At 55.2% G+C, this 57,671-nt stretch carries 45 protein-coding genes and 1 pseudogene (1 of these 46 running past the window's edge); 28 read left to right on the forward strand and 18 right to left on the reverse strand.

Annotated features, from left to right (window positions below; genetic code table 11):
* Positions 1-1,356: the 3' portion of a bifunctional 2-methylcitrate dehydratase/aconitate hydratase gene (locus KI228_RS05480; protein ID WP_044327221.1), read on the forward strand. 96 nt of this gene lie to the left of the window's left edge; the window shows 1,356 of its 1,452 coding nt (coding positions 97-1,452); its start codon lies off the left edge, out of view; its stop codon occupies positions 1,354-1,356.
* 39 nt (positions 1,357-1,395) lie between these two features.
* A complete protein-coding gene (gene prpE / locus KI228_RS05485; protein ID WP_104010332.1) occupies positions 1,396-3,282 on the forward strand; it encodes a propionate--CoA ligase in 1,887 nt (628 codons plus the stop codon).
* An 89-nt stretch (positions 3,283-3,371) separates the two neighbouring features.
* Here the strand turns inward: prpE and KI228_RS05490 are convergent, their stop codons facing one another.
* The 3 genes from KI228_RS05490 to KI228_RS05500 all read right to left on the reverse strand — a co-directional run bounded on the left by KI228_RS05490 (position 3,372) and on the right by KI228_RS05500 (position 8,314).
* Positions 3,372-6,449, reverse strand: a complete 3,078-nt coding sequence (locus tag KI228_RS05490) for a beta-galactosidase (RefSeq protein WP_061070490.1) — start codon at positions 6,447-6,449, stop codon at positions 3,372-3,374.
* 100 nt (positions 6,450-6,549) lie between these two features.
* Positions 6,550-7,518 carry a GlxA family transcriptional regulator gene (locus KI228_RS05495; protein ID WP_043001658.1) on the reverse strand — a complete coding sequence of 323 codons (969 nt, stop codon included), beginning with the start codon at positions 7,516-7,518 and terminating at the stop codon, positions 6,550-6,552.
* 19 nt (positions 7,519-7,537) lie between these two features.
* Positions 7,538-8,314, reverse strand: coding sequence for an MBL fold metallo-hydrolase (locus KI228_RS05500; protein WP_061070489.1), 777 nt, complete (start codon positions 8,312-8,314; stop codon positions 7,538-7,540).
* Between the two features lie 584 nt (positions 8,315-8,898).
* On the opposite strand from KI228_RS05500, the gene KI228_RS05505 reads away from it, so the two are divergent.
* Both KI228_RS05505 and mmuM read left to right on the forward strand, forming a co-directional pair.
* Complete coding sequence (locus KI228_RS05505; RefSeq protein ID WP_141227406.1) at positions 8,899-12,672, forward strand: autotransporter outer membrane beta-barrel domain-containing protein; 3,774 nt, start codon at positions 8,899-8,901, stop codon at positions 12,670-12,672.
* A 353-nt stretch (positions 12,673-13,025) separates the two neighbouring features.
* The gene (gene mmuM, locus KI228_RS05510; protein ID WP_061070487.1) at positions 13,026-13,958 is read left to right on the forward strand and encodes a homocysteine S-methyltransferase; all 933 of its coding nucleotides are present in this window, start codon (positions 13,026-13,028) and stop codon (positions 13,956-13,958) included.
* Positions 13,959-13,998: 40 nt separating this feature from the next.
* Here the strand turns inward: mmuM and fbpC are convergent, their stop codons facing one another.
* From fbpC to KI228_RS05540, 6 genes are all read right to left on the reverse strand, one after another.
* Positions 13,999-15,045, reverse strand: coding sequence for a ferric ABC transporter ATP-binding protein (fbpC, locus tag KI228_RS05515; RefSeq protein ID WP_043001655.1), 1,047 nt, complete (start codon positions 15,043-15,045; stop codon positions 13,999-14,001).
* Between the two features lie 11 nt (positions 15,046-15,056).
* The gene (locus tag KI228_RS05520; RefSeq protein ID WP_061070711.1) at positions 15,057-17,135 is read right to left on the reverse strand and encodes an ABC transporter permease; all 2,079 of its coding nucleotides are present in this window, start codon (positions 17,133-17,135) and stop codon (positions 15,057-15,059) included.
* A gap of 139 nt (positions 17,136-17,274) precedes the next feature.
* Positions 17,275-18,306 carry an ABC transporter substrate-binding protein gene (locus KI228_RS05525; RefSeq protein WP_043001654.1) on the reverse strand — a complete coding sequence of 344 codons (1,032 nt, stop codon included), beginning with the start codon at positions 18,304-18,306 and terminating at the stop codon, positions 17,275-17,277.
* Complete coding sequence (gene uhpC, locus KI228_RS05530; RefSeq protein WP_224267591.1) at positions 18,303-19,631, reverse strand: MFS transporter family glucose-6-phosphate receptor UhpC; 1,329 nt, start codon at positions 19,629-19,631, stop codon at positions 18,303-18,305. The genes KI228_RS05525 and uhpC overlap by 4 nt, the downstream gene beginning before the upstream one ends.
* 60 nt (positions 19,632-19,691) lie before the next feature.
* On the reverse strand, positions 19,692-21,233 hold the full coding sequence (locus KI228_RS05535; protein ID WP_061070486.1) for an MASE1 domain-containing sensor histidine kinase: 1,542 nt from the start codon (positions 21,231-21,233) through the stop codon (positions 19,692-19,694).
* The gene (locus KI228_RS05540; protein WP_061070485.1) at positions 21,233-21,862 is read right to left on the reverse strand and encodes a response regulator transcription factor; all 630 of its coding nucleotides are present in this window, start codon (positions 21,860-21,862) and stop codon (positions 21,233-21,235) included. Before KI228_RS05540 ends, KI228_RS05535 begins: the two co-directional genes overlap by 1 nt.
* Positions 21,863-22,740: 878 nt before the next feature.
* Between KI228_RS05540 and tauA the strand changes: the two genes are divergently transcribed.
* The 4 genes from tauA to tauD are packed head-to-tail and all read left to right on the forward strand — an operon-like array spanning position 22,741 to position 26,154.
* Entirely contained in the window at positions 22,741-23,703 is a 963-nt protein-coding gene (gene tauA / locus KI228_RS05545; protein WP_043001650.1) for a taurine ABC transporter substrate-binding protein, read from the forward strand.
* 11 nt (positions 23,704-23,714) lie between these two features.
* Positions 23,715-24,482 (forward strand): taurine ABC transporter ATP-binding subunit, encoded by a 768-nt coding sequence (tauB, locus tag KI228_RS05550; protein WP_044268750.1) that lies wholly within the window; start codon positions 23,715-23,717, stop codon positions 24,480-24,482.
* Positions 24,479-25,306 (forward strand): taurine ABC transporter permease TauC, encoded by an 828-nt coding sequence (tauC, locus tag KI228_RS05555; RefSeq protein WP_061070484.1) that lies wholly within the window; start codon positions 24,479-24,481, stop codon positions 25,304-25,306. The genes tauB and tauC overlap by 4 nt, the downstream gene beginning before the upstream one ends.
* Positions 25,303-26,154, forward strand: coding sequence for a taurine dioxygenase (gene tauD / locus KI228_RS05560; protein WP_044328384.1), 852 nt, complete (start codon positions 25,303-25,305; stop codon positions 26,152-26,154). The genes tauC and tauD overlap by 4 nt, the downstream gene beginning before the upstream one ends.
* Before the next feature lie 42 nt (positions 26,155-26,196).
* Here the strand turns inward: tauD and olsF are convergent, their stop codons facing one another.
* Both olsF and hemB read right to left on the reverse strand, forming a co-directional pair.
* Complete coding sequence (olsF, locus tag KI228_RS05565) at positions 26,197-27,918, reverse strand: bifunctional ornithine lipid synthase OlsF (RefSeq protein WP_043001646.1); 1,722 nt, start codon at positions 27,916-27,918, stop codon at positions 26,197-26,199.
* A gap of 120 nt (positions 27,919-28,038) precedes the next feature.
* Positions 28,039-29,013, reverse strand: a complete 975-nt coding sequence (gene hemB / locus KI228_RS05570) for a porphobilinogen synthase (protein WP_043001645.1) — start codon at positions 29,011-29,013, stop codon at positions 28,039-28,041.
* A 512-nt stretch (positions 29,014-29,525) separates the two neighbouring features.
* Between hemB and ehaB the strand changes: the two genes are divergently transcribed.
* Together ehaB and iprA are read left to right on the forward strand one after the other, a co-directional pair.
* Positions 29,526-32,447 (forward strand): autotransporter adhesin EhaB, encoded by a 2,922-nt coding sequence (ehaB, locus tag KI228_RS05575; protein ID WP_044259058.1) that lies wholly within the window; start codon positions 29,526-29,528, stop codon positions 32,445-32,447.
* Between the two features lie 88 nt (positions 32,448-32,535).
* On the forward strand, positions 32,536-33,159 hold the full coding sequence (gene iprA / locus KI228_RS05580) for a hydrogen peroxide resistance inhibitor IprA (protein ID WP_061070483.1): 624 nt from the start codon (positions 32,536-32,538) through the stop codon (positions 33,157-33,159).
* Here the strand turns inward: iprA and ampH are convergent, their stop codons facing one another.
* The gene (gene ampH, locus KI228_RS05585; protein WP_044259053.1) at positions 33,160-34,317 is read right to left on the reverse strand and encodes a D-alanyl-D-alanine-carboxypeptidase/endopeptidase AmpH; all 1,158 of its coding nucleotides are present in this window, start codon (positions 34,315-34,317) and stop codon (positions 33,160-33,162) included. It lies immediately after the preceding gene.
* 201 nt (positions 34,318-34,518) lie between these two features.
* Between ampH and KI228_RS05590 the strand changes: the two genes are divergently transcribed.
* The 3 genes from KI228_RS05590 (at position 34,519) to KI228_RS05600 (ending at position 37,500) form a co-directional block, all read left to right on the forward strand.
* Positions 34,519-35,052 (forward strand): isochorismatase family protein, encoded by a 534-nt coding sequence (locus tag KI228_RS05590; RefSeq protein WP_043001641.1) that lies wholly within the window; start codon positions 34,519-34,521, stop codon positions 35,050-35,052.
* Positions 35,053-35,170: 118 nt separating this feature from the next.
* Positions 35,171-36,391 (forward strand): peptide antibiotic transporter SbmA, encoded by a 1,221-nt coding sequence (gene sbmA, locus KI228_RS05595; RefSeq protein WP_212807551.1) that lies wholly within the window; start codon positions 35,171-35,173, stop codon positions 36,389-36,391.
* A gap of 14 nt (positions 36,392-36,405) precedes the next feature.
* Entirely contained in the window at positions 36,406-37,500 is a 1,095-nt protein-coding gene (locus KI228_RS05600; RefSeq protein WP_043001639.1) for a DUF1615 domain-containing protein, read from the forward strand.
* Positions 37,501-37,511: 11 nt separating this feature from the next.
* Here the strand turns inward: KI228_RS05600 and KI228_RS05605 are convergent, their stop codons facing one another.
* Positions 37,512-37,820, reverse strand: coding sequence for a YaiY family protein (locus KI228_RS05605; RefSeq protein ID WP_043001638.1), 309 nt, complete (start codon positions 37,818-37,820; stop codon positions 37,512-37,514).
* A 257-nt stretch (positions 37,821-38,077) separates the two neighbouring features.
* Here KI228_RS05605 and KI228_RS05610 point away from each other — a divergent pair, with 257 nt between their 5' ends.
* Positions 38,078-38,284, forward strand: a complete 207-nt coding sequence (locus tag KI228_RS05610) for a DUF2754 family protein (protein ID WP_043001637.1) — start codon at positions 38,078-38,080, stop codon at positions 38,282-38,284.
* 42 nt (positions 38,285-38,326) lie between these two features.
* Here KI228_RS05610 and ddlA read toward each other — a convergent pair whose 3' ends face one another.
* Entirely contained in the window at positions 38,327-39,421 is a 1,095-nt protein-coding gene (gene ddlA, locus KI228_RS05615; RefSeq protein ID WP_043001636.1) for a D-alanine--D-alanine ligase, read from the reverse strand.
* Positions 39,422-39,549: 128 nt separating this feature from the next.
* Between ddlA and KI228_RS05620 the strand changes: the two genes are divergently transcribed.
* The 6 genes and pseudogenes from KI228_RS05620 (at position 39,550) to adrA (ending at position 45,276) form a co-directional block, all read left to right on the forward strand.
* On the forward strand, positions 39,550-40,209 hold the full coding sequence (locus tag KI228_RS05620; protein ID WP_081097252.1) for an extensin-like domain-containing protein: 660 nt from the start codon (positions 39,550-39,552) through the stop codon (positions 40,207-40,209).
* Between the two features lie 168 nt (positions 40,210-40,377).
* Positions 40,378-41,582 (forward strand): annotated as a pseudogene (locus KI228_RS05625) (multidrug efflux MFS transporter).
* 254 nt (positions 41,583-41,836) lie between these two features.
* Positions 41,837-42,097, forward strand: a complete 261-nt coding sequence (iraP, locus tag KI228_RS05630) for an anti-adapter protein IraP (protein ID WP_043001633.1) — start codon at positions 41,837-41,839, stop codon at positions 42,095-42,097.
* Between the two features lie 98 nt (positions 42,098-42,195).
* Positions 42,196-43,611 (forward strand): alkaline phosphatase, encoded by a 1,416-nt coding sequence (gene phoA / locus KI228_RS05635; RefSeq protein WP_212807553.1) that lies wholly within the window; start codon positions 42,196-42,198, stop codon positions 43,609-43,611.
* Positions 43,612-43,738: 127 nt separating this feature from the next.
* Positions 43,739-44,059: a phosphate starvation-inducible protein PsiF gene (gene psiF, locus KI228_RS05640; RefSeq protein WP_043001631.1), complete on the forward strand. Its 321-nt coding sequence runs from the start codon at positions 43,739-43,741 to the stop codon at positions 44,057-44,059.
* Positions 44,060-44,175: 116 nt separating this feature from the next.
* The gene (adrA, locus tag KI228_RS05645) at positions 44,176-45,276 is read left to right on the forward strand and encodes a diguanylate cyclase AdrA (protein ID WP_061070481.1); all 1,101 of its coding nucleotides are present in this window, start codon (positions 44,176-44,178) and stop codon (positions 45,274-45,276) included.
* A 15-nt stretch (positions 45,277-45,291) separates the two neighbouring features.
* Here adrA and proC read toward each other — a convergent pair whose 3' ends face one another.
* On the reverse strand, positions 45,292-46,101 hold the full coding sequence (proC, locus tag KI228_RS05650; RefSeq protein ID WP_043001629.1) for a pyrroline-5-carboxylate reductase: 810 nt from the start codon (positions 46,099-46,101) through the stop codon (positions 45,292-45,294).
* A gap of 148 nt (positions 46,102-46,249) precedes the next feature.
* On the opposite strand from proC, the gene KI228_RS05655 reads away from it, so the two are divergent.
* The 5 genes from KI228_RS05655 to ppnP all read left to right on the forward strand — a co-directional run bounded on the left by KI228_RS05655 (position 46,250) and on the right by ppnP (position 48,939).
* Positions 46,250-46,708: a YaiI/YqxD family protein gene (locus KI228_RS05655; RefSeq protein WP_043001628.1), complete on the forward strand. Its 459-nt coding sequence runs from the start codon at positions 46,250-46,252 to the stop codon at positions 46,706-46,708.
* A gap of 182 nt (positions 46,709-46,890) precedes the next feature.
* Positions 46,891-47,436: a shikimate kinase AroL gene (aroL, locus tag KI228_RS05660; protein ID WP_061070480.1), complete on the forward strand. Its 546-nt coding sequence runs from the start codon at positions 46,891-46,893 to the stop codon at positions 47,434-47,436.
* A 25-nt stretch (positions 47,437-47,461) separates the two neighbouring features.
* Positions 47,462-47,653: a protein YaiA gene (yaiA, locus tag KI228_RS05665; protein WP_043001626.1), complete on the forward strand. Its 192-nt coding sequence runs from the start codon at positions 47,462-47,464 to the stop codon at positions 47,651-47,653.
* Between the two features lie 253 nt (positions 47,654-47,906).
* Positions 47,907-48,584 (forward strand): AroM family protein, encoded by a 678-nt coding sequence (locus KI228_RS05670; protein WP_043001625.1) that lies wholly within the window; start codon positions 47,907-47,909, stop codon positions 48,582-48,584.
* Between the two features lie 70 nt (positions 48,585-48,654).
* Positions 48,655-48,939, forward strand: coding sequence for a pyrimidine/purine nucleoside phosphorylase (gene ppnP / locus KI228_RS05675; RefSeq protein WP_042324593.1), 285 nt, complete (start codon positions 48,655-48,657; stop codon positions 48,937-48,939).
* A gap of 37 nt (positions 48,940-48,976) precedes the next feature.
* Here the strand turns inward: ppnP and rdgC are convergent, their stop codons facing one another.
* Complete coding sequence (gene rdgC / locus KI228_RS05680; RefSeq protein ID WP_044259030.1) at positions 48,977-49,888, reverse strand: recombination-associated protein RdgC; 912 nt, start codon at positions 49,886-49,888, stop codon at positions 48,977-48,979.
* Between the two features lie 125 nt (positions 49,889-50,013).
* On the opposite strand from rdgC, the gene mak reads away from it, so the two are divergent.
* Positions 50,014-50,922 carry a fructokinase gene (mak, locus tag KI228_RS05685; RefSeq protein ID WP_061070479.1) on the forward strand — a complete coding sequence of 303 codons (909 nt, stop codon included), beginning with the start codon at positions 50,014-50,016 and terminating at the stop codon, positions 50,920-50,922.
* A 39-nt stretch (positions 50,923-50,961) separates the two neighbouring features.
* Here the strand turns inward: mak and sbcC are convergent, their stop codons facing one another.
* Positions 50,962-54,105 (reverse strand): exonuclease subunit SbcC, encoded by a 3,144-nt coding sequence (gene sbcC, locus KI228_RS05690; protein WP_061070478.1) that lies wholly within the window; start codon positions 54,103-54,105, stop codon positions 50,962-50,964.
* Positions 54,102-55,304 carry an exonuclease subunit SbcD gene (gene sbcD / locus KI228_RS05695; RefSeq protein ID WP_061070710.1) on the reverse strand — a complete coding sequence of 401 codons (1,203 nt, stop codon included), beginning with the start codon at positions 55,302-55,304 and terminating at the stop codon, positions 54,102-54,104. Before sbcD ends, sbcC begins: the two co-directional genes overlap by 4 nt.
* Positions 55,305-55,500: 196 nt before the next feature.
* Here sbcD and phoB point away from each other — a divergent pair, with 196 nt between their 5' ends.
* Together phoB and phoR are read left to right on the forward strand one after the other, a co-directional pair.
* Complete coding sequence (gene phoB, locus KI228_RS05700; RefSeq protein WP_043001622.1) at positions 55,501-56,190, forward strand: phosphate response regulator transcription factor PhoB; 690 nt, start codon at positions 55,501-55,503, stop codon at positions 56,188-56,190.
* 41 nt (positions 56,191-56,231) lie between these two features.
* Positions 56,232-57,527, forward strand: coding sequence for a phosphate regulon sensor histidine kinase PhoR (gene phoR / locus KI228_RS05705; RefSeq protein WP_061070477.1), 1,296 nt, complete (start codon positions 56,232-56,234; stop codon positions 57,525-57,527).
* Positions 57,528-57,671: the final 144 nt, after the last annotated feature.

A 57,671-nucleotide genomic window follows, 5' to 3' on the forward strand; every position in this document is an offset into this window, starting at 1 on the left:
GCGTATGACACCGCCCACTACTGCCTGCTTGATACGTTGGGCTGTGGTCTGGAAGCGCTGGAATATCCGGCCTGTAAAAAACTGATGGGGCCGATTGTTCCGGGGACCGTGGTGCCCAACGGCGTGCGCGTGCCGGGTACCCAGTTTCAGCTCGACCCGGTACAGGCCGCGTTTAACATTGGCGCGATGATCCGCTGGCTCGACTTCAATGACACCTGGCTGGCGGCGGAGTGGGGCCACCCTTCCGATAACCTCGGCGGGATCCTGGCGACAGCGGACTGGCTCTCACGCAACGCGGTCGCGGCGGGTAAAGCGCCGTTGACCATGAAACACGTGCTGACCGGAATGATTAAGGCCCACGAAATTCAGGGCTGTATCGCGCTGGAAAACGCCTTTAACCGCGTGGGGCTTGACCACGTTCTGCTGGTCAAAGTGGCCTCCACCGCCGTGGTGGCTGAAATGCTGGGGCTAACGCGTGATGAGATCCTCAACGCGGTGTCGCTGGCGTGGGTCGACGGACAGTCGCTGCGCACCTATCGCCATGCGCCGAATACCGGCACGCGTAAATCCTGGGCGGCGGGCGATGCAACCTCGCGCGCGGTGCGTCTGGCGCTGATGGCGAAAACCGGTGAGATGGGTTATCCGTCAGCGCTGACGGCGAAAACCTGGGGGTTTTATGACGTCTCATTCAAAGGCGAGTCGTTCCGCTTCCAGCGTCCATACGGCTCCTACGTAATGGAAAACGTGCTGTTCAAAATTTCGTTCCCGGCGGAGTTCCACTCTCAGACGGCGGTTGAAGCGGCAATGACGCTGTATGCGCAAATGCAGGCAGCAGGTAAAAGCGCTGCAGATATCGAAAAAGTGACCATTCGCACCCACGAAGCCTGCATTCGCATCATTGATAAGCAGGGGCCGCTGAATAACCCGGCCGATCGCGATCACTGTATTCAGTATATGGTGGCGATCCCGCTGCTGTTCGGACGCTTAACGGCGGCGGATTATGAGGACGGCGTGGCACAGGACAAGCGAATCGATTCCCTGCGCGAGAAGATCCGTTGTGTTGAAGATCCGGCGTTTACCGCGGACTATCACGATCCGGAAAAACGCGCCATCGCCAATGCGATCACCCTGGAATTCACTGACGGTTCACAGTTTGACGAGGTGGTCGTGGAGTTCCCGATTGGCCATGCACGTCGCCGTACCGACGGGATCCCGAAACTGATCGAAAAATTCAAAATTAACTTGGCGCGCCAGTTCCCGACTCGCCAACAGCAGCGCATCCTGGAGGTCTCCCTGGACAGAACTCGCCTGGAGCAGATGCCGGTCAATGAGTACATGGACCTTTATGTCATCTAGAACCCGCTTCATCAGGCGTAAGTTCAACAGGAGAGCGTTATGTCTTTTAGCGAATTTTATCAGCGTTCTGTTACGCAACCGGAATCATTCTGGGCCGAGCAGGCCCGGCGGATTGACTGGCAGCAGCCGTTTATCCGCACGCTGGATCACAGCCATCCGCCGTTTGCCCGTTGGTTTTGCGGCGGTACCACCAATCTGTGTCATAACGCCATTGACCGCTGGCTGGAGAAACAACCGGATGCGCTGGCGCTGATCGCTGTCTCATCCGAGACCGAAGAGGAGCGCACCTTTACCTTCCGTCAGCTCTATGACGAAGTGAACGTGGTGGCGTCAATGCTGCAATCGCTCGGCGTGCAGCGCGGCGATCGGGTTCTGGTATATATGCCGATGATCGCTGAGGCGCATATCACGCTGCTGGCCTGCGCGCGGATTGGCGCGATCCACTCGGTAGTGTTCGGCGGTTTTGCTTCGCACAGCGTGGCGGCGCGCATCGATGACGCGAAGCCGGTGCTGATTGTCTCCGCCGATGCGGGGGCGCGCGGCGGTAAAGTGTTGCCCTATAAAAAGCTGCTCGATGATGCGATCGAGCAGGCGCAACATCAGCCGAAACAGGTGTTATTGGTGGATCGCGGGCTGGCGAAAATGGCGCGTGTGGCCGGTCGCGATCTCGACTTTGCGACGTTGCGCCAGCAGCATCTCGGCGCCACGGTGCCGGTGACGTGGCTGGAATCCAATGAAACGTCCTGCATTCTTTATACCTCCGGCACCACCGGAAAACCCAAAGGCGTGCAGCGCGATGTCGGCGGCTATGCCGTGGCGCTGGCGACCTCAATGGCGACCATTTTTGGCGGCAAAGCGGGGGGCGTGTTCTTCTGCGCGTCGGATATCGGTTGGGTTGTCGGGCATTCCTACATTGTCTACGCACCGCTCCTGGCAGGGATGGCAACCATTGTGTATGAAGGACTGCCGACGTATCCGGACTGCGGCGTGTGGTGGAAGATCGTCGAGAAATATCAGGTCAACCGGATGTTCTCGGCACCGACCGCCATTCGCGTGCTGAAAAAATTCCCGACCGCGCAGATCAGCAATCACGATCTCTCCTCGCTGGAGGTGCTCTATCTGGCAGGCGAGCCGCTGGACGAACCGACCGCAAGCTGGGTAACGGAAACACTGGGCGTGCCGGTTGTTGATAATTACTGGCAGACCGAATCCGGCTGGCCGATTATGGCGCTGGCCCGGGCACTGGATGACCGACCGTCGCGCCTCGGCAGCCCCGGCGTGCCCATGTATGGCTATAACGTCCAGTTGCTCAATGAGATGACCGGCGAACCCTGCGGCGCCAACGAGAAGGGGATGGTGGTGATCGAAGGGCCGCTGCCACCCGGCTGTATTCAGACCATTTGGGGCGACGATGCACGGTTTGTGAATACCTACTGGTCGCTGTTCAATCGTCAGGTATACGCCACGTTTGACTGGGGTATTCGTGACGCCGACGGTTACTACTTCATTCTGGGGCGCACGGATGATGTGATTAACGTCGCCGGGCATCGCCTGGGCACACGGGAAATCGAGGAGAGTATCTCCAGCTATCCGAACGTGGCGGAAGTGGCGGTGGTCGGGGTGAAAGATGCGCTGAAAGGGCAGGTGGCGGTAGCGTTTGTTATTCCCAAACAGAGCGACAGTCTGGAAGACCGCGATGTGGCGCATTCGGAAGAGAAAGCGATCATGGCGTTGGTGGACAGCCAGATTGGCAACTTTGGTCGTCCTGCCCACGTCTGGTTTGTTTCGCAACTGCCGAAAACGCGATCCGGCAAAATGCTCCGCCGCACGATCCAGGCCATTTGCGAAGGCCGCGATCCGGGCGATCTCACCACGCTTGACGATCCGGCGGCGCTGCAGCAAATCCGCCAGGCAATGGAGGAGTAATCTGATGGCCCGGTGGGGCGGCGTAAACGCCTTATCTGGCCTACAATGACTCAACATGTAGGCCAGATAAGCGTCTAGCCATCAGGCACTTAGCTCCAGCTTACACGATAGTGATAGCGCCCGGCGCTCAGCTGATATTCCGGCGACACCGAAGGACTCCAGGAGTCGTCGCCGCCGACGCCCATATGGAAACCATCAATATTCAGCCAGGCCCCGGCCTCCGGTTGTAGCAGATGCCGATGGCTGGTCTCCATCAGTTGTTTCTGGCTGAATCGGCTGATGTTGAAAAGAAAATCACCGCGCCAGACGTGCGCACCGTACTTCAGTTCACGCGTACCGCAACGCAGGCCGTTCTCACTGGGGAAAACGTAAGGGGTATACATCTCATCCAGTGATAAATCCCAGCGGTCAAAACAGGCCGAAGACAGGCGATCCGGGTAGTTTTCATGCGGACCAAGCCCCAGCCAGTTCACCCGTTCTGCTTCCTGCGCCAGTTGGCAGGTCAGACCGATACGTGCCGGATGCGGCGTGCCGCTGGCAACATCGACATCAACGGCGATCTGCATTTCGCCGTGGCCGTCGATGCGCCAGGCTTTACGGCTGATAAACAAGGTTTCACCCTGATACTGCCAGGCGTGAACGGTGGCTACCTGAATCGCGTCTGCAAGGGTATCGGCTTCGCATTGCAGCAACACCGCCTGCGCCTGGTAATGCCCGGCGGCTTTCCAGCGCTCAACCCAGGCATTAGGATCGATCCGTGTCACCTCACTGATACCAATATCGTTATCCAGCGGCGCGCGGGTAAATTGATCGCGCAGTGGCGTCAGTAACTGGGCTTCATCGCCAATCCAGTATTGCGTTAACGTGCCCTGCTGGCGGCAGAATTCCCAGCGCTTATGGCCGAGCGTGACGGTAAATGCGGCGTCGCTGACGCTGAGCTGTGGCGCAGTACTGGCGCGCGGTGAGCATACGACGCTCAGTTTTTCCTCCAGCGGCCACTGCTGCCAGGCGCTGATGTGTCCGGCAGGCGACCAGGCGGTTGCCTGCGGTTGTTCCACACGCACCGTCAACCAGAGCTGACCTGCCGCGTCAGGCTGTGTGATGTCCGGCAGGGTGATGCGCTGACGACCCTGCGGCGCGATATCCAGCGTGACCTCCCCGGTGGCAACTGGGTTGCCATCCAGAGCGAGGGTCCAGTGCAGGATCTCGTTGTCGCTATGGCGGAACAGATATTCGCTGGTGACCTCAATCTGACGTTGCGCGCCAGGCAGCCACGTGAACTGGAAAAACTGTTGCGCGTGCTTCGCCTCAAACAACGACGGATGCGGCGTGCGGTCGGCAAACACCAGCCCGTCCATACAGAACTGGCGATCGTTAGGCGTGTCGCCAAAGTCGCCGCCGTACGCGGACCAGGGGTTGCCTTCGTCATCGTATTTAATCAGCGACTGATCGACCCAGTCCCAGACGAAGCCGCCCTGCAGGCGCGGGTACTGGCGGAACGCCTGCCAGTATTTGGCGAATCCGCCGAGGCTGTTACCCATCGCGTGGGCATATTCGCAGAGGATCAGCGGGCGCTGTTCGCCGGGCAGCGACAGCCATTTTTTGATTGACCACTTCGGCACTGCCGGGAACGGCTGATCCTGATCGACGCGCGCATACATCGGGCAAATTATATCCGTTGCCGCCGTGTCCGCGCCGCCACCTTCATACTGCACCGGGCGTGACGGATCGTCTGATTTCAGCCAGCGATACAGCGCGTCATGGTTGACGCCGTGACCCGATTCATTCCCCAGCGACCAGATAATAATGCTCGGATGGTTGCGATCGCGTTGCACCATGCGCGTCACGCGCTGGCTCATGGCGGGCAGCCAGGTCGGGTCGTCGCTCAGGCGATTCATCGGCACCATGCCGTGGGTTTCGATGTTGGCCTCATCCACCACATACAGACCATAGCGATCGCAGAGCGTGTACCATCGCGGATGATTCGGATAGTGGGAGCAGCGCACGGCGTTAAAGTTGTTCTGCTTCATCAGAATGATGTCCTGCACCATTGTTTCTTCGTCCATCACCTGACCGTTTTCAGGATGATGTTCATGACGGTTGGTGCCGCGAATCAGCAGTGGCTTACCGTTCAACAACAGCAGGCCATTTTCAATGCACACCTTCCGGAAGCCGACATCGCAGGCCTCGGCTTCAAGCAGTGTGCCATCCGCCGTATGGAGCAGCACAACTGCGCGATAAAGATGCGGTGTTTCGGCGCTCCACAGTGAAGGCTGATCGACATGCAGACGCAGCGTCGTGCGATTGCCATAGGCTCCGCGCTCATCAACGATCTCGCTGCCAAAAGGCGCGGTGATTTCGCCCGTCAGCTCGTCGCCATCCCACAGTTGAACGGTCACGCGCAGAGTGTCACGGCATTCTCCACGCATTCTGACCTCGGCGGCAAAGATTGCCCGGCTGAAATCCTCGTTGAGGTGGGTGGTGATGCGTAAGTCGCTGATTTGCGTGGCGGGTTTGTTTAACAGGGAGACATCGCGGAAAATGCCGCTCATTCGCCACATATCCTGGTCTTCCAGATAGCTGCCGTCGCTCCAGCGTAGCACCATCACCGCCAGACGGTTCTCACCGCTGACCAGAAACTCACTGAGATCAAATTCCGACGGCAGGCGACTATCCTGACCGTAGCCCACCCAAAGCCCGTTGCACCAGAGATGAAAAGCGGAATTTACGCCATCAAAGATAATTCGCGTCTGTCCATCACGCAGTTCAGCTTCGCTGATTGCGAATGTTAGCGAATAACATCCTGTCGCATTTTCATGCGGCACATACGGCGGATTTACCGGGATCGGATAGGTCACGTTGGTATAAATGGGGGCGTCATAGCCGAGCAACTGCCAGTTTGATGGCACCGCGATCGTATCGGCATCGTCCAGATCGCCCAGACGCCAACGTTCCGGCACCGCTTCCGGCGAGGCGAACCAGATAAATTTCCACGCGCCGTTCAGACTGCGAACGGAAGATGAGGCGGTATTGTGACGCGCATCAGTCGCGTTGCGCCAACTGGCAAAAGGAGGATGCGCCTCCAGACGGTTTAGCTGCGTGACGCCGGGATTTTCCCAGTCGCGTCGGGCCAGTACGGCGGCGAGTGAATTCGTGCTGAAGGTCATGGAGGCATCCTGTTGCGCAGTTTTTTCGTTCACAGGTTGCTGAAGATACGGTGTGCGGTGAAAGCCTGTAAAGGTGAGAAAGAGGAATGAGTGAGGTCTCTCACTCAGAATCTGCTTGCGTTACACCCTGAAAGGTTTTTCGCCATTCTGCCGGGCTGACGCCGAAGCGGGACTTAAAATGCTGTCGCCAGGTCACCGGAGACAGAAAACCGACCTCTGTGGCGATACGCTCGACGGGCAGCCGGGAGGATTCCAGCAGTTCCTGGCTGCGGCGTAGACGTTCAGCAATCAGCCATTCAGCAACGCTTGAGCCAGTGGCTTTCATAAAATGACGGGTCAGAGTGCGGCGACTCATCATCACCTTTTGCGCCAGCGAGTCCAGATCGTGCTGTTCGTGGCTATGCTGGCGAAGGTACTCCAGCAGGCCGTTAATCCGTTGATCCTGGGTGTTTTTCGCCACCGGTTGGGCAATAAACTGCGCCTGCCCCCCCTCGCGATGCGGTGGCACAATCATCCGGCGCGCAATCTGATTCGCCACCGAAGTGCCAAACCGTTGGCGAATGAGATACAGACAACAGTCTAGCGCAGCGGCGGTACCGGCCGAGGTGATGATGCCATCATCGTCGACGTACAGGGCGTTGATATCCAGGCGCGCGGCGGGAAAACGCGTCTGAAAATCGGCTTCAAACTCCCAGTGGGTAGCGGCGCGTCTGCCGTCGAGCAGTCCTGCGTAACCGAGAACAAATGCGCCAAGGCATAACCCGACCACCTGGGCGCCGTTTTGCCGGGCCTGAACCAGCGCATCGAGTAGCGACTGCGGTGGGCGAATCGCGGTCGTCCCCCACCAGGGAACAATCACGATATCAGCCCCCGTCAGCGCTGCAAATCCCTGGCGGGCAGTAACGGAAAAGCCTTCAACAGAGGTGACCACGCCGGGGACTTCTGCGCAAATCTGCACCTCAAAGCGTTTCTTCGTTGCCGCTTTTTCACTGAACATGATGCACGGCACTGAGAAGTGAAACGGACTAAAATCTTCAACGGCGACGATCGCGACGGTAACAGGGCGCATACCACTCCTCGACTGGGGATTAAAACGTCAGGGTTTCTCCATCTTCCGGCACCCGGACACATTCTGCAATCTGGTTATCGCGCGCGTATTCCCTGAGCGCCGCGCGTGTTAGCAGGCAGTGGTTTATCGCCTCCATGTGAACAGCCACAATCTGCGCGTCGGGCAGAACGAAGTGGGTTTTCAGCACATCTTCTGCGCCCATGATAATCGCGCCAAAACCGATCACGTGGGCAAACCCGGCGTTCAGGACCACCACATCCGGCTGGAAGGTGATGAAGTTGCTTTCAACCTCATCGCGCCAGATCGTATCGCCAACCAGATACAGCGTTTTTTCTTGCGGATGCTGGAAGATTACCCCGCAGGCATCGCCCATCCGCTCGGCCATGGCGGGAATGGCGTACAGCCGGTCGGAACCGTGCTGACCGCCCGTTTTGCGCAGGGTTACCTCACCTAATCGGGTCTCGTCCGTCAGTACGGTGAGTTGGCTGAAACCCTGTTCCCGCAGGATTTGCGCATCCTGGTCGTTTTGCACATATATCGGCTTCTCTTTCGGCACGACCTTTGCGGCGACCTCGTCCCAGTGGTCCGCATGAAGATGGGTGACGATCAGGACGTCCGCCTGCAACAGGGTGTTGATGTCGCACGGAAGTTCTACGCCAGGATTGCGGATTTCGGCCCGCGCCGTGCCGGGAAAACCGGGATACGCGCCCTGCGGGGCGAGCATCGGATCGACCAGAAAGGTTTTGCCGCCAAAGGTAATCAACTGGGTGGCGTTGCGAATATGGGTAATGTTCATGGTGATACTCCACGTGAGGGGGCTAGTGGTGTCATCGTAGAGTGTTGACCAGAAGCTGAATGTGGGCAAATGGGCGAATACCGATGGGATTGGGCCAACAGAGGGAATTTGTGCCAAATCCGAATACCGTCTCTACATTTCCCAGTTTATTTGTTGGTTGCAGATGAAATAAAGAAATTTAAGGATTTATAAACGTACCACTTTATATTGTCGAGTACGAGAGGTAACAGCCTGTTTTTATCAAGAATTAAATTAATGCTGTTGCTTAAGTGATTTTCTCTATATTAATGCTATGGTGATTTGAGCCTTATCTAACTTTTTGATTTTGTGCTGTTAATGTTCTTATTTATTAAAGTATAAAGTTATTTAAGAATTATTCGTTACTTTTCTTTTGCTATTTACTCTATAACGGGAGTTCGGTAGTTTTCAAATACTATGCTTGCTACCCATTCAGTGTTAAGCAAAATTCCATAATTTAAATATTCACTGTTTTTCTTACTCGTTAGTTTTTTCAGGCTTATTTATTGTCTAAATAATGCATTGAAATGAATTAAATGTTGTAGAAACTAACAAAGGATTTATTTATGCAACATTTTAATAAAAATAAAATAGCGTTATTGCTTGCTTCACTCTTTATTTCCCCTGGACTGGTAATCGGTGCCACGATTCATGTTGATGGCTCATTTCCTTATACGGCGCAATCCAACACAGGGACTCACGGGATTAGCGGCGGCAGTGAAGGCGCCGGAGCCGGGTATGTCTTATCGCCGAACCCGGAAACGACCGCGGCGGATAACAGCGTAAGCGTTGGCAGCGGCACCACGATTAAAGGCGGTAATGGCTACGCTGGCGGCGACGGTGCTGACGGAATGACCGGTAATAATGTAACCATCACTAACGGCGGAGCAATTACGGGCGGTGATGGGAGCTATAGCGTTAGCGGCAGTGGCACAGGGGGGGTGGGAATCTCGGGTTCTGACCTGTCGATAACCAATTCTCGTACTGGCTCTATCACCGGTGGCGAAGGGGACAGATATTCCGCTAGCGGTGCGGGTATCTCAGGTAACAGCCTCATGATCACCAACGATGGTGCTATCACCGGAGGCGATGGCAGTTACGGTTATGATGACTACAGCGGTAGGAGCGGTATTGGCGGTGCTGGAATATCCGGCACTGACCTGACGATTATCAATACTTATCGTATTACCGGTGGTGAAGGCGATTCCAGTGGCGTGGGAGGCGATGCCATTTCGGGTTCTGCGATGACCATAACCAACAGCGGCGCTATTCTTGGTGGCGAAGGGGGCTATGGCTATGATGGGGCTGAAGGTGGCAATGCCGGCGCCGGAATATCCGGCAGTAATATGGTGATTGATAATATTGCCCGTGGGTCAATTACGGGTGGTCGAGGCGAATCCGGCAGCGCAGGTGGCGATGCGATATCGGGTACCGACCTGAGAATCACCAACGGCGGATCCATTGTCGGGGGCGAAGGAGGGTTTGGCTACGGAGAGAATGCCGGCAATGCTGGCGCGGGAATATCCGGCAGCAATATGACCATTAACAATTTAGCCGGTGGTTCCGTGACCGGCGGTGAAGGCGGCTATGGCGGTCTGGACGATGCCGGCGGTGCCGGGATGCCCAGCGCAGGGGGCGCGGGAATACTGGGTAATAATATGACAATCACCAATGCGGGATCGGTTACCGGTGGTGATGGGGGTTTTTCTGGCGGTCAGACAACAGGCCCCGACGGCGCAGACGGTGGTGCAGGCATATATGGTAATCATCTGACCATAACCAATATGGCCAGCGGTTCGATCGTCGGTGGCGAGGGATCCTACGGTGGCGCTGGCAGTGATAGCAACAACGGTGGTAACGGTGGTACCGGAATCGTCGGCGACAGTCTGACGATTATGAATAACGGCTCTATTGTAGGAGGGCGAGCCAGCAATGGCAGAAACGGTGGCACTAACGGTGCAGGTGGCGCAGCGATATCCGGCAGTAACCTGACGATAATCAATAACCGCGTGATTACCGGCGGCGCTCCGTACTCGAGCGGTGGCGAAGCTGGCGCGGCTATCAGTCTTAGCGGCGGCAACAACATGCTGACACTGAATACCGACTCGACTATCACCGGCGATATCAGGCTGGCCGATGGCGCGACAACGTTGCAGATCGTCAGTAATGATGAAGCAAACAGAGCCATCAACGGTAATCTGACGGTGGGTCAGTCGGCCAGCGTGACGCTGGCTGAACAGCCGATTGAATTTTCCGGTAATGCTTCGTTTGCCGATGGGGCAGCGCTCACCCTTGGCAGTGACGTCAGCCTCAAGGCGGCATCGCTTACTGTTGGCGACAACGCCTCGCTTAACGCCAACATTACCCACTGGGATATGCAGGACATTCTTCTGGTTGAAACCACAAACGGGATTACGGGCGCTTTTTCTTACAGTAATGCCCTCGTGGCAGGCATGAACCAGCCGGACTTTGCTTATATCAACGCAGGTTCTCGAGTCATTAAGTACTCTCTGTACTGGAACGGGCTGGATTCGGATGCGCACGGAACGTTCACGCTTGATGAGGGCAGAACCTTCGATCTCGGCGTCGCGCTGGCGGACAATACGGTGCAGGTCAATCCGGCCTGGGACGGTAAAAGCCTGACCAAAGCGGGAGAAGGCACGCTGATACTGTCAGCGGAAAATACCTATACGGGGTCGACTTTTGTCAGTGAAGGCATGCTGAAGACGACCACGTCGAATGCATTTGCCAGTACCTCCGGCGTCATCGTCGGCGAGGAAGGGACGCTTAACCTTAACGGCAACAGCCAGACCGTCAACGCGTTGGATAACCGTGGCACCTTGCTGATTGATGATGATGGTGTTCCGCCTTCCTCACCTCTCAACGTCATGCTGACGGGCGATGTGACGAATAGCGGCAATATCATTCTTAACAACAGCGTGACCAGCGCCGGGAATATATTGACCATCAATGGGGACTATGCGGGTAATGGCGGTACGCTTTCGCTGGGCACCGTTCTCGGCGGCGACAACAGCCTGACGGATAAGCTGGTGATTACCGGCAACGCGACCGGCACGACCTATGTGCATGTTAACAATGAGAATGGCTCAGGAGCCTTGCTGCATGAAGGGATTAAAATTATTGAGACCGGCAGTTCAACGCCAGAGGCCTTTGTGCAACGAGGTCGTATCGTGGCGGGAAGCTATGAATATCACGTGAAGCAGGGAACGGCTGCCGGCAGTGACAGGAATAACTGGTATTTAACCCATTTGGCGGATACGCCTGTTCCTGATGATTCCCCTGATGTCATTGATAACGATCGGCCTGCGCCGGGCGACCCCTCGGATGCGGTCAACCTCTATCGCCCTGAGGGGGGAAGCTATGCCAGCAACCTGGCGGCAGCGAATACGCTGTTTAACACCCGACTGCAGGACCGTCAGGGAGGTTCCTGGTATACCGACCCTGCTACCGGGGAACGGCATATGACCAGTCTGTGGCTGCGTACGTCAGGCGGGCACAGCAAGGGGCGGATGTCGGACGATCAGAACACATCGTCTTCTAACCGCGTTGTTGTGCAGATCGGCGGCGCGTTGTTGCAGGGGAGTGTGAACGGCACGGATGGCTATCAGTTGGGCGTAATGGCAGGCTATGGTAAGCAGGATAACGACATCCATAACAGCCTGTCAGGCTACGATTCTCGTGGTGAGGTGAGCGGCTACAGCGCGGGTCTGTACGGAACCTGGTATCAGAACGCCGTGGATAAAACCGGCCTGTATGTCGATTCATGGGTACTCTATAACTGGTTTGACAATACGGTTAAAGGTGATGAGATTGCTCAGGAAAGCTATAAAAGCAAGGGGCTGACGGCGTCGCTGGAATCGGGTTACGCCTTCCATCTGGGGTCATTCATGGCAGCAGACGACATAGAAAGCAACGTGTATCTTCGCCCACAGGCACAGGTCACCTGGATGGGGGTGAAAGCTAACGACCATACAGAGAAAAACGGCACGCGGGTTCAGGGGCAGGGCGACAACAATATTCAGACCCGTCTGGGCATGCGTCTTTACGTCAATGGTAAAAGCGCTGCGGAAAAAGGAACCGTACGCGAGTTTGAACCCTTTATCGAGGCGAACTGGATACACAACTCGAAGCAGTACGGTGTCAGGATGAATGACACGAGCACCTCCCTGCAGGGAAGTCGAAACGTCGGTGAAGTGAAGGTGGGCGTCGAGGGGCGGTTGACCCGGGACCTGAGCGTCTGGGGCAACGTTGCGCAACAAATGGGTCATAACGGTTTTCGCGATACGAGCGGCGTGCTGGGAATCAAATACCAGTTCTAGCCTTATGATGTGCCTCCAGCCCTCCCGGCTTTTTTGCCGGGAGGGCTGTTTCTCTCTTACTTGCCCCGCACGTTGTGGTATGAGCAATAGCGCAGCATTCCTACTTTTGTCTTAGTGTCAGGCTGCTTTGCCCCTGCCAGAGTGTAGATAACCCCCATGAAGTGGAGGCGTTATGAGCTGGCGACCCATTCTGTATCTGATTGTGACTCCTGATCCTGCATTAAGCGCCCGGCGCGGGTTTTTACGACTGGTGCAACGCTGACGGTATGTCTGGAATTGCGTGTGAGCGCGGATCCCCGTCGCTGACGCTGTGTTATGGTGACTGTTCTCGTTCGCAAAACAGGAGCCTTATCATGTCGCAATATAATCCGTTAAGTGCCCTCCTGGATAAGCAGGATTTCCTGTTGCTGGATGGCGCACTGGCGACGGAGCTGGAAGCGCGTGGGTGCCATTTAGCCGACAGCCTATGGTCAGCGAAAATTCTGCTGGAAAACCCGGAGCTTATCCGCGAAGTGCACCTTGACTATTTTCGGGCGGGGGCGCAGTGCGCCATCACCGCCAGCTATCAGGCGACGCCAGCGGGATTTGCCGCCTGCGGCCTTGATGAGGCGCAGGCGAAAGCGCTGATTGGGAAAAGTGTCGAGCTGGCGCGTAAAGCGCGTGAGGCGTATCTGGCAGAAAATCCGCAGGCGGGCACGCTGCTGGTCGCCGGTTCGGTTGGGCCTTACGGCGCATTTCTGGCTGATGGTTCGGAGTATCGCGGAGATTACACGCTGAGCGGCGAAGATTTTCAGGCGTTTCACCGTCCGCGCGTGGAGGCGTTGCTGGATGCCGGAGTCGATCTGCTGGCCTGCGAAACGCTACCAAATTTTGCCGAGATTCAGGCACTGGCGGCGTTGTTAACCGCATATCCGCGTGCGCGAGCGTGGTACTCTTTTACCCTGCGCGACAGCGAGCATCTGAGCGACGGCACGCCGCTACGCGAGGTTGTGACGTTTCTCGAACACTATCCGCAGACGGTGGCGGTGGGGATCAACTGTATTGCCCTGCAACAGGCCACCGCCGCTTTGCAGCATCTGCACGGGATAACGGCGCTGCCGCTGGTGGTCTATCCGAACAGCGGAGAGCATTACGATGCGAGCAGCAAAAGCTGGCATCATCATGATGAATCGTGTGCGCGCCTGGCGGATTACCTGCCGCAGTGGCAGGCGGCCGGGGCGAAGTTGATTGGCGGGTGCTGTCGCACCACGCCAGAGGATATTGCCGCGCTGAACGCGCAACGTTGAGTTTGTGCCGGGTGTGGCTGATGTCTTACCCGGCATTGCATCATGCCGCATCCGCTAACACAAACATGCCGTACGGGTGGATTTCCAGATAGTACGTCTCACCGACATCCGGCTGCAGGCGTGTAGCGTTGACCTGTAACAGGATCTCCTGTCCGTGCCACTCCACCGTGACTTCATACTGCGGTCCCATATAGGCGACATGACGAATCACACAGCGCTGACTCTCCTCTCCGCGATCGCTTAAGGTGATCGCTTCCGGCCTGACGCCAACGGTGCCGGTGCCCTGAGCCACAAAGTGCGCCGGGCGAGGCAGGCGATAACCAAAGATATCAACAGAGGCTTCGCTGAAGGTCGCCGGGAACAGGTTGGCGTCACCCATAAAGCTCGCCATAAAACGGGAGGCGGGTTGGCGATAGAGATCCTGCGGCGAGCCTATCTGCATGATATGCCCCTTGTTCATCACCAGCACGGTGTCGGAAACCGCAAAGGCTTCGCTCTGATCGTGGGTAACGTACAGCGAGGTGATATCAAACTGCTTTTGCAGCTCGCGGATCTTATCGCGCATGCTGCGGCGCAGGTTGGCGTCGAGGTTACTCAATGGTTCGTCAAATAACAGCACCTTCGGTTTGAGGATCAGCGCGCGCGCCAGCGCCACGCGCTGCTGCTGACCGCCGGAGATCTGATCAACATAGCGGTCCTCGAATCCTTCCAGATCGACCATTGCCAGCGCCTCTTTCACCCGCGTCTTCACATCGGCGCGCGACACGCCCAGCATCTTCAGACCGTAGCCGACGTTTTCCCCCAGCGACATATGCGGGAACAAAGCATACGACTGGAACACCATACAAATATCGCGCTGCTGAATAGAACGATGAGTGACGTCTTCGCCATCAATAAAAATTTGACCTTCGCTCGGTTTTTCCAGACCGGCGACCAGGCGCAGAATGGTGGTCTTCCCGCAGCCGGACGGGCCAAGCAGCGTCACCATCTGCCCTTGCGGGATGGTGAGATTGATATTGTCGATGACCGTGTTGCTGCCGAATCGTTTAGTGACGTTGCGCAGTTCAACGAAATTTTTCTGACTCATAGTGCGCTCCATTACGCCTGGTTTTTGGCTTTAGACCGGGAAATACGCGCTTCCCCAATCAGCCAGTCAAAGATGAAAATAATCGCCAACATGACCACGATCAGAATCGACCCATAGGCAATCGCCACGCCGTACTCGCCGTCTTCCACGCGGTTCAGAATGTAGGCCGTTGCTACGCGGGTGTCCGGTGTAACGAGGAAGACAATCGCGCTGACGGTGGTGATGGCGCGCACGAAGCTGTAGATCAGCGCCGAGAGAATGGCCGGGCGCAGCAGCGGCAACAGAATGTGCGTGATGGTGCGTAAGCTCCCGGCACGCAGACTGAGCGAGGCTTCGTCCAGTGATTTATCGATCTGGCCGAGTCCGGCGATCCCGGCGCGAATACCGACCGGGACGTTACGCATCACCATCGAGATAATGACAATCGCCGCCGTGCCGGTGAGGTATACCGGAGCGCTGTTAAAGGCAAGGATGTACGAAACGCCCGCCACGGTGCCCGGTACGGCAAAGCACAACATGGTGGTGAACTCGATGGTCTTTTTGCCTTTGAACTGCTGGCGCACCACAATCCAGGCGATCAGCAGACCGAAGGCGGCGGTGATCGGCGCGGCAATCCCGGCATACAACAGGGTATCGAGCAGCGAAGGCCATGCGCCGTCACTCATCCCCTGACCAAACAGTTTGATGAAGTTATCCAGCGTCAGGGTGTAGTCCACGCCCCAGTTCACGGTGAAGCTGCCGTAGAAAATGCTGCCATAGAGCAGGGCGTTAAAGGCAATCCATATCGCCAGAATAGCCACCACGCTCCAGACCAGCGTCACCGGCAGCGGCTGGACGTCGCCACGGTACGATTTCCCGGAAACGGTGACGTAAGAGCGCTTGCCAATCCACATGTACTGTACACAGAACACCAGCAGCGAGAACAGCAGCAGGAACGCACCCAGCGTACTGGCGGCCTGGTAATCAAGCTGTGAGCCGGTGATGTAGAAGTAAATTTGCGTTGCCAGCACGTCGAAGTTCCCGCCGAGCACCAACGGGTTACTGAAGTCGGCCAGCGACTGCACGATGACAATCAGGAAGGCGTTCGCCAGCGCCGGTTTCAGCAGTGGGACAAACACGCCGTTAAACGTCTGCCAGCGGCTGGCGCGCAGGGTATATGACGCTTCTTCCAGCGACGGGTGAATGGTTTTGATCGCGCCGTCGAGGATCATAAACGCCATTGGGGTAAACGCCAGCACCTGTGCCAGCCAGATGCCGGTAAATCCGTACAGCCAGTTGGTGTTCGTCAACCCGAACCAGTCGACCATTAATTCGGTCACATAGCCGGAACGGCCCATCATCAGCGTGACGCCAAGCCCCACCACAAACGGCGGTGTGACGATCGGCAGAATCGAAAAGATACGCCCAATAATGGCGCTTCGCTGAGCGATGCGGGTAGTATAAATCGCCAGTACCAGACCGAAGAAAGTACAACCGATACCTACCGCAATCGACAGGGCGATAGAGTTGAGGATCACCTGAATGATATGCGCCTGCGACAGCACATTCATAAACGCCAGCGGCGCGAACTCCCCGGCGTCGTTGGTGAACATTGGGATGAAAATGGCGATGCTCGGCCAGACGATAAAGATGCCGATGAGCGCCACGATAGTGACCAGCGAACCGATCACAAACCGGTCGCCGCCCAGCCATTCGAGGCGGGTCAGCGCCAGCGTCATGATCGCCCCCAGCGCGACAAACAGCACGATAGTGGCGTAGCCTAAACCGCGCCCTTCAACGGTGGCGCTGATGACGATAAACGCCATACACAACAGCGCCCAGCCCGCATCGAGGGTGTGGCGGTTGCGCTGTTCGCGTCTGGCTTCGTGGAACGGGCGTACCAGCAGCAGGCTCGGCAGCAGATACCAGAGCCAACTGATATTGAACCGTGACCAGCCGTAGGCCTCGAGGATTTCATCGCTCGTGGACTCCAGCAGACCGTAATCCAGGCTCCAGCTCGGCAGCAGAACGAATGCCAGCCAGCCGAGTAAAACCCAAAGGAATATCGCATCCCGCTTTTTCACAGGATGGAGTGCAAGTGTGTGTGACATACGTTTTCCGGTGTTCAATCCCGAGTAGGCCGGATACGCGTGAGCGCCATCCGGCATTCAGGGTGACGATGATTGCCGGGGGGCGGCGTTGCCTTACCCGGCCTACGTAACCTTAACGTCAGGAAGTCATCGTGTGGGCTTATTTACCCATCTTCACTTCGCTGACCCATTTATTGATCAACGCTTTACGGACATCCGTTGAACCGTATTTATCCATGTCATAGTTGATAAGCTTCAGGTCGTCGAGCTTCAGCGAGTTCGGCGAGGTTTCGGCGGTGGTATTGGTCAGGATCTGATAGGACTTGCCTTTCTTCCACGCCAGTTCCTGGGCGTCTTTTGACAGTACCCAATCGACAAACAGTTTGGCGTTGTCGAGGTTACGTGCCCCTTTCAGGATGCTGACGCCGCCGATTTCATAACCGGTACCTTCACACGGAGAGATCAGCTCCAGCGGTGCGCCCTGTTCTTTTTCCAGCGAGTAGTCATGCAGGAAGCCAATGCCGATGGCGGTTTCGCCACGAGCCGCGTTACGCGCCGGGGCAATACCGGATTTGGTGTACTGCGAGACGTTGGCGTTCAGTTGTTTCAGGTAATCAAAGGCCTGATCGTCACCCCAGAGTTGGGCGAAAGTGGCCAGTGCGGTGTAGGCCGTACCGGAGCTTTGCGGATCGGCAATCTGAATTTCACCTTTGTATTCCGGTTTGGTCAGGTCTTTCCAGCATTTCGGCACCGGCAGGTTTTTCTCTTTCAGGCGTTGAGTGTTTACGCCAAAACCGAGGATCCCCACGTAGACCGCTGACGAGAGGTTGCCTTTCACTTTCGCCGGATCGCGGAATTTCTCCATGACCTGTTCCAGGTTAGGGGATTTGTACGGCTGCAGCAGACCCATTTCACCGGCCTGAGATTGTGGATCCAACGTGCCGCCGTACCAGACGTCAGCCTGCGGGTTTTTCTTCTCGGCATCAACCTTCGCCAGCGTGCTGCCGGAGCCGTTGCGAATAAACGACGTTTTCACGTCATATTTTTCCCCAAAGGCTTTGGTTTCCGCTTCGCACATCTCGTTGGTGGCGCTGCAATACACCACCAGACGCCCTTTCGCGTGTGCGGCGCCCGATAAGGTCGCCAGCGCAACGGCGGAGGCAATCAGAGTAGAGGTAAGGGTCATTTTCATTGTTTTATCCTTTGACTGAGAGTGGTGGTGATGCCCGCCATCAGCAGCGGCATCAGCAGTAAACCCATAAGTACGGCGGCGACCGAGAGCAAACTGAACATCCCCGACCAGCCGTAGCGTTCAATGACCAGCGACAGAGGCCAGCCCGCCAGCGCTGCCCCCAGATAGGCGAACAGGCCGAGAAAACCAGTGATTGAGCCTGCAGCCGCTTTGTGTCCGCATTCCACCGCCGCCAGACCAATCAACATTTGTGGACCAAAGACAAAAAAGCCCACCGTAAAGAAACAGACAGCAAGCAGGGCGTAATGATGAACGGGTGCCAGCCATAGCGCGGCGACAGAGACCATCAGGCCCAGCGTAAACAGCAAAATCATCGGCGCCCGCTGACCGCTAAACAGCAGGTCCGACCCCCAGCCGGCAAACAGCGCGCCGAGGAGTCCGCCGACTTCAAACAGCATCACCGTGGCGTTGGCGCTGAGCAGGTTGACGCCGTGGCTTTCCGTCAGCCAGATGTTGCCCCAGTCGTTAAGCGCAATGCGGATCAGATAGACCAGTACATACGAAACGCCCAGCAGCCAGATCATCGGGTTTTTCAGCATCGTGGTACGCAGCATTTGCCACAGTCCCATCGGTGGACTCTGCTGCTCCTGGCGCAGCTCCAGCGGATCGTTGCGCCAGTTGCCGACGGACGGTAACCCCTCTTCCTGGGGCGTGCCTTTCAGTTGCAGCGCTAACCCCATTCCCAGCGCCATGCTAATTATCCCTGGCATCAGCATTGCGGCCTGCCAGCCCCACCAGTGGGCGGCGAAGGCGCTAATCAGCGGGATAATCGCCCCGCCAATGTTGATCGACATATTCCAGCAGCCCCACCAGAAGCCGCGTTCGTTACGCGAATACCAGTGGGTCAGCAGGCGAGCACAGGGCGGCCATCCCCAGCCCTGAAAAAAACCGTTCAGCGTCCAGACTGCCAGCAGCAGCGTCAGCGACTCGCCAAAAGCAAACACCACGTTCAACAGGCCAGTAGCGAACAGTCCCGCGCCCATAAACCAACGCTGTCCGTGGCTGTCATGCCACAACCCGGCGGTAAATTTCGACAGGCCGTAGGTCAGATAAAACAAGGAACCCAGCAGACCGATGTCACTTTTATCCAGCCCGAGATCGGTTTGCAGCGCTGGCAGCACGTAGTTAACGCTTTTACGCGTCAGGTAAAACGCGGCGTAACCGATGACCATGTACATCAGCAGCCGGGGACGCAGCGTCCGGTAACGTTGTGTGATGTCAGTTGCTGCGCCTGCGTGCATAGCCGTCTCCGTTTTGTTGACTATAAGAAAGAGAAACCGAAAGGGGATGAGAGAAAGTCCGGAGTGACTAAGACTTTTTCCTGGTCAGAAGGCGATTTGTTGCAAATTTGTGGGCAAGTTAACACTTACCCGCGTACCGTGCCGCGATTCCAGCGCCAGTTCACCCCCGAGGGCGCTGACCCGCTCGCGCATTCCCTGAATGCCAAAACCGGCTATCTTGTCTGCACTGATCCCCACGCCGTTGTCGGACACGTCCAGATGCAGCATATCTCCCTGCTGACGCAGAACAATTCGTACTTCGCTGGCCCCGGCGTGTTTACAGATGTTGTTGAGCAACTCCTGTAACAGTCGATAGAGAGTGAAGCGCACCGTTTCATTCTCGGGCGTGGCGGTAAGCTGATAGTCAAACTGGCAGTGAATGCCGCGTTCCGTAAAGGCAAACTCGTTGAGCAGGTGGAGCAGCGCCTCTTTGAACGACAGTTCGTCCAGCGCGGGTGGGCGAAGCTGGCGCAACAACTGGCGGGTGGAGTGATGGATTCGCCGGGCGAGATCGTTGATCTGGCTGGCGGCGGCCTGGGCTTGCGCCGGATCGTGCGCCCGTTTTACCAGTTGCGACTGGATCTGAATGGCGGTGATGTTCTGCCCAATCTCGTCATGCAGTTCGCGCGCCAGGCTCTTGCGCGTATCCTCTTCGGTATGCACCAGTTTCTCGGCCAGCGCGCGCCGCGCCGCCAGTTCCGCTTCCAGACGCCGGCGATAATGGTGCAGGTTTTGCGCCAGATGCTGCTGACGACTGATGGCGATCCCCAGACCAATACCGAGCAGTGACTGTGTCGCGAGAAAAATCTCCAGTTCAATCAGATTGCTGAAGCCCACGCCAATCTGGCGGGCGATGGTGATCATCATGCTGCCGAGTAGCCCCGAGAGCACGCCACCCTGCCAGCCGAATTTCCACGCCATCACCACGTTGGGCAGAAACACCACAATCAACAGCAGGCGTTCAATCTCTGGCGACAGCACCATCTGGGTGCCAATGCCAATGATAAAAAACAGGCTGCACCAGATGATGAGCGAGGTACGCAGCGGCGGGTTATTGGTGTCCAGACCCAGCAGGTGGTAGCGATGCTGCTGGCGCAGAAACTCGAAGATCAGATAAACGAACGGCGTCAGTAGCACGCCACCGGTAAACGATGCCAGCCCGAGCAGCATCGCCGGACTTTTGACAAACGGCGACAGCAGAGCGGCGTTGAGCAATGAGGCGGCTGTTACCGTGGCCAGCAACAGCGTCAGCCGCTGCCAGTAAAGAGGGAAACGGTACCAGAAAGCCTGTGCGAGGCTGGCGGGAATCATGCTGATAAGCGGTGTGGTCAGCAGAATATAACCATTGAGCAGTTGCTCGCTGTGCAGCCAGAACATCATCATCATCGGTGGCAGCACCAGCGCGAGCCAGTAGCGGCGTGAAAGCAGGATCAGCAGCGCCAGGTAGACGCCGTGCGGCAGGAACAGGGCCGCCTGCTGGCCGTTGTGGGTCAGATAAAAACCGAGCGTCCACAGCATCAGCCAGCCGGTGCCCCAGGCCAGCACAATAAACAGTGAGATGACGACGTGGCGGAGGTTGTGCGACATCAATGCCCCGCCAGTAACTGATGGTCGAGAGCGAAATGAACCAGATCGATGGTGCTGTGACAGTTCAGCTTGCCCAGCACGTTGGCGCGATGGACATGGACCGTTTTATGGCTGAGATCGAGTTTGAAGGCAATCTCCTTAACGCTGTCGCCTTTGACCAGTAAATCAAACACTTCCCGTTCGCGTGGTGTCAGAACTTCCAGTACCGGTGATGACGGTTCTCCACCACGCAACGCCCGCAGCGCATCCGCGCAGAGGTAATGTCCCCCCAGCCCAACGGAACGGACGGCCTGCACTAACTCTTCCGGCCCGCAGCGTTTGGTCAGATAACCGCTGGCTCCCGCATCCAGCGCGCTCTGCACGAAGGCTGGTGTGTCATAGATGCTAAGAATAATGGCGCGAAATTGCGGCCTCTGTGCCCGCAGGCGTTTCAGCAGGCTCAGACCGTTTTCGTCCGGCATGGCGATGTCCATCACCGCAACGTTAACGTCGTCCTGCAACAACGCAGGCCAGGCTTCCGCCGCGCTGCTATACTGGCCTGCGACGTCGAGGTCTTCTTCGAGACTGAGTAACTGCGCAAAGCCGGAACGCACCACCACATGGTCGTCCACCAGCACCACACGTATCATGATTTTGCTCTCTTGCCGGATAATGATCCTATGATGCCTGGCGCCGCTGGGCTGGCAATCAATCAGGTACAGTTATGGAATGAATGTAACAAAATGGCAATATTTGGGGGCGCTGGTGGTATGTGTTTTCATGTCATTTCATTAAAGGGGCCCGGGAAAGATTTCAGGCATTTCCATGTCACTTCATCAAAGGGTTCCGTTCGCTTTATGACTATTGCTTCTTTGGAACTTACTCACCCGCGAACGTGTTAAGGGCGTTCTCCGCCACGCCCTTAACAATCCCGGCTCCCGGCAAGGAAAATCGCCACTTCGTGGTCCATTCGCCTTATGTCGTCTGCCTTTCGGGTCGGGGTCGAGCCTGCATCCCTGCAGGCCGACCCCTCCGCCCGCTTCCCTGCGGGCGGACCCGGGCAGCCGTCAACGGTTCATCGATTTTCACGCCGGACCAATGGCACCGCTTCGATTCTCTGCTCTTCAGGTAAATTCATTTCGCTGTAAAAAAAGCAAACCGCAGAGATGGTCAGGTGTGGATGGGTCCGGCTGAAAATTGCCGACAATTTTCCTGCCGGGAGGCAGGATTGTTAAGGAGGCGGCGACGAGCCTCCTTAACACGTTCGCGGAAAATTTACGTCCAGAGAATCACGGTTCGTAGGGCGAACGGAACCCTTTGATGAAGTGACATGAAAACGTCTGTTCCACGGTTAGAAATACAAGGCGAACGGAACCGTTTGATACGGTGACATGAAAGTCATATCCCAACTAACCATTCCCACTTTTTTTCTAAAAACGCTTTGTTCTTAGCAAGAATTTTTAATTCCTTTATCAAATCCGGCCATAACGAAATACTGCCTCCATAACAAGACAGGGGAGCAGACACTATGGCCGTTTCATCGCGTAATACACTTCTTGCCGCACTGGCATTCATCACCTTTCAGGCGCAGGCGGTGAACGTCACCGTCGCGTATCAAACCTCCGCTGAACCGGCAAAAGTGGCCCAGGCGGATAACACCTTCGCCAAAGAGAGTGGGGCCACCGTCGACTGGCGTAAATTCGACAGCGGCGCGAGTATTGTGCGCGCCCTGGCCTCCGGCGACGTACAGATCGGCAATCTCGGCTCCAGTCCGCTGGCGGTCGCCGCCAGTCAACAGGTGCCGATCGAGGTTTTCCTGCTGGCGTCAAAACTCGGTAACTCCGAAGCTCTGGTGGTGAAAAAAACGATTGGTAAACCCGAGGATCTGATCGGCAAACGCATCGCGGTGCCGTTTATCTCCACCACCCACTACAGCCTGTTGGCCGCGTTAAAACACTGGGGGATTAAACCCGGTCAGGTGGAGATTGTGAACCTGCAGCCGCCAGCGATTATCGCCGCCTGGCAGCGCGGAGATATTGATGGTGCCTACGTCTGGGCACCTGCCGTTAACGCGCTGGAAAAAGACGGCAAGGTGCTGACCGACTCGGAAAAAGTCGGTGAGTGGGGCGCACCGACGCTGGATGTGTGGGTCGTGCGCAAAGACTTTGCCGAGAAGCATCCGGAGGTAGTGAAAGCCTTCGCGAAAAGCGCCATCGACGCGCAGCAGTCCTATATCGCCAATCCCGACGAATGGCTGAAGCAACCGGAGAACATCAGCAAGCTGTCGCGTCTGAGCGGCGTTCCGGAAGCCGATGTGCCGGGACTGGTAAAAGGCAATACCTATCTCACTCCCCAGCAGCAGACGGCTGAGCTAACCGGACCGGTAAACAAAGCGATTATCGACACCGCGCAGTTTCTGAAAGAGCAGGGCAAGGTGCCTGCGGTGGCAAGCGATTACAGCCAGTACGTCACCGACCGCTTCGTGCAATAAAGGAGGCGCTGATGCTGCAACTTTCTCATCTGTACGCCGATTACGGTGGTAAACCGGCGCTGGAAGATATCAATCTGACGCTCGACAGTGGTGAGCTGCTGGTGGTGCTGGGGCCTTCGGGATGTGGCAAAACGACGCTGCTGAACCTGATTGCCGGATTTGTACCGTATCAACACGGTAGCATTCAGCTGGCGGGAAAACGCGTTGACGGGCCGGGGGCAGAGCGCGGCGTGGTGTTTCAGCACGAAGGGCTGCTGCCGTGGCGCAACGTGCAGGATAACGTCGCGTTGGGTCTGCAACTGGCGGGCATCGGGAAAGCGCAGCGTGTCAGCATCGCTCAGGATATGTTGAAAAAAGTGGGGCTGGAAGGCGCGGGAAAACGCTTCATCTGGCAGCTTTCCGGCGGTCAGCGCCAGCGCGTTGGCATTGCCCGCGCGCTGGCGGCGAACCCACAGCTGTTGCTGCTGGATGAACCCTTTGGCGCGCTGGACGCCTTTACCCGTGAACAGATGCAAACCCTGCTGCTGAAACTCTGGCATGAGACCGGCAAGCAGGTGCTGCTGATAACACATGATATTGAAGAAGCAGTGTTTATGGCGACCGAACTGGTGCTGTTGTCACCAGGACCTGGCCGGGTGCTGGAGCGTCTGCCGTTGACCTTTGCCCGGCGCTTTGTGGCAGGCGAAGCGAGCCGCAGCATTAAGTCCGATCCGCAGTTTATCGCGACCCGCGAATATGTCTTAAGCCGCGTCTTTGAACAACGGGAGGCCTTCTCATGAGTGTGGTGATCAACGACAAACCGCGCCAACGGCCACTGAGATGGCGCTGGCCGTTCTCGCGCCAGATTACGCTGAGCCTGGCGACGCTAACGGTGATTCTGGCGGTGTGGTGGACGGTTGCCGCGCTGCAGCTGATAAGCCCGTTGTTTTTGCCGCCGCCGGACCAGGTGATGCAAAAGCTTATCACCATCGCTGGTCCGCAAGGATTTATGGATGCCACGCTGTGGCAGCATCTGGCCGCGAGTCTGACCCGCATCGTGCTGGCGCTGCTGGCTGCGGTGGCGTTCGGTATTCCGATCGGGATTGCGATGGGGCTCAGTCCGACGCTACGCGGCATTCTCGATCCGATCATCGAGCTTTATCGTCCGGTGCCGCCGCTGGCTTATCTGCCATTAATGGTTATCTGGTTCGGGATTGGCGAAACGTCCAAGATCCTGTTGATCTACCTGGCAATTTTTGCCCCGGTCGCCATGTCGGCGCTGGCGGGCGTGAAGAGCGCGCAGCAGGTACGGATCCGCGCCGCCCGATCGCTGGGCGCGAGCCGGGCGCAGGTACTGTGGCTGGTGATCCTGCCAGGCGCGCTGCCGGAGATCCTCACCGGATTACGCATCGGACTTGGCGTGGGCTGGTCGACGCTGGTGGCGGCGGAGCTGATTGCGGCAACGCGGGGGTTAGGGTTTATGGTGCAGTCGGCCGGTGAGTTTCTGGCGACCGACGTGGTGCTGGCGGGGATCGCGGTGATTGCGATTATCGCCTTTATTTTAGAACTGGGTCTGCGTGCGCTTCAGCGCCGTCTGACGCCCTGGCATGGAGAAGTCCAATGAGTGAACGTCTGAGCATTACCCCGCTGGGGCCGTACATCGGCGCACAGATCGCCGGGGCGGATTTGACCCGTCCGCTGAGCGACAATCAGTTTGAGCAGCTTTATCACGCGGTACTGCGCCATCAGGTGGTGTTCCTGCGCGAACAGGCCATTACGCCACAACAGCAACGGGCGTTGGCCCAGCGCTTTGGCGATCTGCATATCCATCCGGTCTATCCGCATGCGGAGGGCGTCGAGGAGATTATCGTGCTGGATACCCACAATGATAATCCGCCGGATAATGACAACTGGCACACCGACGTGACGTTTATTGAGACACCGCCTGCCGGGGCGATTCTGGCGGCAAAAGCGTTGCCGTCAACCGGGGGCGACACGCTGTGGACCAGCGGCATTGCGGCGTATGAGGCGTTGTCGGAGCCGTTTCGTCAGTTGCTGAGCGGTTTGCGGGCGGAGCATGACTTCCGCAAGTCCTTCCAGGAATACAAATACCGCAAAACAGAGGAAGAGCATCAGCGCTGGCGTGAAGCGGTGGCAAAGCATCCGCCGCTGGTGCACCCGGTGGTAAGAACCCATCCGATCAGTGGTAAACAGGCGCTGTTTGTGAATGAAGGCTTCACTACGCGCATTGTTGACGTCACGGAGAAAGAGAGTGAGGCGCTGCTTGGCTTTCTGTTTGCGCATATTACGAAACCGGAATTCCAGGTGCGCTGGCGCTGGCAGCCGAATGATGTGGCGATTTGGGATAATCGTGTGACGCAGCATTATGCGAACGCCGATTACCTGCCGCAGCGGCGTATTATGCACCGTGCCACGATTTTAGGGGATAAACCGTTTTATCGAGCGCCGTAATTTCCGCCTCGGGCCGGTATGTCATTGTCGGCCCGGTACGCGTCACGTCACCGGGCAATGGCGTGATAAATGTGCCTCAATATAGCGCTGATAACGGTTGGCCTTCAGACGGGTCAAATCCACCAATACCAAGCCATCTACGCAGTGGTTAAAATCCGGATCGCTGCCGAAATCGATGAACTGTACGCCGCCGGGTTCGCAGAGCTCTGAGTATTGCTTATAGAGTGGGGGAATACCGCAGCCCAGATTTCCCAGCAGCGACTTCAGCCGCGTCAGATCGTCGGCGTAGTCGCTACCGGTAAACTGCGCCAGCACATCCGGTAGCGAAGCGGGATACGGCTGGCGTGAGACGGCCAGCGGATGCGTGGGCGGGAACCACAGACGATAGAAGGCAACCAGCAGATCGCGCGCATCCGGCGGTAATCCTCCGGAGATAGACACGGGTCCGAACAGGTAACGATACTGCGGGTAACGCGCCAGGTATGCGCCGATTCCTGACCAGAGATAATCCAGCCCGCGACGTCCCCAGTAGCGCGGCTGAATAAAGCTACGTCCCAGTTCAATACCGTGTTTCATGATGTCCGCCATCTGCTCATCGTAATCAAACAGACTGTGACTGTAGAGTCCATCCAGCCCCTGCTTTTCCAGTTGTTGTGCGCAGGGGATAAACCGGTAAGCGCCGACGATCTCAAGATCCTCCTCGTCCCATAAGATCAAATGCAGATAGTCATCATCGTAGCGATCGATATCTCTGCGCTTGCCGCTCCCTTCACCCACGGCGCGAAAGGCGATTTCACGCAGTCGTCCCAGCTCGCGCAGGACCGTCGCTTCCTCTTGCCCGTTGCGCTGCCAGAGATAAATGTGCTTACCGTCGGCGGTTATTCCCAGACATTCCGCCTGTGCCAGCTCGCGTTTCAGTCGCGCTCTGTTTTCCGGCGGGGCGATTGTCGATTCGGTACGAAAGAGACCTGGTCGGCCTTTGCCCAACGCAATCACGTGCTCCCGGCACTTTTCCGCCTGCTCGCGCACGCTGCTTTTGCTGGTAGACCATTGCGTCCAGGCAATTTGTTGGCCTATACGTACGGGTAGCGTGCTGCCACGGCGGCGAAACATTTGCTGCATTAACAGCAGCAGCGTGGCGCGGGAAGAAACCAGTCCGCTGGCATAGAACAGCGGACTGTTATAGGCCTGAATATGTACCGGTAGCAGCGGCGTCCGGTACTTTTCTGCCATGCGGATAAACCCGGAGTGCCAGCGGCGTTCAGCGATTCCCTTTAGCGTCAGACGCGAAACTTCCCCTGCCGGGAAGAAAACCAGCGCGCCGCCGGTCTGCAGATGGCTATCCATTTGCTGTAACGACGATTTTGGCGTGCGTCCCTGAATATTATCGACCGGGATAAACAACGAACTCAGAGGTTCCAGATGGGAGAGCAGCCGGTTAGTCACCACTTTGATGTCGCGCCGTACGCGGGAGAGGGCATAGATGAGCGCCAGTCCATCCAGCGCCCCGGTAGGGTGGTTGGCAATAATGATCAGAGGGCCATTTTCGGGGATGTTTTCAATGTGGTGCTCGGGGATTTCACAACGTATTTGGAGATGTTCCAGGACTTGTTCCACCATATCCACGCCTTTCAGATGGCAATGGCGGGCGGCAAACAGCTGGAACTCTTTTTCATACAATACGCGTTGTAACACCTTTTTCTGCCAGGGCGTGGTTCTCGCCTCGGGCCAAAGGTCGCTGAGTACGTTATCGAGACTGAACATCACAACACCTCCTTCTTCCTGTGCTGACAGTAGAAGCGGTAAGTGTCGCTGGTATGACGTTTGGGTGACGTTTTGGGGAAAGGCCGGATGGCGAGGCCACCCGGCATGTTCAGGGAAAACTTAACGCAGGATTTTTTTCTCTGCCAGATCCAGTGCGAAGTAGCTGAAGATCAGATCCGCGCCTGCGCGTTTGATAGCGCCTAAGCTTTCCAGTACCACTTTTTCTTCATCAATGGCGCCTGCCATAGCGGCAAATTTGATCATCGCGTATTCGCCGCTGACCTGATACGCGCCGAGCGGCAGCTCTGTGCGCTCACGAATGTCACGCAGTACGTCAAGATAGGCCCCCGCCGGTTTCACCATCAGGCAGTCCGCGCCCTGTGCTTCATCAAGCAACGATTCGCGAATCGCTTCACGGCGGTTCATCGGGTTCATCTGGTAAGTTTTGCGATCGCCTTTCAACGCCGTGCCCGCCGCTTCGCGGAACGGACCATAGAACGACGAGGCAAATTTGGTGGAGTAGGACATGATGGCGGTGTCGGTAAAGCCTGCGGCATCCAGCGCCTGGCGAATCGCCTGCACCTGACCATCCATCGCCGCGGAAGGGGCGATGAAATCTGCGCCTGCGGCGGCCGCGACAACCGCCTGTTTACCCAGGTTTGCCAGCGTGGCATCGTTATCGACGCCGTGTTCACACAGCACGCCGCAGTGGCCGTGGGAGGTATATTCGCAGAAGCAGGTGTCTGACATCACGATCATTTCTGGTACGGTCTGCTTGCAGATACGCGACATCCGCGCCACCAGACCGTCTTCCTTCCAGGCATCGCTACCGGTGTCATCGGTATGGTGTGAGATGCCAAAGGTCATGACGGAACGAATACCGGCGTTGGCAATACGCTCAATCTCGCGCGCCAGGTGTTTTTCCGGGATGCGCATGACGCCGGGCATGGCCTCAATCGCTTTGTAGTCGTCGAGTTCTTCTTCAACAAAGATCGGCAACACCAGATCGTTCAAGCTGAGTGTTGTCTCTTCAAACATGGCACGTAGCGCTGCAGATTTGCGCAGACGGCGAGGGCGATGGATTAAGTCTGTCATGGGATGCCTGATGCTTGTGAAAGTGAAGGCCATAGTATACCTGAAGCCGCGGGCGAGTGTTTTACGAAAATGGGCCTTATGGTTTTGTTTTATTAATAAATAAAAGAAATTGCATGGCAATTTTTTAATATGAATAGCTAAAAATTCATATTTGAAAGTGTGATTGTTATTCGTTTGGTTATTTTGAATATCTATTTATTTGAGTTTTTATGTATTTAGGTTGGCTGGTTTTTTATTTTTTTTCGTTATTATCAATACTCGCTGTATTAAGTATTGATTTATTATATGTATCCTTGTCTTTTTCCTTTTTATTGTATTGATTTATAAGTTATTTTTTATTTTTCAACTGAGTGTTTCCCTGGTTTTTATTATTGTCCGTTTTCGGACTACGGATAAAGAATAATTGAACCTTTCATTGTGGACACCGCATAATCCTCTTCGCGAAACATAATGTTTTCTATGCATTGATATTGATGGATCAACACTATTACGTCCCTGAGGAGGGATGACAAATGCACTCCTGGAAAAAGAAACTTGTAGTCTCACAATTAGCATTAGCCTGCACTTTGGCAATCACTTCTCAGGCGAATGCTTCAACTGATATTTCTGGCAAGACGTACACCACCTTTGAACACCTTAACGACGCGACTTATGCGGATGGTGTGTACTACGATGGCTATGTCGGCTGGAATAACTACGGCACCGATAGCGTGTATAACGGAGACATCTATCCGGTCATCAATAACGCGACCGTTAACGGTGTGATTTCAACGTACTATCTGGATGATGGTCTGACGACCAACACCAACAGTAACAGCCTGACGATTAAAAACAGTACTGTTCACGGAATGATTACCTCACAGTGCATGACGGAGGATTGTGCCGGACGTGATGCGACCGGCTATGTTTATGATCGTCTGGCGCTGACCGTTGATAACTCAACTATCGACGACAACTACGAACATTATACTTACAACGGCACCCATACCGACGGCACTGCAGATACGCATGTGGTTGATGTCTACAACCTGGGCACCGCGATCACTCTAGATCAGGAAGTTGACCTGGCTATCAGCAACAACTCCCATGTTGCCGGTATTACCCTGACTCAGGGTTATGAATGGCAGGATGTTGACGATAATACCGTCAGCACTGGCGTAAACAGCAATGAAGTGTTCAATAACACCATTACGGTGAAGGACTCTACCGTGACCTCAGGCTCATTGTCTGACGAAGGCACCACGGGTTGGTTCGGCAATAACGGTAACGCCAGCGATTACAGCGGTACAAACACCGCAGATGATATTGCATTAGCTGTGATTGCAAATCCGGCGGCAGACAATGCGATGCAGACCACCGCAACTTTCAGTAATTCTACGCTGATGGGCGATGTGGTTTTCTCCAGCAACTTTGACGAAAACTTCTTCCCGAACGGCGCTGATAGCTATCGTGATACCGATGCAAATGTGGATACCAACGGCTGGGATGGCACCGATCGTCTGGATCTGACATTAGATAACGGTAGTAAATGGGTGGGTGCGGCGATGTCCGTCCACCAGGTCGATACCGATGGCGACGGTGTGTATGACAGCGTTGCTGCGGGTACTGACGCGACTGCTACGCTGATTGATATCGCGTCTAACAGCCTGTGGCCGACCTCAACGTATGGCATTGATAACGGCGACACCGCCTATGACGAAAATGGTCATGTTGTGGGTAAAGAGGTTTATCAAAGCGGTCTGTTCAACGTCACGCTGAAGAATGGTTCACAGTGGGATACCACCAAAACCTCTCTGATTGATACGCTGAGCATCAACAGCGGTTCTGTGGTGAACGTCGGCGATTCATCGCTGGTTTCTGACACCATTGGCCTGACCGGTGGCGCAGCGCTGAACATTAACGAAGATGGTCATGTCGCGACAGATACCCTGACGGTTGACAACAGTACCGTGACTATTGCTGATGATGTGGCTTCAGGCTGGAGCGTGGGTGATGCTGCGCTGTATGCCAACACCATTAAGGTCACAAACGACGGTGTTCTGGATGTCGGTAACAGCGCGGACTATGCGCTGCAGACGGATACCCTGAATCTGACCAGCACCACCGATGCGGGTGGCAATGTGCATGCCGGTGTATTTGACATTCACAGCAACAACTACGTTCTGAACGCTGATCTGGTCAACGATCGCACTGCAGACACCAGCAAGTCTAACTATGGTTACGGTGTTATCGGCATGAATTCCGATGGTCACCTGACGATTAATGGTAACGGCGATGCTTACACCGCTGATCTGTCTGAAGTGGATAACGCGGGCGACGGCATTGCGGCGGCAACCGGTAACTACAAAGTGCGTATCGATAACGCCACGGGTGCAGGCTCCATTGCCGATTACAAAGGCAAAGAGCTGATCTACGTTAACGATAAGAACAGCACCGCGACTTTCTCTGCGGCCAATAAAGCAGACCTGGGGGCGTACACGTACCAGGCTCAGCAGCAGGGTAATACAGTTGTTATGCAACAGATGGAGCTGACTGACTATGCCAATATGGCGCTGAGCATCCCGTCTGCGAACACCAATACCTGGAACCTGGAGCAGGATACCGTTGGAACACGTCTGACCAACTCTCGCCACGGTCTGGCGGATAACGGCGGCGCATGGGTAAGCTACTTCGGCGGCGGTTTCAGCGGCGACAATGGCACCATCAATTACGACCAGGATGTCAACGGCATCATGGTGGGTGTGGATACCAAAGTTGATGGTAACAACGCTAAATGGATTGTTGGTGCGGCAGCCGGTTTCGCTAAAGGCGACATGAGCGACCATACCGGCCAGGTAGATCAGGATAGTCAGTCTGCTTACCTGTACTCCTCTGCCCGATTTGCCAATGACGTCTTTGTGGATGGCAACCTGAGCTACTCTCACTTCAACAACGATCTGTCTGCCAATATGAGTGACGGTCAGTATGTCGATGGCAACACGTCAACAGATGCCTGGGGCTTCGGTTTGAAAGTGGGCTACGACTGGAAAGTGGGTGACGCGGGTTATGTTACGCCGTATGGCAGCGTGTCAGGTCTGTTCCAGTCTGGTGACGACTATCGTTTGAGCAACGACATGCATCTTGACGGTCAGTCTTACGACAGCATGCGCTATGAACTGGGTGTGGATACGGGCTATACCTTCACCTATAGCCAGGATCAGGCTCTGACGCCTTACTTCAAACTGGCGTACGTGTATGACGATCAGGGCAACCATGCGGATGTCAACGGCGATTCAATCGACAATGGCACCAAAGGTTCAGCGGTTCGCGTTGGGCTGGGTACGCAGTTCAGCTTTACCAAGAACTTCAGCGCGTATACCGATGCGAACTACCTTGGCGGCGGCGATGTTGATCAGGACTGGTCGGCTAACGCAGGCGTTAAATATACCTGGTAATCATTCCCTTACGGAAATGGATATCGCGTCGTTAATCTAAAAAATGCCCGTCAAGAATTTGGCGGGCATTACTGCAAGGAACGCGCAGATGTTATCTCTGAATAAACCGTTAAAAGAATTTGCTCAGCTTGATAAGTCGTTGTCAAAATTTGGGACACGTTTTGAATATGTCCATGCAAAACATCTTCTTTATTCCACTGAAAAGAATCCCGACACGACGGTAGTGATTCTGGAAGGGATCATCTCATTAAGACGTAATGAACATATTCTTGTGGGTATCGCCCAGGCCCCTTTCATTATGGGATTGAGCAATGGGGTGATGAAAAATGATGCTCATTATGATCTCATCAGCGAGGGAGTATGTTCAGGTTATCACCTGCCGTCGTTACAAGCTGTTGAGATTATTGAAGAATATCAGCTATGGCGTGAGGCGTTTTACTGGCTGACCTGGCAGAACCGTATCCTGCAGCAGCGCGATCGCCAGTTAATTGGTAATAATTCCTACGAACAGATCCGAACCACCCTTTTCTCGATGATTGAGTGGGATGAAGGTTTACGCTCAAAAATTGGGGTGATGAGTTATATTCATCAGCGCACGCAAATTTCGCGTTCCGTGGTAGCAGAGGTCCTTGCGGCGTTACGAAAAGGCGGCTACATCGAAATGAATAAAGGCAAACTGGTGGGAATAAACCGTTTGCCTTCTGATTATTAATTAAGACGCAGGAACCTCGCGCGGTGTATTTTCGCTCAGTTCAACCACCAGTTCGTTAATACCGTCGCTCATGCTTGTGAAGCGGGTGAGCGGAGAGCGAGTGACAACGACAAACGCACCCACATTTTTTTGCGGAATCATTGCCATATAGGTAATGAACCCTCCGCCACCGCCGGTCTTTTGAATAATGCCCGGGCGTCCATTCTTCGGCGCCATATAGACCCATCCTAAGCCCAACGCATCGGCCTTGCCGGGGACATCCATACCGGTTACCCGCGTTAACTGCGCGCGCTGATAAATCAACGTTTGCATTCTGTCGGCCTGATTACTGCGCTGGTAAAAATCAGAGGAAAGATACTGCTGCATCCAGCGCATCATATCCCCCGGCGTTGAATAAACCCCGCCGCTGCCGATGGCTGCCAGCGTGTTATTACACGGACTGGCCCCTTTCTCCGCGACCATCAGACGTTTGCACTGATCGGGAGAGGGAGTATAGGTCGTGTCTTTCATGCCCAGCGGGCGGGTGATTTTCTCTTCAAAAAGCTGGGCATAGGGTTTGCCGGAGGCGTTTGCCAGCGCATCCGCCAGCAGGTCGAACGCCAGATTGGAATAGGCCGCCTGTGAACCCGGAGCGGCTTTTAACGTCGCCGTGGAGAGATAGCTCCAGCGCTGTTCACGCGTCGGCCAGACAAATACCGGGCGCTTTGCCGCGCCGCCGGGTTGTTCACGGGGCAGTGCGCTGGTGTGCGTCGCCAGGTTGACCAGCGTGATCGGTTTTCCCTCATACGACGGTACGCGCGCGCCGACGGGGGCATATTTGCTCAGCGGATCGTTCAGTTTTACGGTGCCCTGATCGAGCAGTTTGACCAACATTTCACTGGTCATCAGTTTGGTGAGTGATGCAATGCGAATCACCGAATCCAGCTGCGGACGAACGTTATTGCCCGGACGGGTTTCACCGAAGCTGCGAAAAACACGCTGGTTTCCGTCGATCACGACGAGTGCCATCCCCGTCGCGCCGCTGCCATAAAAAATATGTTCGGCGTAACGTTCGACAATATCAGACGCAAAAACCGGTTCGGCAACAGGCTGAGCCGCCTGGACTGAGGTCAATGACGCCGCACACAGCGCGGCAGAAAAAAGCAGACTACGTTTCAACGGTGGTGTCCATGAATGAGAGTAAAAAACTAAGCGTATTTATACTACTGTACCGCCTGTTGCAAAGCGCTAATTAGAGCAAGGATAGTGAGAAAAACGTAACGACGCGTAAACGTAGCGTTTTTGCCGCGAAAGAAAGTCCGCTTTTGTGATCCGCGGCGTGCAATAATCTTTCATTACCACTCTTGGATGGGGCTGACGATGTCTGAAAAACGGGTTGTGATGGTTGTTGATATGCAAATCGGCGTGTTTGCCACGCCGCGTATTAATCGGGATGCGTGTGTGGAACGTATCAATCAATTGACGCGGGCAGCCGATCTCACGATTTTTATTCAACACACCGAGGCGGGTGGCCTGGAGGAGGGGAGCGCGGGGTTTGCGCTGCTGCCTGAACTGGAGACACCCGTGAACGCCAAATATGTCACGAAAACCGCCTGTGATGCTTTTTACAAAACGGCGCTCGAACAGTTGCTCCGCGAGCAGGCGATTTCACACTTTGTCATCTGCGGCTGTGCGACGGACTATTGTGTCGATACCACCATCAGAAACGGTGCCAGCCGGAGTTATCGCATTACGGTTGCGGAAGATGCCCACACCACCGCACATCGCGCGGCTGCACCTGCCCAGACGCTGATTGCGCACCATAATGATGTCTGGCGCAATCTGATCGTGCCGGGCAATCCGGTACGTGTGAAACCCGTCGAAACAATTCTTCAGGACTGGAAAACGAACTAAGCGTCGCCATGTTGGTCACAATGGGCGGTTTCGCCTGTTGTGATCGTTTATTTTTAGTCCGCACAGCGGCAGAAGCACAGCAGTTGTCATAACGATAAGAAGTGAGCAGGAGAGCATCATGTTTAAGTCTTTTTTCCCCAAGCCGGGTCCTTTTTTCCTTTCGGCTTTTATTTGGGCAATAGTCGCGGTTATTTTCTGGCAAGCCGGTGGTGGGGACTGGGTTGCGCGGATGACTGGTGCAACGGGCGCCGTGCCTATCAGCGCCGCCCGTTTCTGGTCGTCGAGCTACCTGATTTTTTATGCCTACTACGTGCTCTGCGTCGGGCTGTTTGCGCTGTTCTGGTTTCTCTACAGTCCGCATCGCTGGCAGTACTGGTCAATTCTTGGCACCTCGCTGATTATCTTCGTCACCTGGTTTCTCGTTGAAGTCGGGGTGGCCGTCAACGCCTGGTATGCGCCATTTTACGATCTGATCCAGACCGCCCTCAGCGCACCACATAAGGTCACCATGAGCCAGTTCTATAACGAACTGGGGATCTTTCTTGGTATCGCGCTGATTGCCGTGGTGATTAGCGTGCTGAACAACTTTTTTGTCAGCCACTATGTGTTCCGCTGGCGTACGGCGATGAACGAATATTACATGGCGCAGTGGCAGCATTTGCGCCATATCGAGGGGGCCGCGCAGCGTGTGCAGGAAGACACCATGCGTTTTGCCTCAACGCTGGAAAGCATGGGCGTGAGCTTTATTAACGCTATCATGACGCTAATCGCCTTCCTGCCGGTGCTGGTTGCGCTTTCTCCGCACGTGCCCGAACTGCCGATAGTCGGCCATGTGCCTTATGGCCTGGTGATTGCGGCGATCGTCTGGTCACTGATGGGCACCGGTATGCTGGCGGTAGTCGGGATCAAGCTCCCGGGACTGGAATTTAAAAATCAGCGGGTGGAAGCGGCTTATCGTAAAGAGCTGGTATACGGGGAAGATGATGCCAACCGCGCCACGCCGCCGACGGTTCGTGAGCTGTTCAGTGCGGTTCGCCAGAACTATTTCCGTCTCTATTTCCACTACATGTATTTTAATATCGCGCGCATTCTCTACCTGCAGGTGGACAACGTTTTCGGGTTGTTCCTGCTGTTTCCGTCGATTGTTGCCGGTACGATTACCCTGGGTCTGATGACGCAAATTACCAACGTCTTTAGCCAGGTGCGGGGCGCGTTCCAGTACCTGATCAACTCTTGGACAACGCTGGTTGAACTGATGTCTATCTATAAACGTCTGCGCAGTTTTGAGCGTGAACTGGACGAGCGGGATATTCAGGCTGTCACCCACACACTTGGTTAACAAAAGGAAACGTTATGTCGGCAGTGTCTCGTCTTTACCCTTTGTCATTGCTGGCCGGACTGGTGCTGGCGGGATGTAGCAGTCAGCCTTCGCAACCGCTCAAAAAAGGCGAGAAACCGGTCGATGTCGCGAGCGTGGTGCGCCAGAAAATGCCGGCCAGCGTGAAGGATCGGGACGCCTGGGCGCAGGATATCGCCAAAACCTTTGAAAGCCAGAAGCTGGCACCGACGGTGGAAAATATCTGTTCGGTGCTGGCGGTCGCGCAGCAGGAGTCCAACTATCAGGCCGATCCCGCCGTTCCGGGATTGAACAACATTGCCTGGAAGGAGATAGACCGGCGCGCCGAACGGATGCATATTCCGGTTTTCCTGGTGCATACCGCGCTGAAAATCACCTCCCCGAACGGGAAAAGCTATAGCGAGCGTCTGGACACAGTAAAAACGGAAAAACAGCTCAGCGCCATTTTCGATGACTTTATTAATATGGTGCCGATGGGGCAGACGCTGTTCGGTTCGCTGAATCCGGTCCATACCGGTGGTCCGATGCAGGTCAGCATTGCGTTTGCCGAGCAGCACAGCAAAGGATATCCGTGGAAGATGGAGGGAACGGTGCGCCAGGAAGTGTTCAGCCGTCGCGGTGGACTCTGGTTCGGAACCTACCATTTGCTCAATTACCCGGCCAACTACAGCGCGCCGATTTTCCGCTTTGCCGACTTCAACGCCGGATGGTATGCCAGTCGAAACGCCGCGTTTCAGAACGCAGTCAGTAAAGCCAGCGGCGTCAAACTGGCGCTGGATGGCGACCTGATCGCCTACGGCAGTAAAGACGCCGGTAAAACGGAGCTGGCGGTGCGTAAACTGGCGGGAAAACTGGATCTCAGCGAAAGCGCGATCCGTCGCCAACTGGAGAAAGGCGACAGTCTGGCGTTTGAAGAAACGGCGCTTTACAAAAAGGTGTTTACGCTTGCTGAAGCAAAGACAGGGAAGAGATTACCGCGTGAAATGCTGCCCGGTATTCAACTGGAAAGCCCGAAAATCACCCGTAATCTCACCACGGCATGGTTTGCAAAACGGGTCGACGATCGTCGGGCGAAGTGCATGGGGCAATAACCGCCTGGCCATTACTGGCGGCGGTAGCGCCAGCGCAGAATGGCGGCGATGACGCCGAAAATCAGACTGCCGACCAGAAACGGCACCAGACCAAAGATGGTGCCGACGCCCAGCCCAATCTCTACGCGCGGGCGTCCTGTCTCTTGCACTTGCATCAGATGTTCATATACGCCAGGCGCGTGAACCAGCAGGTTCAGGATCTGCGCCCCGGCCCAAAAACAGAACAGAACAAACACGGCATAAGCGATATTGCCTGGCGTAGAGGCGGTTTCTCGATGTTTCCCGTTAAACAAGGATTTTGAGAGAGTGAAATCAGCCATAAATGACCTCCGCGAGTAATTCTGCATCTCTGACACCATGCCAGTAACTTACCGTGAGTGTGACAGGTCATCGCGTTTGTCAATATCAGAATGATGGTAATTTCAGTCTGGGATGAATCCTGGATTGCAGATTTTTGTCAGTTGTCACAAATTTGTTACCTTAAATTAAATTTGGCAACATTTAAGAAATTCCGCACACGACACAGACCGGTTTCCCGTAATATGCGACGATACGTTTTTTTCGCTGCGGAGTTTCCATGAACCTGCCTTTAAAAATTCGCCGTGACTGGCACTACTACGCCTTTGCTATCGGCCTGATTTTCATTCTGAACGGCGTTGTCGGGCTATTGGGGTTTGAAGCCAGGGGCTGGCAAACCTATGCCGTGGGGCTGGTGACCTGGATCGTCAGTTTCTGGCTGGCAGGATTGATTATTCGTCGTCGCGTGGAGGATGACGCGGCGTAAGCCTGACAACAAACCGCTGTCAGGCTTATCGGGGAGTGCAGATTACATCGTCGTTTTCAGCGCGTTATCTGCAGCATGGCGCTCCAGCGCCAGTTCGATCAAACGGGTGATCAAGTCGGTGTAACCTAATCCACTGGCCTGCCAGAGTTTCGGATACATGCTGATGTTGGTAAAGCCTGGCAGGGTGTTGATCTCATTGATCACCACCTCATTGTCGGCGGTTAAAAAGACATCGACGCGTGCCATGCCAGCGCAGCCCAGTGCCTGATACGCCTGAATGGCGATCTCGCGGATTTTGTCGTTGATGTGCGGATCAATCGCCGCAGGAACCACCACTTTCGCGCCGTTATCGTCAATGTATTTGGTGTCGTAGGCATAGAAATCACTGTTGAGCACGATCTCGCCACAGGTGCTGGCCTGCGGATGATCGTTGCCCAGCACTGCGCACTCGATCTCGCGCCCCTTGATCCCTTGCTCCACCACCACTTTGTGATCGAATTCGAAGGCGAGGGCGACCGCCTGCGCGTACTGCGCTTCGCTGGTGACTTTGCTAACGCCGACAGACGATCCCTGATTGGCGGGCTTAACGAACAGCGGCAGGCCAAGACGGGCTTCTACCTCGGCAAAGCTTATCGTGTTGCGGTTGGCTCGCGTCAGCGTAATAAACGGCGCGATAGTCAGTCCGGCATCACGCAACAAGCGTTTGGTGACGTCTTTATCCATACACGCGGCTGAACCCAACACGTCGGAACCCACGAAGGGCAGATTCGCCACGCGCAGCATTCCCTGCAGCGAACCATCTTCACCCAGCGTGCCGTGAACAATCGGGAAAATCACGTCTACGGTCGGTAGCGGCTGACCATTCTGCGCATCAATCAACTGTTGCTCGTGTCTGCCCGGAACCTGCGCAAGGCTGGTCGCAGAAGGACGCAGCGCAATATGCGCAGGATCGTTGGCATTGAGCAGATAATTGCTGGCATCGCTGACGTGCCATTGTCCTTGCTTATCAATGCCTAACAGCACGACTTCAAAGCGGGTCTTGTCGATGGCATCGACAATATTTTTTGCCGATTGCAATGACACTTCATGTTCCGCTGATTTACCACCAAATACGATTCCTACCCGCAACTTTGCCATCTTAAACCCATTCCTTCGAACGCAAAGCGTATACATTACCACGACAAAACGAGGGATTCGCGGGCTTCTGCCATAATGTTAGGGAGAATTACACGGGAGGATGCGTGAGAGGAAAAGTCTGGCTGACGATGATCATTCTGAGCGTGGCGTGTGGCGTGGGATATCGCTATCTGCCGTCTTATTATGACCCGCTCGCCCCGCTTGAGGTATCCGATCCGCCCAACTGGCTTACCCAATTTAAGCTTAAACGTCTGACGCCAGCGCGCTGTCAGACGCTGTTGCAACAGGCAAACGAGCAGAAGCTGATCACGTCGCAGTCCGTAGCCGACAGCGCTGGCGAATGTCCCTTAACAGACGTAGTACGGGTGCGGGATTTTGGTGCAGTCAAACTGAGCAGCAGCTTCCTTGCCTCCTGTCCGTTGGCGCTGCGTTCCGCGCTGTATGTCGCTCAGCAGGCTGCACCCTTAACGGAACGTATGATGGAAAGCCAGCTGACCCGGATCGAGCATCTCGGCAGCTATGCCTGCCGCAACATTTACCATCGCCCTGATGCACGCCGTAGCGAACACGCGAGCGCAGAGGCCCTGGACATCAGCGGCTTTATTCTTGCTGACGGGCGACACGTTACCGTTCTGCGCGGCTGGAAGCAGGAAGAAAGCGCAACGTGGCTGCGGGCGTTGCTCAGTGCGAGCTGTCAATATTATGGCAACGGCCTGGGGCCGGACTACAACGCCGCTCACGCCAACCATTTTCACCTGGGAATACGGGGAATTGGCCTTTGTCGCTAAGCATAAAGCCCTGTGGCTTGTTGGGTTTTAATGTGATGTGTATCACAAATGTGGTGAACGGGAAGATAAAATAGCAAATTACGTGCCACCGCACCTGCGGATCCCCTGACAGACGTGGAGATTGCTAAACTAGCCGGCGTTTTCTGCTATTTATCACGATGAGCGTTTATGGAATCCTGGAAAGTTAATCTCATTTCCGTCTGGTTCGGCTGCTTTTTTACCGGTCTGGCAATCAGTCAAATCCTGCCGTTTTTGCCACTCTATATTTCGCAGCTTGGGGTGAACTCCCACGAAGCGCTCTCAATGTGGTCCGGTCTGACATTCAGCGTCACATTCTTAATTTCCGCGATTGTTTCTCCGCTCTGGGGTAGCCTGGCAGACCGTAAAGGTCGCAAGCTGATGTTGCTACGCGCCTCGCTCGGCATGGCGATTGCGATACTGCTGCAGGCTTTTGCTACCAACGTCTGGCAGCTTTTCCTGCTGCGCGGCATCATGGGGTTAACGTCCGGCTATATTCCTAATGCGATGGCGCTGGTGGCGTCTCAGGTGCCCCGTGAACGAAGTGGCTGGGCGCTCAGTACGCTGGCGACCGCGCAAATCAGCGGTGTGATTGGTGGCCCGCTGATGGGCGGTTTTATTGCCGATCACGTGGGCTTACGCCCGGTCTTTTTTATCACTGCAATGCTGCTGATCGTCAGCTTTATGGTCACGCTCTTTTTGATTAAAGAAGGCGTGCGCCCGACGCTGAAAAAGAGCGAACGATTGAGCGGAAAAGCCGTATTTGCGTCGCTACCTTATCCGGCGCTGGTGATCAGCCTGTTTTTCACCACGCTGGTGATTCAGTTATGTAATGGCTCAATCAGCCCGATCCTGGCGCTATTTATTAAGTCGATGGCCCCTGACAGTAATAATATTGCTTTTCTGAGTGGATTAATTGCCTCGGTGCCTGGGGTCTCCGCGCTTATCTCCGCGCCCCGGCTGGGTAAACTTGGGGATCGCATCGGCACCGAAAGGATCCTGATGGCAACGCTGATTTGTGCGGTCGTGTTGTTTTTGCCATGTCGTGGGTGACGACGCCTTTCCAGCTCGGGGTATTACGTTTTCTGCTCGGTTTTGCCGATGGCGCCATGCTACCCGCGGTTCAGACGCTGCTGGTCAAATATTCCAGTGACCAAATAACCGGGCGTATATTTGGTTATAACCAATCGTTTATGTATCTTGGCAATGTCGCTGGCCCGCTGATGGGCGCAACGGTTTCAGCCATGGCAGGATTTCGTTGGGTATTTATTGCCACTGCCATTATCGTGATGATTAACATTTGTCAGTTAGCCCTGGTTCTGCGTCAGCGGCGAAATATCCGCAAGCGGGTGTGAAGCGATTAAAAAGAAATGACTTAAGTGAAATTAGTCATTTTTTAGCATAACTTTTGATTATGGCCAGGGGTGACTATTTTATTCCTGGCTTTTAATTTAGCGTTCGGTTTTCGCGCGAGAAACGTTTCGCTCACCGTATTCTGTGATTATTTACGCAAAGTCTTTCCTTTTTTATAAAAATACTACTTTCAGACTCTAGGCAGCATGGATTCATAGTGATACCGTCAGCCTTCTTTGGATAAGGAAATGCGGTCATGAAAAATCTAATAGCTGAGTTGTTGCTTAAGCTTGCCCAGAAAGAGGAAGAGTCGAAAGAACTGGTTGCTCAGGTAGAAGCATTAGAGATTATCGTTACAGCGATGCTGCGCAATATGGCTCAGAACGAGCAGCAAATGCTGATTCATCAGGTAGAGGGCGCACTTGATGACGTAAAGCCCGATGCCAGCGTTCCGGATAACGATACGGAGTTGCTGCGCCAGTACGTACAAAAGCTGTTGAGGCATCCTCGTTACTAGTTTATTTCGTTTCTATGCTGTCATAAACCTGTCATATCAGAGACCTATAGTCGCTTTGTTTTTTATTTTAAGTGTATTAAGTACATGGAGAAAATAAAGTGAAACAAAGCGCTATTGCTCTTGCATTGTTACCACTGTTGTATATGCCTGTGAGTCATTCTGAAACGTCGTCAATGGCGGTGCTGGACAATCGTGCCGCACAGGGTGATATTACAACGCCAGGCGGAGCACGCCGATTATCGGCCGATCAAACACAAGCATTGCGCGAATCACTGAATGATAAACCGGCTAAAAATATTATTTTATTGATTGGCGATGGTATGGGTGATTCGGAAATTACGGCCGCGCGAAATTATGCTGAAGGCGCGGGTGGCTATTTTAAAGGGATTGATGCCTTACCGCTGACTGGCCAATACACCCACTATGCGCTGAATAAAAAAACCGGTAAACCGGATTACGTGACGGATTCTGCGGCATCAGCAACCGCATGGACAACCGGCGTGAAAACCTACAATGGCGCGCTGGGCGTCGATATTCACGAAAAAGATCATACGACGCTGCTGGAAATGGCGAAAGCGGCGGGGTTGGCGACGGGTAACGTCTCAACCGCCGAGCTGCAGGATGCCACTCCAGCCGCGCTGTTAGCGCACGTGACGTCTCGTAAATGCTATGGCCCGAGCGTAACGAGCGAGAAATGCCCGACGAATGCGCTGGAAAATGGCGGTAAAGGCTCGATCACCGAACAACTGCTGAATGCCCGCGCGGATGTCACGCTGGGCGGTGGTGCGAAAACGTTCGCCGAAACCGCAACCGCCGGCGAGTGGCAGGGCAAAACGCTGCGTGAACAGGCCGAGGCCCGGGGTTACCAGTTGGTCGGCGATGCGGCTTCGCTGGCGGCGATCGGCGAAGCCAGTCAGGACAAACCGGTGCTGGGACTGTTCTCTGACGGCAACATGCCTGTGCGCTGGGAAGGCCCAAAAGCGTCTTATCACGGCAATATTGATAAGCCTGCAGTAACCTGTACGCCGAATCCAAAACGCGATGAGACCGTACCCACGCTGGCGCAAATGACCGACAAAGCCATTGAGTTGCTCAGCAAAAATGAGAAGGGATTCTTCCTGCAGGTGGAAGGGGCCTCCATCGATAAACAGGATCACGCCGCCAATCCTTGCGGACAGATCGGCGAGACGGTGGATCTGGACGAAGCGGTGCAGCGCGCGCTGGCCTTTGCGAAAAAAGAAGGTAACACGCTGGTGATCGTCACTGCCGATCACGCTCACGCCAGCCAGATCGTCGCACCAGAGACAAAAGCGCCGGGCTTGACCCAGGCATTAAACACCAAAGATGGCGCCGTGATGGTGATCAGCTATGGCAACTCCGAAGAGGAATCGCAGGAGCATACCGGCAGCCAGTTGCGTATTGCGGCCTACGGCCCTCATGCGGCCAACGTGGTGGGGCTGACCGATCAAACCGACCTGTTCTATACCATGAAAGCGGCACTCGGCCTGAAATAATCCACCCCCGACAGGATAACTTTTGCTGTCGGGTGGTTTTTTTATCGTTAGCAGCCAGACTTATCTGAATCTCCCGGCGTTTATTCGCGGGAGATAGTCGAGTGAATACTCAAAAAAGGATGGTGCTATGAAAATAACATTACTGGTTACCCTATTGTTTGGTTTGATCTTTTTAACGACCGTTGGTGCGGCTGAGAAAACGTTAACCCCGCAGCAGCAGCGCATGACCACCTGCAATCAACAGGCGACGGCGAAAGCGTTGAAAGGAGATGCCCGTAAGACGTACATGAGCGATTGCCTTAAAAACAGCAAGTCAGCTCCTGGTGAAAAAAGCCTGACGCCGCAACAGCAAAAAATGCGCGAGTGCAACGTCCAGGCGACGGAACAATCGCTAAAAGGTGACGACCGCAGTAAGTTTATGAGTGCCTGCCTGAAGAAAGCAGCCTAGCCGACCTAGTGCTTACGGGTGAGCAAAGAAAAACGCTCACCCGAAATATCATACTTTCCCCGCCTGACCCGTCTCTATAATTTGGGAAAATTGTTTCAGAATGTTCCCAAAAAATAATGAACGACGAAAACTTTTACAAACAACCGGTCGATCTCGATGAAACCGCTCTTTCATCGCAGCAAAACGACCATCAACGCTCTGGACTGCGATTCGCCCGGCGAGTAAGAGTGCCGCGCGCAGTGGCGCTGGGAGGGATGTTTTTCCCTGTCGCCGCCGCGCTGGTCGCGAACCCTGTCCCCGGCGTCTGGTGGTTGTTGCTGGTGGGATGGGCGTTCGTCTGGCCTCATCTGGCCTGGCAAATCGCCAGCAGAGCCGTCGACCCGATGAGTCGGGAATTTGCCAATTTAAAAACGGATGCGGTACTCGCCGGAATGTGGATGGGACTGATGGGCGTCAATGCGCTGCCTTCCGCCGCGTTGTTGATGATCATCTGTATGAATCTGATGGGCGCAGGCGGTGTGCGACTGTTTGTTACCGGACTGGCCCTGATGGTGGTTGCCTGTCTGGTCACATTGCAGTTAACGGGAACCTCTCTGGCTTTAAGAAGCGCGCCGCTGGAAGGGGTGTTGACGCTGCCGGTCATCGTGATTTACCCGCTGTTATTCTCCTGGATTAGCTATCAGGCCGCGACCAGGCTGGCGCAACATAAGCGTCGGTTACAGGTGATGAGTACCTGTGATGGCATGACAGGCGTTTACAACCGGCGACACTGGGAAATATTACTGCGCAACGAATTTGAGCACTGCCGTCGCCAGCATCGGGAGGCCACGCTGCTGATCATTGATATCGACCATTTCAAAAGTATTAATGACACCTGGGGTCATGATGTTGGCGATGAAGCTATTCTGGCGCTAACCCAACAGCTGAGAATCACCTTGCGCGGGAGCGATGTGATCGGGCGTTTTGGCGGTGATGAATTTGCGGTGATTATGTGCGGTACGCCAGCCGAGAGCGCCATCGCGGCGATGTCACGGATTCATGAGGGGCTACGCGGGTTACGTCTGGCCTGCGCGCCGCAGGTCATTTTACATATCAGCGTGGGCGTTGCGCCGTTAACGCCGCAGTTCAGTCACTATCGGGAATGGTTGAAATCGGCCGATCTGGCGCTCTACAAAGCAAAGAATGCCGGACGTAACCGCACCGAAGTGGCGGCCTGACGTCCGGTTGTTCACTCAGGATTTACTGAGTTTGTCTGACTTCTCCATACACTTCGCCATCGCTTCAATCACCGCTGCACGAAATCCTCGCTCTTCCAGTACGCGGACCGCTTCAATTGTCGTGCCGCCAGGCGAACAAACCATATCTTTCAGTACGCCAGGATGCTCGCCCGTTTCCAGTACCATCTTCGCGGAACCCATGACCGCCTGAGCGGCAAATTTGTAAGCCTGTGCGCGCGGCATACCGCCCAGTACTGCGGCATCAGCCATCGCTTCGATAAACATGAAGACATACGCCGGGGCGGAGCCGCTGACGCCAACCACAGGATGAATCATCGACTCGGCAATCACTTCGGCTTCGCCAAAGCAGCGGAAAATATTCAGCACATCCGCGGTGTCTTCCGGGGTAACCAGCGCGTTTGGCGTCACTGAGGTCATCCCGGCATTAACCAGCGACGGCGTGTTCGGCATTGCGCGTACGATTTTCCGGTCGTGTCCCAGCGCGCGGGCGAGTTGATCGAGGGTCACGCCTGCTGCAATAGAGACCACCAGCGACTCTTTGTTAAGGCTGGAGGTTATCTCGCTGAGCACTTTGATCATAATGCCCGGCTTCACGGCGCCGAAAACAATATCCGCCACCTGGGCGACTTCCTGGGCGGACTGCGCGACGTTGATCCCATACTGATCGTGCAACGCGGCAACTTTATCGGGGGAAGGGGTGTAGACCCAGATCTGGCCTGGAAGCACCTGACCGCTGGCAATCAGGCCGCCGAGGATTGCTTTCCCCATATTACCGCAGCCGATAAAACCGATTTTCTTCTCCATCTCGTCACTCCCTATGGGTGATAGTTGTTGTTTTGTTTGATAAAGCCTAGCTTAGCGCGGATTGAAAGACGCATGAAGGGTAAACAGCACTTTGCCGCAGCGCAAAAGCACGAGACAATAGCCGATTGCACAAGAGACGGGAGCCAGTATGACCATATGGGTGGATGCGGATGCGTGTCCGAACGTAATTAAAGAGATCCTCTATCGTGCCGCCGGGCGCATGCAAATGTCGCTGATTCTGGTAGCGAACCAGAGCCTGCGCGTGCCGCCGTCGCCGTATATCCGTACGCTGCGTGTACCTGCGGGTTTTGACGTGGCGGATAACGAGATTGTGCGCCAGTGTGCGGCGGGCGATCTGGTCATCACGGCCGATATCCCGTTGGCCGCCGAGGTGCTGGCGAAAGGCGCGTCGGCGCTTAATCCGCGCGGTGAGCGTTATACCGAATCGACCATTCGCGAACGTCTGACAATGCGCGATTTTATGGATACATTGCGCGCCAGCGGGATCCAGACGGGCGGTCCGGATAGCCTCTCTGCCCGCGATCGTCAGCATTTTGCGGCGGAACTGGAAAAGTGGTGGCTGGAAGTTCAGCGCAGAAACGCGTGAATGTAATTTATTTTTTACACTTTCCTCGGCGCTATTTCTTGATATAGTAGGGCGTACATTGATATTTTCACTTTTAGTGGAATAAATACTTTACACTTAACGCTGTACTAGTTTGATGGTATGATTATTCCTTTAATGACATCTGATCCTGCCGCTTTGCGGCCTTCTGGGGAACGCCCACTATGACGCAACCGCTTTATCTTGTTGGCCCACGCGGCTGTGGAAAGACAACGGTTGGCATGGCGCTGGCTACGGCAATTGGTTGTCGGTTTGTCGATACCGATCAATGGCTGCAGTCGCAGGTACAAATGACCGTCGCGGAAATCGTCGAGCGTGAAGGCTGGCCGGGTTTTCGCGCCAGAGAAACGGCTGCACTGGCGGCGGTGACTGCACCGTCAACGGTCATCGCGACCGGCGGGGGAATCATTCTCACTGATTATAACCGCCACTTTATGCGTGATAACGGCATCGTCATTTATTTAAGCGCGCCGGTTTCCACGTTGGTTCATCGTCTTGAGGCCTCGCCTGAAGAGGAGTTGCGCCCCACGCTGACCGGTAAACCCCTGAGCGAAGAGGTGCAGGAGGTGCTGCAACAGCGGGATATTTTGTATCGCGAAGCGGCCCATTTCATCATTGATGCGGCGAATTCACCTGACCAGGTGATTTCTGAAATTCAGCGCAGGCTGGCGCAGCGCGCGCGCTGCAGGCAAGGCGGGGTCTATACTTAAACTTCATTCGACAGAAGGAAGCACTATGCCAACCAAACCGCCATATCCACGCGAAGCGTATATTGTCACCATTGAGAAAGGGACGCCGGGACAGACGGTCACCTGGTACCAGTTGCGCGCCGATCACCCGAAACCGGATTCGTTAATCAGCGAGCATCCCAGCGCGCAGGAAGCGATGGATGCGAAAGCCCGTTACGAAGATCCTGATAAAACCTGACGACTGAACAGCTCGGAATGGAATCTGAGCGAGTGTAAACCCAACCTGCATCACATTTTTCGCCGATGAATCGTTGTACCTGAAAACTAACATCAAACAATAACAACCTATTACTGGAATGATCTGGAATCTTTACACAGCGATTTGCGCTGCGCCTGCTACGCTTTTTTGCATTTGCAAAAGGTAAGTGTCGGCAGTGGTGCAGCGCATTTGCCCGGGAATAAACGACGAAGTAAAAACGAAGGTGGAAAAAATGAGTGCGTCGTTGGCTATCCTCACAATCGGTGTTGTACCCATGAGTGAAGTCTTACCGCTTCTGACTGAGTACATCGACGAACAACATATCACCCATCACAGCTTGCTCGGAAAAATGAGTCGTGATGACGTCCTGGCGGAATATGCGCTGGAGTCCGACGAAGACCCGCTGTTAACCCTGCTTAACGATAATGAACTGGCTTATGTTTCGCGGCAGAAAGTAGAACGCGATCTGCAAAGCGTCATCGAAGTGCTGGATAACCAGGGCTACGACGTCATTTTACTGATGAGCACTGTGTCGATTGCCAGCATGACCGCCCGTAACAGCATTCTGCTTGAGCCGCTGCGTATTATTCCACCGCTGGTGGCCTCAATTGTCGATGGCCATCAGGTGGGGGTGATTGTGCCGGTTGAAGATCTGATGGCCGATCAAGCGGAAAAATGGCAGGTTTTACAGTCGCCGCCGCTGTTCTCGCTGGCGAATCCGGTTCACGGCAGTACCCAGCAGTTGATTGAAGCCGGTAAAGACCTGCTGGAACAAGGGGCGGATGTCATCATGCTGGACTCCCTGGGTTTTCATCAGCGCCACCGCGATGTCCTGCAAAAATCGCTCGATGTCCCGGTACTGCTCTCTAATGTGCTGATTGCGCGACTGGCTTCAGAATTGCTGGTTTAATTTTGCGTGACAGGCCAAAGGGCTGCCCCCTATATTGGTTGTCAATTTACCAACGAGACAGGGTCCGTTTATGCTTCAAAGTAACGAATACTTTTCCGGCAAAGTAAAATCAATCGGCTTTACCAGCAGCAGTACTGGCCGTGCCAGTGTAGGCGTGATGCTGGAAGGTGAATACACCTTCGGTACCGCAGAGCCTGAAGAGATGACGGTCGTAAGCGGCGCGTTGAATGTGTTACTGCCGGATACCACCGAATGGAAAGTGTATGCCGCAGGAGAAGTATTTAACGTCCCGGGCCATAGCGAGTTTCATTTACAGGTCGCAGAACCGACCTCTTATCTTTGCCGCTATCTGTAATATTTTTTCCCTCTCCGCACGGAGAGGGAATCTTCGCTTAGCGCTGCGCTTCGCCGCCTAAACCTTCCACCAGATTCTGAATCAACGCGGCCAGTTCGCCGGTCATCAGGATAAAGTCCGCGTCGAAACGCTGGGCGAAATCTTCCCGGTCGATGTCTTCGTTTTGATCGCGGAGTTCGTCGCTGAATTTCAGGCGCTTAATCGACGCGTCATCGCAGATCATAAACTGAATACGCTGCTGCCAGTCGAGCGCCAGTTTGGTCACCACTTTACCGGCTTCAATGTGTACGGCGATCTCGTCGCTCACCAGATCCTGTTTCTTTGCCCGGATCACGCCGCCGTCTTCCAGCATGGCTTTCAGTTCGGCTTCGTCGAGTAACTGGAAGCCCTGCGCCACGGTGCCGGAACGCACCCACTCGGTGAGCGTCAGCTCAATCGGGTTTTCCAGCGCCAGCGGAACCACCGGCAGAGAGCCGAGGCTCTTACGCAGCAGCGCCAGCGTATCTTCCGCTTTTTTTGCGCTTGCGCAGTCCACCATGATCAATCCGTTCACGGTGTCGATCCACATCATGGTCTGACTAAAGCGGCTGAAGGCGCGCGGCAGCAGCGAATGCAGCACTTCATCTTTCAGCGAGTCTTTCTCGGTTTTCTTCAGCTTACGCGCCTGTTCGGCTTCCAGTTTGGCGATCTTCGCTTCCAGCGCCTGTTTGATCACCGGAGAGGGCAGGATCTTCTCTTCTTTACGCGCGCAAATCAAAATCTGGCCGTTGTTAGTATGCGTCAACGCATCGCTGTGCGATCCCATTGGCGGCACCCAGCCCGTTTTTGCCATATCCTGGCTACCGCAAGGGGTAAACGTCATCGAGGCTAGCTGTTTTTCCATCTCCTCGGCACGCAATGAAATATCGCGGCTAAGACGGTAAACCATTAAATTTTTGAACCACAGCATGATAATTTCCACGGCCTTGTCGTTAAATCCAGCGCGTATAGTAACGAATTGTCGGCAGGCTTGCATTGCCATTCCCTATACCTCGCTCTACTCTGTTGATATTCCCAAAAAAAGAGGAACACCGTGTGCGTATTGGTATTGATTTAGGCGGCACCAAAACGGAAGTGATCGCGCTCAGTGAGGCTGGTGAACAACTGTTCCGCCATCGTCTGCCGACGCCGCGAAATGACTATCAGCAAACCATCGAAATCATTGCCACGCTGGTGGCGATGGCGGAGCAGACCACCGGACAAACGGGGACGGTAGGGATAGGGATCCCGGGTTCCATTTCGCCTTACACCGGCGTGGTGAAGAATGCCAACTCCACGTGGCTGAACGGTCAGCCGTTTGATAAAGACCTCAGCACCCGTCTGCAGCGTGACGTTCGTCTGGCGAATGACGCGAACTGTCTGGCCGTTTCTGAGGCCGTTGATGGAGCGGCTGCCGGGGCAATGACGGTTTTTGCCGTGATTATTGGTACCGGCTGCGGCGCAGGTGTGGCGCTCAACGGTCGGGCGCACATCGGCGGCAATGGGACGGCGGGCGAATGGGGTCACAACCCTTTGCCGTGGATGGATGAGGATGAGCTTCGCTACCGTGAAGAAGTCCCCTGCTACTGCGGAAAACAGGGATGCATTGAGACGTTTATTTCCGGTACCGGGTTCGCCACCGATTACCAGCGCCTGAGCGGTAACGCCTTAAAAGGCAGTGAGATTATCCGTCTGGTGGAGGAGCAAAATGCGCTGGCCGAACTGGCGCTCAGCCGCTATGAGCTGCGGCTGGCAAAATCGCTGGCTCATGTGGTGAATATTCTTGACCCGGACGTTTTCGTTCTCGGCGGCGGAATGAGCAACATTGACCGCCTGTACAAAACGATACCGCCGCTAATTAAACAGTTTGTGTTTGGTGGTGAGTGTGAAACGCCGGTACGTAAGGCTCTGCATGGTGACTCCAGCGGCGTGCGCGGTGCGGCGTGGCTGTGGCCGCAGGAATAGTGCCAGGAGAGGCCGGCGCTATCCGGCCTGTCGTACCTGTTATTCTACGGCAAACATCCTGTCGAGTTTGCTGTAGCCTAGTCCGTTGATTTTCTTCACCTTGATCTGCACCGGAATCCGTTCTTTCATCGCTTCTACATGGCTAATCACGCCAATGGTTTTGCCGCTGGCGTTGAGCGCATCCAGCGCATCAAGGGCGGTATCCAGCGTTTCACTGTCGAGCGTGCCGAAGCCTTCATCAAGGAACAGCGAGTCAATGCGCGTTTTGTGGCTGACCAGATCGGAGAGCGCCAGCGCCAGCGCGAGACTGACCAGGAAACTTTCGCCACCGGAAAGGGTACGGGTATCGCGTACGGCGTCGGCCTGCCAGGTATCGACCACCTCCAGTTCCAGCGCTTCACTGGCCTTACGTTGCAGTAAATAGCGACCATGCAGGCGGGTCAACTGGTTGTTCGCCAGCCAGACCAGGTTATCCAGCGTCAGCCCCTGGGCGAATTTGCGGAATTTATCCCCCTCTTTAGAGCCGATTAGCGCATTCAGGTAGCCCCAGTCCTCAACCTGTTGCATCGCGTTGTCGATTTTTTGCATCAACGTCTGCTGCTGCTGGCGATTGTCGCTGTCCTGTTTTAGCTGTTGGCGTATTTCGCCCTGACGCGTAGCGTTATCGCGTACCCGATCGTTAAGCTGCGCCACGGTTTGCTGAACATGCTCAATCGACAGCGTGGGATCCAGACCCGCTGGCGGTTGTTGCTGATGTGCCGCCAGCGCCTGCGCCGATTGTGTGGCGAGCGTCTGTGCCTGCTGAACCTGGTTTTCCAGCGACTGTTTTAGCTGTTCCAGACGCGTGACCGCCTCGTCATCCAGCAGCGCGGCAAGAAATGCTGCCTGATCGGCAAACAAACTGTGCGACAGCGCGGCATCGAACTGCGCCTGCGCATCGGCAGCGCGCTGAGTTTCCTGTTTCTCCTGCTGCTGTAATGTCTGCAATTGACTGCGCAGCGACACGCACTCGTCATGAACCTGACGCCAGTTTTCCAGCGTCACGCTTGCATCATCTTCTGCGTGGGTATCGACGGCGGGCAGCGTCTCGAGTAGCGGGGTGAGCTGCGCGATACGCGCCTGTATCGCCGTCAACTCCGTCTGCCGCTGTTGCCATGTTTGTGCCTCTGCCGCGCGCGCATCTAACCATGCCTCCTCGCTGCCTTCCTCAGGAAGTGACAACGTATAGCGGCTTAACTGTGCTGCCAGCGTCGCCTGGCGCTGGTCGATTTGCTGGCGGAACTGCGCCACCTGCTGTGCATGGGCGGTAATTTGCGCCTGTAGGTCATGGCGCTGGCTCAACTGGTAGAGTTGCTGCTCGTGTTCGTCCTGCGCCGTCAGCCAGGGCTGAATATCATCCTGCGGCTGTAACGTGAGGTTCAGTGCGGCGATCGTTGTTTGCCACTGTTGAGTGAGCGCTTGCTCATCTTTAGCCAGCGTCTGCGCTTCGCTTTCGTCACGCTGTAGCTGCTGGTTGACTGCCTCGGACTGTCCACGCAGGGTGGCGCCTTCGTCGGCCAGCATTTTGACTTCTTTTTCCAGCGCATCGCGTCGCGCCTGATTAACACCAGGTTCGAGTGCCTGATATGCCGCGACAGCAGGATGGGTGGTGGAACCGCAAAGCGGGCAGGGCTGGCCGGACTGCAACTGCGCACGCTGGCTTTCCAGATCTTTGATCCGCGCCTCTTGCTCACAGAGTGTTTTAACATCCTGATACTGCTGATATTTATCTTTATACTGCTGGCGCTTTGCCTCCAGCAGGGTATTGAGTCGGGCCAGTTCCTGTTTGTTATGCGTTATCGTCGCCTGAAGCTGACTCAAACGCGTCAGTCGGGGAACAATCTGACCATGGAGCGAAAGCAGTTGCTGGCGCAGAGGACGCTGTTGCGCATGTTGCACCAGCGCCGCTGCGACTTCCTCTGCCGTCAGATTGAGCGTCACTGGCGGCAGCGATTCCAGCTTGCGGCTATCGTTGACCTGCTGTTGCTGCCATTTTGCCAGCTGAACGTTATCGCTGGCCTGCTGAGCAAAAAGGGCGCGCCATCCTCCTGACTCGTTGTTCCATAGGCGAAAGCGATCGTGTTCGTTTAGCCACTCGCTCAGCGTCTGTTGCGTAGCGAGCAGGGCGGTGGACTGTTGCTCTGCCTGGCGTCGGATGTGGTTGCGAAGCGTGAATCTACTCTGTAAGCGAGTATTTACTTCGTTAATCTGCTGGCGAGTGCGGGAGACGGTAGCGGATTGTTCCTGAATGCGCTCCCACAATGGTCGCAACGCTCTGGCAGGCTGTGCGAGGCTGAGCGTTGCCAGCTGTGGCTGGGCGTTTTCCAGCGCTTCCTGGGCAACCTGCAGCATCTGCTGACGCTGGTTCGCGTCGGTCTGCAGTTCGTGCTGTCGCGTCAGCCAGTTCAACTGCTGCTGTCCAGTCTGCTGCTGGGCGACCAGCTGTTTTTCTTCGTCAGTGAGTGCCTGCAAACTTTCTGTCAGCGTCTGCAACGCCTCGGGGGCTAACAGCGCGACGCCGTTGGCTTGCGCCTGTAATTTTTCCAGTTCGGTGCGTGCGGTTTTGTGCTGTTCAAACACCTGGGCAGAGATCTGGCCGTAAATTTCCGTGCCGGTCAGCTCTTCCAGCAGTTCCGCACGCTCTTTCGGCTTCGCGTTGAGGAAGGCGGCGAACTGCCCCTGCGAGAGCAGCATCGAACGGGTAAATCGACCATAATCCAGACCGGTCAGTTCCGCCGTCATCTCCAGTTTGTCTTTCACTTTGTCGGCAAGGATTTTCCCGTCGGCACAGCGCGCCAGTTCAACGCGCGGAACCTGTAAATTACCGTCGGGCTGGTTGCGCGCCCGGTTCTGGCTCCAGAACGCACGATACGCTTCGCCTTTGACTTCAAACTCCACTTCCGCCAGACATTCCGCCGTATCGCGGGACATCAGATCGTTCTGCGATTGCGACACGGTATTCAGGCGTGGCGTCTCGTGGTACAGCGCCAGGCAAATCGCGTCGAGCAGAGTGGTTTTACCCGCCCCCGTAGGCCCGGTAATGGCAAACAGGCCATTGCTGGCAAAGGGCTCCACCGTGAAATCGACCTTCCATTCCCCTTTCAGCGAATTGAGGTTTTTCAGGCGCAGACTGAGAATCTTCATGCCTCATGCTCCCCGGACAGTGTCTGTAGTGTGCGGTGAAAAAGTGCTGTCAGGCGTTCGCACTGCGGCGGCTCAAGTTCTTCCAGCGCCAGACGGCGAGTAAATACCTCATCCACGCTCAGCTCGCTCAGCGTTTCCTGGCGTTCGTTACACAACATGCGTTCGCGCTGCTCCCGACTGCGTCGGACTAACAGTACCTCAACGGGCAGCGTTTCCGTCAGCGTCTGAATTTTCCGCTGCATATCATGCAGGTATTCATCGGTGGTGATTTCGATATCCAGCCAGACCGGGGGGGCCGGAGGGCTGTCACGCCACTGCTCCAGCTGTTCGGTAATGGCGGCGAAATCGCCTTTTAATATTGCCAGCGGTTGCGTAACCGGAACGATGAGTTCCTCAACGCCGGCTAACGCGCCGTCCTGGAAGTCCACCCGATGCACGTATTTGCTTTTGCCGCATTCGTCAAAGCTCAGCGCGATGGGCGAGCCGCAGTAGCGGATGTGCTCCGTACCGCCAATTTTCTGCGCCCGGTGGATGTGGCCCAGCGCGATATAATCGGCAGGCGGGAAGTTCTGCGCCGGGAAAGCATCCAGCGTACCAATATAAATGTCACGCACAGCGTCACTTTTGCTGGCGCCAACGGTGGTCAGGTGGCCGGTGGCGATAATCGGCAGGGCGAGATCGCCACGTAACGCGCAGGCGGCCTCGTATTGCTGCTGATAATAGTCGGTGATGGCACCCAGCAGATGCTGCTGTTTTTCCTGACCGGAGAGTCCCGCCTGACTGCTGACAATGTCGCGCGGGCGTAAAAACGGCACCGGGCACAGCACCGCGCCGGGCTGACCGTCGCGACGATGCAGGAGCTGCGGCGCGTGACCGGCGCTGGCCACCACCGTGGTATTGAGAAACGCCAGAATCTCACGGGATTCATTCAGCGTGGCGACGGAATCATGGTTTCCCGCTAATACCACCAGATGACAGCCCGTTTGCTGTAGGTTGACCACAAAACGGTTATAGAGCTCGCGGGCATAGCTTGGTGGTGAGCCGGTATCGAAAATATCGCCTGCCACGATGATCGCGTCCACCTGCTGCTCAACCGCCGTTTCCAGCAGCCAGTCAAGAAAAGCCTGATGTTCAGCGGCACGGCTTTTACTGTAGAAATTTTGTCCCAGATGCCAGTCAGAGGTGTGAAGGATGCGCATAACGGTTCCATGGCAAAAAAGCATAAAGGGGATTATAACCATTCGGAAGCTGTAATATCTCGTTTCTCGGGTGTCATAAATCAACAACCTAAGGTTAACGTCAGCATACATTTTCATAAATCTGTCATAAAACTGACGCATAATGGCGCCGCATTAAGACAGATGATGATAAGCAACTTATATAACAGGGCAAATCATGGCGAGACGTATTCTGGTCGTAGAAGATGAAGCTCCAATTCGCGAAATGGTCTGTTTCGTGCTTGAGCAAAATGGCTTTCAACCCGTTGAAGCTGAAGATTATGACAGTGCGGTGAACCAGCTTAATGAACCCTGGCCGGATTTGATCCTCCTTGACTGGATGTTGCCCGGCGGTTCTGGTCTACAGTTTATTAAACACCTCAAGCGTGAAGCGATGACCCGGGATATTCCGGTCATGATGTTGACCGCCAGAGGGGAAGAAGAGGATCGCGTACGCGGCCTGGAAACTGGCGCGGATGATTACATTACCAAACCGTTCTCGCCGAAAGAGCTGGTTGCCCGTATCAAAGCGGTGATGCGTAGGATCTCGCCGATGGCGGTGGAAGAGGTCATCGAGATGCAGGGGTTAAGCCTGGATCCCACATCGCACCGCGTGATGACCGGCGACAACCCACTCGACATGGGGCCGACAGAATTTAAACTCCTGCATTTCTTTATGACGCATCCCGAGCGGGTTTACAGCCGTGAACAACTGCTGAATCACGTCTGGGGCACCAATGTCTACGTTGAGGATCGCACGGTTGATGTGCATATTCGCCGTCTGCGTAAGGCGCTGGAAGCCAGCGGCCACGATCGGATGGTGCAGACGGTTCGCGGGACAGGGTATCGTTTTTCGACCCGTTTCTGAAAGGCAAGAACAAGAGCCTGGCTCTGAAGGGAGAGTGACCCGTGCTGGAACGGCTGTCATGGAAAAGGTTGGTGCTGGAGCTGATACTTTGCTGTATCCCGGCCTTCATCCTAAGTGCATTTTTTGGTTACCTGCCGTGGTTTTTACTGGCATCGGTAACTGGACTGCTTATCTGGCATTTCTGGAACTTATTACGTCTCTCATGGTGGCTGTGGGTCGACAGAAGCATGACGCCGCCGCCGGGACGAGGCAGTTGGGAACCGCTGCTGTACGGTTTGCATCAGATGCAACTGCGCAATAAAAAGCGTCGTCGCGAGCTGGGCAATCTGATTAAACGCTTTCGCAGCGGGGCGGAGTCGCTGCCCGATGCGGTGGTATTGACCACCGAAGAGGGGGGGATCTTCTGGTGTAACGGTCTGGCGCAACAGGTGCTGGGCTTACGCTGGCCGGACGATAGCGGACAGAACATCCTTAACCTGCTGCGCTACCCGGAGTTTACGCAGTACCTCAAGCAGCGGGACTTCAGTCGACCGCTGAATCTGGTGCTTAATACTGGGCGACATCTGGAAATTCGCGTTATGCCGTATACCGATAAGCAACTGCTTATGGTGGCGCGCGACATGACCCAGATGCACCAGCTCGAAGGCGCAAGACGTAATTTCTTCGCCAACGTGAGCCACGAGCTGCGTACCCCGCTTACGGTGTTGCAGGGCTATCTTGAAATGATGCACGAGCAGACGCTGGAAGGGGCAACGCGCGAAAAAGCGCTGTTAACGATGCGCGACCAGACCTCGCGCATGGAAGGACTGGTAAAACAGTTGCTCACGCTGTCGAAAATTGAAGCCGCACCGACGCTTTTGCTCAATGAACAGGTCGATGTGCCGATGATATTGCGCATGGTCGAACGCGAGGCGCAGACGCTCAGTCAGCAGAAGCACACTTTTAGCTTTGAGGTGGATAACCAGCTGAAAGTGCTGGGGAATGAAGAACAACTGCGTAGCGCGATGTCCAACCTGGTGTATAACGCGGTGAACCATACGCCAGCGGGAACCCATATCACCGTCTGCTGGCAGACGGTACCGCACGGCGCGGAGTTTAGCGTGGAGGATAACGGACCGGGCATTGCGCCGGAACATATCCCGCGGTTAACGGAGCGATTTTATCGCGTTGATAAAGCGCGTTCGCGGCAAACGGGCGGCAGTGGACTGGGGCTGGCTATCGTCAAACACGCGGTGAATCATCATGAAAGTCGCCTGATGATCGACAGTCAACTGGGTAAAGGGACGCGCTTTAGTTTTGTGCTGCCGGAACGATTAATTGCCAAAAAAAGTGCTTAAAGTGCAATCGTAAGGTTTTCTTTCCATAAGCCAGCCAATGCTGGCTTATTTTCTTTGCGGCTAAGATAAGTCTGCTGAATTTATCAACGTCTGGTTGTTTTTTGTTCGCATGATAAGCCATGACTTTTTCTGTAGTATGGTGTT

Source organism: Citrobacter amalonaticus, assembly GCF_018323885.1.
GTDB classification, from domain to species: domain Bacteria; phylum Pseudomonadota; class Gammaproteobacteria; order Enterobacterales; family Enterobacteriaceae; genus Citrobacter_A; species Citrobacter_A amalonaticus.

Coding starts and splice junctions, on each gene's coding strand:
- prpE (WP_104010332.1), top strand. CDS start 1,396: ATGTCTTTTAGCGAATTTTATCAGCGTTCTGTTACGCAACCGGAATCA.
- KI228_RS05490 (WP_061070490.1), bottom strand. CDS start 6,449: ATGACCTTCAGCACGAATTCACTCGCCGCCGTACTGGCCCGACGCGAC.
- KI228_RS05495 (WP_043001658.1), bottom strand. CDS start 7,518: ATGCGCCCTGTTACCGTCGCGATCGTCGCCGTTGAAGATTTTAGTCCG.
- KI228_RS05500 (WP_061070489.1), bottom strand. CDS start 8,314: ATGAACATTACCCATATTCGCAACGCCACCCAGTTGATTACCTTTGGC.
- KI228_RS05505 (WP_141227406.1), top strand. CDS start 8,899: ATGCAACATTTTAATAAAAATAAAATAGCGTTATTGCTTGCTTCACTC.
- mmuM (WP_061070487.1), top strand. CDS start 13,026: ATGTCGCAATATAATCCGTTAAGTGCCCTCCTGGATAAGCAGGATTTC.
- fbpC (WP_043001655.1), bottom strand. CDS start 15,045: ATGAGTCAGAAAAATTTCGTTGAACTGCGCAACGTCACTAAACGATTC.
- KI228_RS05520 (WP_061070711.1), bottom strand. CDS start 17,135: ATGTCACACACACTTGCACTCCATCCTGTGAAAAAGCGGGATGCGATA.
- KI228_RS05525 (WP_043001654.1), bottom strand. CDS start 18,306: ATGAAAATGACCCTTACCTCTACTCTGATTGCCTCCGCCGTTGCGCTG.
- KI228_RS05535 (WP_061070486.1), bottom strand. CDS start 21,233: ATGTCGCACAACCTCCGCCACGTCGTCATCTCACTGTTTATTGTGCTG.
- KI228_RS05540 (WP_061070485.1), bottom strand. CDS start 21,862: ATGATACGTGTGGTGCTGGTGGACGACCATGTGGTGGTGCGTTCCGGC.
- tauA (WP_043001650.1), top strand. CDS start 22,741: ATGGCCGTTTCATCGCGTAATACACTTCTTGCCGCACTGGCATTCATC.
- tauB (WP_044268750.1), top strand. CDS start 23,715: ATGCTGCAACTTTCTCATCTGTACGCCGATTACGGTGGTAAACCGGCG.
- tauC (WP_061070484.1), top strand. CDS start 24,479: ATGAGTGTGGTGATCAACGACAAACCGCGCCAACGGCCACTGAGATGG.
- tauD (WP_044328384.1), top strand. CDS start 25,303: ATGAGTGAACGTCTGAGCATTACCCCGCTGGGGCCGTACATCGGCGCA.
- olsF (WP_043001646.1), bottom strand. CDS start 27,918: ATGTTCAGTCTCGATAACGTACTCAGCGACCTTTGGCCCGAGGCGAGA.
- hemB (WP_043001645.1), bottom strand. CDS start 29,013: ATGACAGACTTAATCCATCGCCCTCGCCGTCTGCGCAAATCTGCAGCG.
- ehaB (WP_044259058.1), top strand. CDS start 29,526: ATGCACTCCTGGAAAAAGAAACTTGTAGTCTCACAATTAGCATTAGCC.
- iprA (WP_061070483.1), top strand. CDS start 32,536: ATGTTATCTCTGAATAAACCGTTAAAAGAATTTGCTCAGCTTGATAAG.
- KI228_RS05590 (WP_043001641.1), top strand. CDS start 34,519: ATGTCTGAAAAACGGGTTGTGATGGTTGTTGATATGCAAATCGGCGTG.
- sbmA (WP_212807551.1), top strand. CDS start 35,171: ATGTTTAAGTCTTTTTTCCCCAAGCCGGGTCCTTTTTTCCTTTCGGCT.
- KI228_RS05600 (WP_043001639.1), top strand. CDS start 36,406: ATGTCGGCAGTGTCTCGTCTTTACCCTTTGTCATTGCTGGCCGGACTG.
- KI228_RS05605 (WP_043001638.1), bottom strand. CDS start 37,820: ATGGCTGATTTCACTCTCTCAAAATCCTTGTTTAACGGGAAACATCGA.
- KI228_RS05610 (WP_043001637.1), top strand. CDS start 38,078: ATGAACCTGCCTTTAAAAATTCGCCGTGACTGGCACTACTACGCCTTT.
- ddlA (WP_043001636.1), bottom strand. CDS start 39,421: ATGGCAAAGTTGCGGGTAGGAATCGTATTTGGTGGTAAATCAGCGGAA.
- KI228_RS05620 (WP_081097252.1), top strand. CDS start 39,550: ATGATCATTCTGAGCGTGGCGTGTGGCGTGGGATATCGCTATCTGCCG.
- iraP (WP_043001633.1), top strand. CDS start 41,837: ATGAAAAATCTAATAGCTGAGTTGTTGCTTAAGCTTGCCCAGAAAGAG.
- psiF (WP_043001631.1), top strand. CDS start 43,739: ATGAAAATAACATTACTGGTTACCCTATTGTTTGGTTTGATCTTTTTA.
- adrA (WP_061070481.1), top strand. CDS start 44,176: ATGAACGACGAAAACTTTTACAAACAACCGGTCGATCTCGATGAAACC.
- proC (WP_043001629.1), bottom strand. CDS start 46,101: ATGGAGAAGAAAATCGGTTTTATCGGCTGCGGTAATATGGGGAAAGCA.
- KI228_RS05655 (WP_043001628.1), top strand. CDS start 46,250: ATGACCATATGGGTGGATGCGGATGCGTGTCCGAACGTAATTAAAGAG.
- aroL (WP_061070480.1), top strand. CDS start 46,891: ATGACGCAACCGCTTTATCTTGTTGGCCCACGCGGCTGTGGAAAGACA.
- yaiA (WP_043001626.1), top strand. CDS start 47,462: ATGCCAACCAAACCGCCATATCCACGCGAAGCGTATATTGTCACCATT.
- KI228_RS05670 (WP_043001625.1), top strand. CDS start 47,907: ATGAGTGCGTCGTTGGCTATCCTCACAATCGGTGTTGTACCCATGAGT.
- ppnP (WP_042324593.1), top strand. CDS start 48,655: ATGCTTCAAAGTAACGAATACTTTTCCGGCAAAGTAAAATCAATCGGC.
- rdgC (WP_044259030.1), bottom strand. CDS start 49,888: ATGCTGTGGTTCAAAAATTTAATGGTTTACCGTCTTAGCCGCGATATT.
- sbcC (WP_061070478.1), bottom strand. CDS start 54,105: ATGAAGATTCTCAGTCTGCGCCTGAAAAACCTCAATTCGCTGAAAGGG.
- sbcD (WP_061070710.1), bottom strand. CDS start 55,304: ATGCGCATCCTTCACACCTCTGACTGGCATCTGGGACAAAATTTCTAC.
- phoB (WP_043001622.1), top strand. CDS start 55,501: ATGGCGAGACGTATTCTGGTCGTAGAAGATGAAGCTCCAATTCGCGAA.